At 62.4% G+C, this 55798-nt stretch carries 59 protein-coding genes and 1 tRNA gene (2 of these 60 only partly in view); 43 read left to right on the top strand and 17 right to left on the bottom strand.

Annotated features, from left to right (window positions below; all coding sequences use genetic code 11):
• Window positions 1-746: the 3' portion of a winged helix DNA-binding domain-containing protein gene (locus tag NFJ07_RS16845; protein WP_269996010.1), read on the top strand. The gene continues 373 nt to the left of window position 1, outside the view; the window shows 746 of its 1119 coding nt (coding positions 374-1119); its start codon lies beyond the left edge, outside the window; the stop codon is at window positions 744-746.
• A gap of 81 nt (window positions 747-827) precedes the next feature.
• Here NFJ07_RS16845 and asd read toward each other — a convergent pair whose 3' ends face one another.
• The 8 genes from asd to NFJ07_RS16805 form a co-directional block, all read right to left on the bottom strand.
• Window positions 828-1970: an aspartate-semialdehyde dehydrogenase gene (gene asd / locus NFJ07_RS16840; RefSeq protein ID WP_269996008.1), complete on the bottom strand. Its 1143-nt coding sequence runs from the start codon at window positions 1968-1970 to the stop codon at window positions 828-830.
• A gap of 129 nt (window positions 1971-2099) precedes the next feature.
• A complete protein-coding gene (locus NFJ07_RS16835) occupies window positions 2100-2324 on the bottom strand; it encodes an NF038396 family protein (RefSeq protein WP_269996007.1) in 225 nt (74 codons plus the stop codon).
• A 2-nt stretch (window positions 2325-2326) separates the two neighbouring features.
• Window positions 2327-2914, bottom strand: coding sequence for a dihydrofolate reductase (locus NFJ07_RS16830; RefSeq protein WP_269996005.1), 588 nt, complete (start codon window positions 2912-2914; stop codon window positions 2327-2329).
• Window positions 2911-3714, bottom strand: a complete 804-nt coding sequence (locus tag NFJ07_RS16825) for a thymidylate synthase (protein WP_269996003.1) — start codon at window positions 3712-3714, stop codon at window positions 2911-2913. The genes NFJ07_RS16830 and NFJ07_RS16825 overlap by 4 nt, the downstream gene beginning before the upstream one ends.
• An 18-nt stretch (window positions 3715-3732) precedes the next feature.
• Window positions 3733-4701 carry an NUDIX hydrolase gene (locus NFJ07_RS16820; RefSeq protein WP_269996001.1) on the bottom strand — a complete coding sequence of 323 codons (969 nt, stop codon included), beginning with the start codon at window positions 4699-4701 and terminating at the stop codon, window positions 3733-3735.
• Window positions 4702-4712: 11 nt separating this feature from the next.
• Window positions 4713-6962, bottom strand: coding sequence for an RNA degradosome polyphosphate kinase (locus tag NFJ07_RS16815; RefSeq protein ID WP_269996000.1), 2250 nt, complete (start codon window positions 6960-6962; stop codon window positions 4713-4715).
• A 103-nt stretch (window positions 6963-7065) separates the two neighbouring features.
• On the bottom strand, window positions 7066-8037 hold the full coding sequence (gene mshD / locus NFJ07_RS16810; RefSeq protein ID WP_269995999.1) for a mycothiol synthase: 972 nt from the start codon (window positions 8035-8037) through the stop codon (window positions 7066-7068).
• Between the two features lie 251 nt (window positions 8038-8288).
• Window positions 8289-8987 (bottom strand): winged helix-turn-helix transcriptional regulator, encoded by a 699-nt coding sequence (locus NFJ07_RS16805; RefSeq protein ID WP_269995998.1) that lies wholly within the window; start codon window positions 8985-8987, stop codon window positions 8289-8291.
• A 318-nt stretch (window positions 8988-9305) separates the two neighbouring features.
• On the opposite strand from NFJ07_RS16805, the gene NFJ07_RS16800 reads away from it, so the two are divergent.
• From NFJ07_RS16800 to NFJ07_RS16770, 7 genes are all read left to right on the top strand, one after another.
• A complete protein-coding gene (locus NFJ07_RS16800) occupies window positions 9306-10040 on the top strand; it encodes a permease (protein WP_269995997.1) in 735 nt (244 codons plus the stop codon).
• A 184-nt stretch (window positions 10041-10224) separates the two neighbouring features.
• Window positions 10225-10824 carry an FABP family protein gene (locus tag NFJ07_RS16795; RefSeq protein WP_269995996.1) on the top strand — a complete coding sequence of 200 codons (600 nt, stop codon included), beginning with the start codon at window positions 10225-10227 and terminating at the stop codon, window positions 10822-10824.
• An 87-nt stretch (window positions 10825-10911) separates the two neighbouring features.
• Entirely contained in the window at window positions 10912-11634 is a 723-nt protein-coding gene (locus NFJ07_RS16790; protein WP_269995995.1) for a flavodoxin family protein, read from the top strand.
• Between the two features lie 22 nt (window positions 11635-11656).
• Window positions 11657-12742, top strand: coding sequence for a CAF17-like 4Fe-4S cluster assembly/insertion protein YgfZ (gene ygfZ / locus NFJ07_RS16785; protein WP_269995994.1), 1086 nt, complete (start codon window positions 11657-11659; stop codon window positions 12740-12742).
• Window positions 12739-13152, top strand: a complete 414-nt coding sequence (locus NFJ07_RS16780; protein ID WP_269995993.1) for an ankyrin repeat domain-containing protein — start codon at window positions 12739-12741, stop codon at window positions 13150-13152. Before ygfZ ends, NFJ07_RS16780 begins: the two co-directional genes overlap by 4 nt.
• A 96-nt stretch (window positions 13153-13248) precedes the next feature.
• Window positions 13249-13809, top strand: a complete 561-nt coding sequence (locus NFJ07_RS16775) for a PadR family transcriptional regulator (protein ID WP_269995992.1) — start codon at window positions 13249-13251, stop codon at window positions 13807-13809.
• 54 nt (window positions 13810-13863) lie between these two features.
• Window positions 13864-15402 (top strand): DHA2 family efflux MFS transporter permease subunit, encoded by a 1539-nt coding sequence (locus NFJ07_RS16770; protein WP_269995991.1) that lies wholly within the window; start codon window positions 13864-13866, stop codon window positions 15400-15402.
• Between the two features lie 82 nt (window positions 15403-15484).
• On the opposite strand, the gene NFJ07_RS16765 is transcribed toward NFJ07_RS16770, so the two are convergent.
• From NFJ07_RS16765 to NFJ07_RS16745, 5 genes are all read right to left on the bottom strand, one after another.
• Window positions 15485-16216 carry a GNAT family N-acetyltransferase gene (locus NFJ07_RS16765; protein WP_269995990.1) on the bottom strand — a complete coding sequence of 244 codons (732 nt, stop codon included), beginning with the start codon at window positions 16214-16216 and terminating at the stop codon, window positions 15485-15487.
• A gap of 82 nt (window positions 16217-16298) precedes the next feature.
• Entirely contained in the window at window positions 16299-17324 is a 1026-nt protein-coding gene (locus NFJ07_RS16760; protein ID WP_269995989.1) for an ATP-dependent 6-phosphofructokinase, read from the bottom strand.
• 260 nt (window positions 17325-17584) lie between these two features.
• Window positions 17585-17842, bottom strand: coding sequence for a PspC domain-containing protein (locus NFJ07_RS16755; protein WP_269995988.1), 258 nt, complete (start codon window positions 17840-17842; stop codon window positions 17585-17587).
• Window positions 17843-17887: 45 nt separating this feature from the next.
• Window positions 17888-18202 (bottom strand): hypothetical protein, encoded by a 315-nt coding sequence (locus tag NFJ07_RS16750; protein WP_269995987.1) that lies wholly within the window; start codon window positions 18200-18202, stop codon window positions 17888-17890.
• A gap of 1 nt (window position 18203) precedes the next feature.
• On the bottom strand, window positions 18204-19652 hold the full coding sequence (locus tag NFJ07_RS16745) for a PspC domain-containing protein (RefSeq protein WP_269995986.1): 1449 nt from the start codon (window positions 19650-19652) through the stop codon (window positions 18204-18206).
• A 125-nt stretch (window positions 19653-19777) separates the two neighbouring features.
• Here NFJ07_RS16745 and NFJ07_RS16740 point away from each other — a divergent pair, with 125 nt between their 5' ends.
• Together NFJ07_RS16740 and NFJ07_RS16735 are read left to right on the top strand one after the other, a co-directional pair.
• Entirely contained in the window at window positions 19778-21136 is a 1359-nt protein-coding gene (locus NFJ07_RS16740) for an ATP-binding protein (RefSeq protein WP_269995985.1), read from the top strand.
• Window positions 21133-21834, top strand: coding sequence for a LuxR C-terminal-related transcriptional regulator (locus tag NFJ07_RS16735; protein WP_269995984.1), 702 nt, complete (start codon window positions 21133-21135; stop codon window positions 21832-21834). Before NFJ07_RS16740 ends, NFJ07_RS16735 begins: the two co-directional genes overlap by 4 nt.
• Before the next feature lie 115 nt (window positions 21835-21949).
• Here NFJ07_RS16735 and NFJ07_RS16730 read toward each other — a convergent pair whose 3' ends face one another.
• Window positions 21950-23179, bottom strand: coding sequence for a pyridoxal phosphate-dependent aminotransferase (locus NFJ07_RS16730; protein ID WP_269995983.1), 1230 nt, complete (start codon window positions 23177-23179; stop codon window positions 21950-21952).
• Window positions 23180-23503: 324 nt separating this feature from the next.
• Here NFJ07_RS16730 and NFJ07_RS16725 point away from each other — a divergent pair.
• The 9 genes from NFJ07_RS16725 to rplL all read left to right on the top strand — a co-directional run bounded on the left by NFJ07_RS16725 (window position 23504) and on the right by rplL (window position 30109).
• Window positions 23504-23576, top strand: a tRNA-Trp gene (locus tag NFJ07_RS16725).
• Between the two features lie 82 nt (window positions 23577-23658).
• Entirely contained in the window at window positions 23659-23940 is a 282-nt protein-coding gene (gene secE, locus NFJ07_RS16720) for a preprotein translocase subunit SecE (RefSeq protein ID WP_269995982.1), read from the top strand.
• Window positions 23941-24054: 114 nt separating this feature from the next.
• Window positions 24055-24930, top strand: coding sequence for a transcription termination/antitermination protein NusG (nusG, locus tag NFJ07_RS16715; RefSeq protein WP_269995981.1), 876 nt, complete (start codon window positions 24055-24057; stop codon window positions 24928-24930).
• Between the two features lie 129 nt (window positions 24931-25059).
• A complete protein-coding gene (gene rplK, locus NFJ07_RS16710; protein ID WP_018773647.1) occupies window positions 25060-25491 on the top strand; it encodes a 50S ribosomal protein L11 in 432 nt (143 codons plus the stop codon).
• Window positions 25492-25623: 132 nt separating this feature from the next.
• A complete protein-coding gene (gene rplA, locus NFJ07_RS16705) occupies window positions 25624-26331 on the top strand; it encodes a 50S ribosomal protein L1 (RefSeq protein WP_234749040.1) in 708 nt (235 codons plus the stop codon).
• A 159-nt stretch (window positions 26332-26490) separates the two neighbouring features.
• Window positions 26491-27618 carry a GNAT family N-acetyltransferase gene (locus NFJ07_RS16700; RefSeq protein ID WP_269995980.1) on the top strand — a complete coding sequence of 376 codons (1128 nt, stop codon included), beginning with the start codon at window positions 26491-26493 and terminating at the stop codon, window positions 27616-27618.
• Complete coding sequence (locus NFJ07_RS16695) at window positions 27597-28748, top strand: GNAT family N-acetyltransferase (RefSeq protein WP_442865361.1); 1152 nt, start codon at window positions 27597-27599, stop codon at window positions 28746-28748. The genes NFJ07_RS16700 and NFJ07_RS16695 overlap by 22 nt, the downstream gene beginning before the upstream one ends.
• A 302-nt stretch (window positions 28749-29050) precedes the next feature.
• Window positions 29051-29656, top strand: coding sequence for a 50S ribosomal protein L10 (gene rplJ, locus NFJ07_RS16690; RefSeq protein ID WP_234749043.1), 606 nt, complete (start codon window positions 29051-29053; stop codon window positions 29654-29656).
• Window positions 29657-29731: 75 nt separating this feature from the next.
• Complete coding sequence (rplL, locus tag NFJ07_RS16685) at window positions 29732-30109, top strand: 50S ribosomal protein L7/L12 (RefSeq protein ID WP_269995978.1); 378 nt, start codon at window positions 29732-29734, stop codon at window positions 30107-30109.
• A gap of 124 nt (window positions 30110-30233) precedes the next feature.
• Here the strand turns inward: rplL and NFJ07_RS16680 are convergent, their stop codons facing one another.
• On the bottom strand, window positions 30234-30701 hold the full coding sequence (locus NFJ07_RS16680) for an aminoacyl-tRNA deacylase (RefSeq protein ID WP_269995977.1): 468 nt from the start codon (window positions 30699-30701) through the stop codon (window positions 30234-30236).
• Window positions 30702-30752: 51 nt separating this feature from the next.
• Window positions 30753-31964 carry an acetyl-CoA C-acetyltransferase gene (locus tag NFJ07_RS16675; protein WP_269995976.1) on the bottom strand — a complete coding sequence of 404 codons (1212 nt, stop codon included), beginning with the start codon at window positions 31962-31964 and terminating at the stop codon, window positions 30753-30755.
• 409 nt (window positions 31965-32373) lie between these two features.
• On the opposite strand from NFJ07_RS16675, the gene rpoB reads away from it, so the two are divergent.
• The 6 genes from rpoB (at window position 32374) to tuf (ending at window position 44808) form a co-directional block, all read left to right on the top strand.
• Window positions 32374-35880: a DNA-directed RNA polymerase subunit beta gene (gene rpoB / locus NFJ07_RS16670; RefSeq protein WP_059387358.1), complete on the top strand. Its 3507-nt coding sequence runs from the start codon at window positions 32374-32376 to the stop codon at window positions 35878-35880.
• Window positions 35881-35983: 103 nt separating this feature from the next.
• Window positions 35984-39883 (top strand): DNA-directed RNA polymerase subunit beta', encoded by a 3900-nt coding sequence (locus NFJ07_RS16665; RefSeq protein WP_265979299.1) that lies wholly within the window; start codon window positions 35984-35986, stop codon window positions 39881-39883.
• Window positions 39884-40352: 469 nt separating this feature from the next.
• Window positions 40353-40727: a 30S ribosomal protein S12 gene (gene rpsL, locus NFJ07_RS16660; RefSeq protein WP_009358312.1), complete on the top strand. Its 375-nt coding sequence runs from the start codon at window positions 40353-40355 to the stop codon at window positions 40725-40727.
• Between the two features lies 1 nt (window position 40728).
• Window positions 40729-41199 carry a 30S ribosomal protein S7 gene (rpsG, locus tag NFJ07_RS16655; protein ID WP_059387355.1) on the top strand — a complete coding sequence of 157 codons (471 nt, stop codon included), beginning with the start codon at window positions 40729-40731 and terminating at the stop codon, window positions 41197-41199.
• Window positions 41200-41267: 68 nt separating this feature from the next.
• Window positions 41268-43382 (top strand): elongation factor G, encoded by a 2115-nt coding sequence (gene fusA / locus NFJ07_RS16650; protein WP_236812282.1) that lies wholly within the window; start codon window positions 41268-41270, stop codon window positions 43380-43382.
• 235 nt (window positions 43383-43617) lie between these two features.
• Window positions 43618-44808, top strand: coding sequence for an elongation factor Tu (tuf, locus tag NFJ07_RS16645; protein ID WP_269995973.1), 1191 nt, complete (start codon window positions 43618-43620; stop codon window positions 44806-44808).
• Window positions 44809-45143: 335 nt separating this feature from the next.
• Here tuf and NFJ07_RS16640 read toward each other — a convergent pair whose 3' ends face one another.
• A complete protein-coding gene (locus tag NFJ07_RS16640; protein ID WP_269995972.1) occupies window positions 45144-46571 on the bottom strand; it encodes a GH1 family beta-glucosidase in 1428 nt (475 codons plus the stop codon).
• 389 nt (window positions 46572-46960) lie between these two features.
• Here NFJ07_RS16640 and rpsJ point away from each other — a divergent pair, with 389 nt between their 5' ends.
• From rpsJ to rpsE, 18 genes are all read left to right on the top strand, one after another.
• Complete coding sequence (rpsJ, locus tag NFJ07_RS16635; protein WP_003803825.1) at window positions 46961-47269, top strand: 30S ribosomal protein S10; 309 nt, start codon at window positions 46961-46963, stop codon at window positions 47267-47269.
• Window positions 47270-47287: 18 nt separating this feature from the next.
• The gene (rplC, locus tag NFJ07_RS16630) at window positions 47288-47938 is read left to right on the top strand and encodes a 50S ribosomal protein L3 (RefSeq protein ID WP_059387360.1); all 651 of its coding nucleotides are present in this window, start codon (window positions 47288-47290) and stop codon (window positions 47936-47938) included.
• 4 nt (window positions 47939-47942) lie between these two features.
• Entirely contained in the window at window positions 47943-48560 is a 618-nt protein-coding gene (rplD, locus tag NFJ07_RS16625; protein WP_269995962.1) for a 50S ribosomal protein L4, read from the top strand.
• Window positions 48557-48862 carry a 50S ribosomal protein L23 gene (gene rplW, locus NFJ07_RS16620; protein WP_059387362.1) on the top strand — a complete coding sequence of 102 codons (306 nt, stop codon included), beginning with the start codon at window positions 48557-48559 and terminating at the stop codon, window positions 48860-48862. Before rplD ends, rplW begins: the two co-directional genes overlap by 4 nt.
• Window positions 48863-48891: 29 nt before the next feature.
• The gene (gene rplB, locus NFJ07_RS16615) at window positions 48892-49731 is read left to right on the top strand and encodes a 50S ribosomal protein L2 (protein ID WP_028265104.1); all 840 of its coding nucleotides are present in this window, start codon (window positions 48892-48894) and stop codon (window positions 49729-49731) included.
• 12 nt (window positions 49732-49743) lie between these two features.
• The gene (gene rpsS / locus NFJ07_RS16610; RefSeq protein WP_018773666.1) at window positions 49744-50025 is read left to right on the top strand and encodes a 30S ribosomal protein S19; all 282 of its coding nucleotides are present in this window, start codon (window positions 49744-49746) and stop codon (window positions 50023-50025) included.
• A 38-nt stretch (window positions 50026-50063) separates the two neighbouring features.
• Window positions 50064-50429 (top strand): 50S ribosomal protein L22, encoded by a 366-nt coding sequence (rplV, locus tag NFJ07_RS16605; RefSeq protein WP_028265103.1) that lies wholly within the window; start codon window positions 50064-50066, stop codon window positions 50427-50429.
• On the top strand, window positions 50430-51266 hold the full coding sequence (rpsC, locus tag NFJ07_RS16600) for a 30S ribosomal protein S3 (protein WP_028265102.1): 837 nt from the start codon (window positions 50430-50432) through the stop codon (window positions 51264-51266).
• Window positions 51267-51683, top strand: a complete 417-nt coding sequence (gene rplP / locus NFJ07_RS16595; RefSeq protein WP_234749058.1) for a 50S ribosomal protein L16 — start codon at window positions 51267-51269, stop codon at window positions 51681-51683. It abuts the gene before it with no gap.
• 2 nt (window positions 51684-51685) lie between these two features.
• Window positions 51686-52009, top strand: a complete 324-nt coding sequence (gene rpmC, locus NFJ07_RS16590; RefSeq protein WP_269995957.1) for a 50S ribosomal protein L29 — start codon at window positions 51686-51688, stop codon at window positions 52007-52009.
• Complete coding sequence (rpsQ, locus tag NFJ07_RS16585; protein ID WP_059387365.1) at window positions 52006-52305, top strand: 30S ribosomal protein S17; 300 nt, start codon at window positions 52006-52008, stop codon at window positions 52303-52305. Before rpmC ends, rpsQ begins: the two co-directional genes overlap by 4 nt.
• Before the next feature lie 347 nt (window positions 52306-52652).
• On the top strand, window positions 52653-53021 hold the full coding sequence (gene rplN / locus NFJ07_RS16580) for a 50S ribosomal protein L14 (protein ID WP_003803789.1): 369 nt from the start codon (window positions 52653-52655) through the stop codon (window positions 53019-53021).
• 3 nt (window positions 53022-53024) lie between these two features.
• Complete coding sequence (gene rplX / locus NFJ07_RS16575) at window positions 53025-53384, top strand: 50S ribosomal protein L24 (RefSeq protein ID WP_078108092.1); 360 nt, start codon at window positions 53025-53027, stop codon at window positions 53382-53384.
• The gene (gene rplE / locus NFJ07_RS16570) at window positions 53384-53971 is read left to right on the top strand and encodes a 50S ribosomal protein L5 (RefSeq protein ID WP_269995950.1); all 588 of its coding nucleotides are present in this window, start codon (window positions 53384-53386) and stop codon (window positions 53969-53971) included. The genes rplX and rplE overlap by 1 nt, the downstream gene beginning before the upstream one ends.
• Before the next feature lie 77 nt (window positions 53972-54048).
• Window positions 54049-54447, top strand: coding sequence for a 30S ribosomal protein S8 (rpsH, locus tag NFJ07_RS16565; protein ID WP_207615006.1), 399 nt, complete (start codon window positions 54049-54051; stop codon window positions 54445-54447).
• A gap of 18 nt (window positions 54448-54465) precedes the next feature.
• On the top strand, window positions 54466-55002 hold the full coding sequence (gene rplF / locus NFJ07_RS16560) for a 50S ribosomal protein L6 (protein ID WP_059387368.1): 537 nt from the start codon (window positions 54466-54468) through the stop codon (window positions 55000-55002).
• A 3-nt stretch (window positions 55003-55005) separates the two neighbouring features.
• Window positions 55006-55389 carry a 50S ribosomal protein L18 gene (gene rplR / locus NFJ07_RS16555; protein ID WP_236812276.1) on the top strand — a complete coding sequence of 128 codons (384 nt, stop codon included), beginning with the start codon at window positions 55006-55008 and terminating at the stop codon, window positions 55387-55389.
• Between the two features lie 29 nt (window positions 55390-55418).
• On the top strand, window positions 55419-55798 hold the 5' portion of the coding sequence (gene rpsE, locus NFJ07_RS16550) for a 30S ribosomal protein S5 (RefSeq protein WP_269996025.1). Its footprint extends 292 nt past the window's final position; only the first 380 of its 672 coding nucleotides appear in the window; the start codon lies at window positions 55419-55421; its stop codon lies beyond the right edge, outside the window.

Here is a 55798-nt window from a genome sequence, read left to right as displayed (position 1 = left end):
GGGAGCTTGCCCTTGAACGCGTCGCCGGCAGCCCAGGCGCCACTCGCGAGGAACTTTTCAAGATCTTCGAATCCGCTGGCCAAGTGACCGCGGCCCAACGTGGCATCCATTTGCTCTGGATCCTGTGCCAGAACGCGTGGTTGGTCCAAGGACCTCCGGCGGGCACCGCGGGCAAAGCCCTTGGACAGCAACTGTTCGTGGCCTTCGATGAGTGGATTCCGGAATCCAAGGCGTTGGGCCGTGAAGAGGGGATTGCCGAATTCCTGCTCAGGTATATACGCAGCCACGGACCGGCCACGCTCCTTGACTTCGCGTGGTGGACCCAGATTCCCAAAGCCGAGGTCAAGGCAGCCCACGAGGCTATTCGCAGCCAACTTGTTGAGCTCGTCTTCCAGGGAACGTCCTATTGGCTGTCGCCCCAGACGGCAGCACTGCTCGACGACGGCGTCCCCGGCTCGCGGACGGTCCTCGCCTTGCCGGGATTCGATGAATTCCTGCTCGGGTATACGGACCGCAGTCTTGTCCTGCCCCCGGAGCATTTCCAGAAGGTCGTTCCGGGCGGCAACGGTGTCTTCAAGCGGATGATCGTGTCCGGCGGCGAAGTGGTGGGCACCTGGTCCCGCAGCGGCACCGGCCGGAGCGCCGTCGTCGTGCCTGAACCGTTCGCCCCGGAAGGCCTGAGTCCGGCAGCCAAGCGGTCCTTCGAACTCCAGGCCGCGAAGTACCTGCGGTTCATGGAGAGTTGAGGGGCCCCAACTGACTCGCAGTTGATGTCGTTATGAGCGCTCAAAACGACATCAACTGCGAGTCAGTTGAAAAGCGGGCGCCTAGAGGGTGCCGGTAGCGATCTTCAGCATGCGACGCAGCGGCTCGGCAGCGCCCCAGAGGAGCTGGTCGCCCACGGTGAAGGCGCTGATGTATTCAGGGCCCATCTCAAGCTTGCGGATACGGCCCACAGGGATCTCCAAGGTGCCGGAGGCAGCCACCGGTGTGAGGTCCGCCATGGAGGCTTCCTTGGTGTTGGGCACAACCTTGGCCCACTCGTTGTCAGCGTCCAGGAGTTTCTCGATTTCGGCGACGGACAGGTCCTCGCGCAGCTTGAGCGTCAATGCCTGGGAGTGGGAGCGCATGGCGCCGATACGGACGCAGAGGCCATCCATGACCACATGGTCCTTGCCCGGCTTTCCGTTGCCCGTGCCAAGGATCTTGTTGGTTTCCACCCCGGCCTTCCACTCTTCCTTGGACTGGCCGTTGCCGAGGTCGGCGTCGATCCACGGGATCAGGGAGCCGGCCAGCGGAACGCCGAACTGGGTGGCGTCGACGCCGGAGCGCTGGGTCGCCAGGACCTTGCGGTCGATCTCCAGGATCGCGGAGGCGGGATCGTCCAGTTCGCTGCTGACTTCGTTGTTAAGGGTGCCGAACTGGTTGAGCAGTTCGCGCATGTGGCGGGCGCCGCCGCCGGAGGCCGCCTGGTAGGTCATGGAGGTACCCCACTCGACCAGGTTGTTCTTGAACAGGCCGCCGAGTCCCATGAGCATGCAGGAGACCGTGCAGTTGCCGCCGATGTAGTCCTTCACGCCGCCGGACAGACCTGCGTCGATGACGTCGCGGTTGATGGGGTCCAGCACGATGATGGAGTCGTCGTTCATGCGCAGCGTGGACGCGGCGTCGATCCAAAGCCCATCCCAGCCACGGCCGCGAAGCTCACCGTGGACTTGCTTCGTGTAGTCGCCACCCTGGGCGGTCACAATAATCGGCAGCTTGGCAAGAGTCTCAATATCGAACGCGTTTTCGAGCTTGCCTGCGCCGTCAGCAAATGACGGCGCGGCACCTCCAGCGTTCGAGGTGGAGAAAAATACCGGGTTGATGTTGGCGAAGTCGCCCTCTTCCTGCATGCGCTGCATCAGGACGGAGCCGACCATGCCACGCCAACCGACCAGTCCAACGGACGGATTAGCTGCTGTAGTCATTGAACAAGTGTAGACTTTCGCGGCTCCCGGCCGCTGTCGGTTACGTCACGACCCAACTAGCTCGCAGTTGTTGTCGTTGTGACGGCTCAAAACGACAACTAATGCGAGCTAGTTGGGTAAGGGGACGAGTTACTTGGGTGAGGCGTCGGGCTCTTCCAGCAGGGCTGTCTTGCGGGCGCGCAGGGCGTAAAACGCGCCAAATGCGAAGACCTGGGTCACCACCACCAGGACGATGATCCCCAGGATCTTGTTGCCGCCCAGGATCATGGTGAGCCCAACGATCGCGGACAAGAGCGCGAAGAGCGGCAACAACATGTAGCCGAGCACGAACAGGGTCTCAGGTTTCTTCAGCATTCTCAGTCTTCCGTCCGGCGCCACGTGGCGATCCGGTAGTTGGTGCCGTTCTTGGAGGTCAGCCAGCCCTCAGCCGGGTGCGTCGCCTCAAGATTCCAAGCCTCGCCGAACTCCGGCGCGAAAGTGTCGCCGTCGGTGTCGGAATCAATGACCGTGACGACCGCGACATTCGCGATGTCCATGGACTGCCGGTAAATCTCGCCCCCACCAATGATCCAGACGTTCTGGCCGCCCGGTGCGAACTGGGACTCGAGGAGGGCGGCGTCAAGGGAGGAGACGACGACGGCGCCACTTGCTTCGGGCGAGTCAGCCCAACCGTGTTGCCGGGTCACCACGATATTGGTGCGACCGGGCAAAGGGCGGTACTTTGCGGGAAAAGACTCCCAGGTTTTCCGGCCCATGATGACCGGATGTCCTGATGTCAGCTGGCTGAAGTGCTTCAAATCTTCGGGGACGTGCCAGGGCATGGTCCCGCCCTTGCCGATCACTCCGCCGCCGGTCTGTGCCCACACCAGGCCGATTCCGCTGGGCGTTTCCGCGGCCTCCCCGGAGGAAGGCGACTCCGCGTCAGGAGTTTCGTGGATGCTCATACCGCCACGGGCGCCTTGATGGAGGGGTGGTGGCGGTAGCCGACTACTTCGAAGTCCTCGAAGGTGTAGTCGAAGATCGAGTCCGGCTTGCGGGCGAAGCGCAACTGCGGGTACTCGTAGGGCTCCCGGGACAGCTGCTCGGTGACCTGCTCCACGTGGTTGTCGTAAACGTGGACGTCCCCGCCGGTCCAGACGAAATCGCCAGGCTCAAGGCCCAGCTGCTGGGCCACCATACAGGTCAGCAACGCATAGGAAGCGATGTTGAAGGGGACGCCCAGGAACATGTCGGCCGAACGCTGGTACAACTGGCAGGACAACTTGCCGTCGGCAACGTAGAACTGGAAGAACGCGTGGCACGGCGGCAGTGCCATGTCCTTGATCTCGGACACGTTCCATGCCGAGACGATGTGCCGGCGGGAATCCGGGTTGGCTGCCAGGCCCTTCATGAGCTCCGCGATCTGGTCTACGTGCCCGCCATCGGGGGTCGGCCAGCTGCGCCACTGCACGCCGTAAACCGGGCCGAGTTCGCCGTCGGCGTCTGCCCATTCATCCCAGATGCTGACACCCTGCTCCTGGAGCCATTTCACATTGGATTCGCCGCGGAGGAACCACAGAAGCTCCAGCGCGAGCGATTTGAAGTGCACTCGCTTGGTGGTGATGAGCGGGAAACCCTGGCTCAGATCGAAGCGCAGCTGGCGGCCGAAAACGCTCCGCGTGCCGGTGCCCGTGCGGTCCGACTTGTGCGTGCCGTTGGCCATGACATCACGCAGGAGGTCTTCATATGGGGTTGGGATGCTCACGCACCCAGCTTACTGGAGTCAGTCGTCGAAGGGCTTGATCTGTTCCACGGCCACTACGCGCTGGCCGTTTCCACGGGCCACGTGGCACACGATCATCTCGCCAGGGGCCAGGTACGGATCCTGGGCGGGCAGCATCTCGTGAAGCTCCGGGCCCATGCGCTCGCCAAGTTTCTTCAGAATGGTGGGGAGTGCCGGTCTATGGGTGCACACGGCCACCCCGCGCTGTTTGTCGAACAAGCCCTCGACGACGGCGGACGTCTTCTTCGGGCTCCGCTGGTGGTGGTGCTCCGTCAAGGCCTCCACAAGTTTCACCTTGGCTCCGGCCGCCTTGGCGTACGGTGCGATGGTGGACACGCACCGTGCCCAAGGACTGCTCACGATCCAGAGGGGCTTCCACACGCCCAGAAGCCGCTCCACCGCGAGTGCCTGCCGCAGGCCCGTCACGGCCAACGGCCTGCTGCCTTCGGCCTTGGTCCAGGAAGACCGCGGCTTGGCTTTGGCATGACGCACCAGGATCAGCGGCCATGTCTCCAGCTCACCGTTCAGGTGCGCCTTCGCCAGCGCCTGGAGCGGGCTCACGTCCGTGGGGTTGCTCAGGAACCGGGCCGCCTTGTCCGGCGCGGCCCACATGTAGGCGTCCACTTCCTCGCCGTCCGGCTTGATGACGGACCCGTTGACCTGCATCGCCCAGTAGTGCACCACTTTCAGTCCGGCCGCCACATGGTAATGCGTCGGAGGAAGGGGGATACCGAGGGCAGCCTTGAGGCCTATTTCTTCCCTGATCTCGCGAACGGCGCACTCCGGGATGGTTTCCCCGGAATCAAGCTTGCCCTTGGGCCAGGACCAGTCGTCATACTTGGGCCGATGGATCAGCAGGACCTCAAGGGCACCCTTGGTGACGCGCCAAGGAATAGCGCCGGCCGCCGTGACGGCGATCGGCTCCCCGGGATGGTCCGTCTGGTCTTCAACAGGCGTATCGCTCTTCAACTTTTCGCTGCCTACCGCCGGGCAACTGCACGTTGACGGGACCGGGAGGCAAGCAGCCAGGACTGGATGTCCAGAAGCGGTGTGCCGTCCTCGGCCTGGTGGAACCTGGTCCAGTGGCCTTCGTTGTCGAGATGCCAGCTGGCAGTGCCTGGGTCCAGGTAACGGCGCAGCAGGTCCATGACCTCGGCGGTGTCTTCGCGGTTGGAGAGCTGCACCAATGCCTCAACGCGGCGGTCGAGGTTGCGGTGCATCATGTCCGCGGAGCCGATGTACACCACGGGATCGTTTGCATTGGCGAACGCAAACACGCGCGAGTGCTCCAGGAAGCGGCCCAGGACGGAGCGAACCGTAATGTTTTCGCTCAGTCCAGGCACTCCCGGACGCAGCGAGCAGATGCCACGGACAATGACGTCAACCTTTACCCCGGCCTGTGACGCACGGTAAAGGGCATCGATGGTGGCCTCGTCAACCATGGAGTTGACCTTGATCTGGACCTTGGCGGCAATTCCCGCGCGGGCGTTGCGGATTTCGGTTTCGATCCTGTCGATCAATCCGGACCGCACTGAGCGGGGAGCCACAAGGAGCCGCTTGAAGGTCGACTTGGGGGCATATCCGGAGAGCTGGTTGAAGAGCTTGGACAGGTCCTCGCCCACCTGCTCATTGGAGGTCAACAGGCCAAGGTCCTCGTAGTAGCGGGCCGTCCGCGGGTGGTAGTTGCCCGTCCCGATATGGCAGTACCTGCGGAGGCCATCCACTTCCTGACGGACAACCAGGGACAACTTGCAGTGCGTCTTGAGTCCCACGATGCCGTACACCACGTGCACGCCGGCCTGCTCCAGTTTGCGGGCCCAGGAGATATTGGCTTGCTCGTCAAAGCGGGCCTTGATCTCCACGAGGGCCAAGACCTGCTTGCCGGCCTCGGCAGCGTCGATCAGTGCGTCCACGATGGGGGAATCGCCGGAGGTTCGGTACAGGGTCTGCTTGATGGCCTGGACCTTGGGGTCGGCGGCTGCCTGTTCCAGGAAGGCCTGGACCGACGTCGAGAACGAGTCGTACGGGTGGTGCAGCAGGATGTCGCGGCGGCGCATTGCCGCGAAGACGTTGGCGGCTTTGGACGTCTCGGATTCGTTCAGGTACCGCGAGGTGTGGGGCACGTGCTTCGGGTAGTGGAGGTCGGCGCGGTCGATTCCGCCGATGACGGACAGCCCCCGGAGGTCCAGCGGCGCCGGAACGGAGTAGACCTCGGATTCCTCGACGCCGAGTTCCCGCACCAGGAGCGCACGGATGTTTGGGTTGATGTCCGTGGTGACCTCAAGCCGGACGGGCGGGCCGAAGCGGCGGCGCAGCAGTTCTTTTTCAAGCGCCTGCAGGAGGTTCTCGGCGTCGTCCTCTTCAACTTCCACGTCCTCGTTACGGGTGACGCGGAAGCTGTGGTGCTCCATGACTTCCATTCCGGGGAACAGCTTGTCCAGATGCACCGCGATGACCTCTTCGAGCGCGATGAATCGTGCCACGCGGCCCGGGACAGCGCCGGCACGCGGTCCGTCGATCGAGACGAGCCGCGGCAACTGGTCCGGAACCTTGACGCGGGCGAACAGTTCCTTATCGCTCACGGGGTTGCGGACAATCACGGCCAAGTTGAGGGAGAGACCGGAGATGTAAGGGAACGGGTGGGCAGGATCGACGGCGAGGGGGGTGAGGATCGGGAAGACCTTCTCGCCGAACATGATGCTCAAGCGGTGCTGGGCCTCGTCGTCGAGTTCGTCCCAGCGCATGAGGTGAATGTGCTCATAGGCCAAAGCGGGGCGGATCTGCTCGGCAAACACGCGCGCATGGCGTTCCTGCAGCTTTCGGGCGGCATCGCCGATCTGCTCCAGGACTTCGATGGGGCTCAGCCCGGCGGGGGAGGGCACCGCGAGTCCGGTGGCGATGCGGCGCTTCAAGCCGGCAACCCGCACCATGAAGAACTCATCAAGGTTCGAGGCAAAGATGGAGAGGAAATTGACCCGCTCCAGCAGGAAGAGGTCCGGATCCTCCGCGAGCTCAAGAACGCGGGAGTTGAAGGCGAGCCAGCTTAGTTCCCGGTCCAGGAAACGGTCCGGAGTGATATCGCCTTCGGGCTCAAGGGAGGGCGCAAACTCAGGAATGTCGATGCGGTCCTGTGTCGCCCGCGCAGCCGGGACTTCGGAAGAACCGAAGCGGGGAGGCAAGGTTGCGCCCTTGACCTCGGTTTTGGTGGTTCCGACCGGGTCCGGGTTCATCGGGCTCTCCTTCGTTCAACGCGGGGTTTGATTCAACCCTACAAGGATTCCACGTGCCGGAATCCTAGATGTCCTAGCCTTTCAGATGCGCCTTGGTTCCGGGTTACTTCCGGGTTAACGGCGCGTACATGACATCGACGTCCCAGCGTACGAAGCCCAGCTTCTGGTAAAGGGCGACGGCCGCGGTGTTGTCAGCGTCCACGTACAACATCACGGAGTGCAGCTCGTGGCTCTGGAGATACCTGATCCCGGCGACGGTGAGCGCCTTGCCAAGCCCGAGCCCCTGGGCTGCGGGGGTCACCCCTACGACGTAGACCTCTCCGATGGCCGGATGGGGCCCTTGCCGCGGGTGCACCTTGGTCCAATGGAAACCGAGCAGTTCCCCGGCCGGATTCACGGCCAGCAGGAAACCTGCGGGATCAAACCAGTCCTCTGCCATTCGGGCCTCCAGGTCGGCCCTGGTCAGGGAACCCTGCTCAGGATGGTGGGCAAATGCTGCCCTGTTGGCAGCCAGCCAGGCGGACTCATCCTGACCCGGCACGAAGGCGCGGAGCGAGACTCCCTCCGGCAGGCCGGCGTCGGGCAGTTCCGCTGTGGAGGACATGAGCCGCATCTTCCACAGTTCACGCACCGGGCCGTAGCCGTAGCGGGCCGCAAGGTCCGCGGCGGCCTCATGATTCCCATGGGACCACGCGTTCAGCCCCGCGAGCCCGCGGCTGTCCCGGAGTGAGTCCAACAGCCTGCCTGCCACACCCTGGGTGCGGTAGCTGGGGTGCACCGCCATTTCCAGGACCCCGGTCCCGTCGTCCGCCTCAACCACGACGGCGATTCCCGCCAGGTCCTGGCCGCTTGCGGGATCGGACTGCTCGTCCGGGGCATAAAGGGCCAGTGTGAGCACTGAGTGGTCGCCGGCATCGGCTCCGCGCAGCATGACCAGGGTCTGTTCGGACAGCGGGGGATTGCCGTCCGACTCCTCGGCAGCTGCGGCGAGCGTTTTGATGTCTCTCAACAACTCGCTATCCGAGGCGCCTTTGACGACGAGGACGGGCCAGTTCTCCGGGTGCGCAGGGCTCATGTTGCAAGGCTATACGTCCCCGGCCGGTTTGGCGGGATGGATTTTGCAGGCGCTCCATTGGCCGTGTAAGGTCTATAACTCGTCCGGCTTTGCGAAGCGGGATACGAGGGGGATCCACCAGTGGGGTGGCCTCGATACGTTCGACCCGTATGTCCTCCACTCAAGCAAGGGAAGGCCCGGACTCACTGAGTCCGGGCCTTCCCTGTGTCTCAGAAGCACGCGCGTTTCAGAACCACGCGCGTTTCAGAAGCCTAGGCCTCCGTGAGCTCATCTTCCTGCAAGCGGACCAACGTCAGCCGGTAGCCAACGTTGCGGACCGTGCTGATCAGGTTCTCGTGGTCCACGCCCAGCTTGGCACGCAGGCGCCGGACGTGAACGTCCACCGTGCGTGTGCCGCCGTAGTAGTCGTAACCCCATACCTCTGTGAGAAGCTGCTGGCGCGTGAACACCCTGCCCGGGTGCTGGGCCAGATACTTCAGGAGTTCGAACTCCTTGAAGGTCAGGTTGAGCGGCTGCCCGTTCACACGGGCCGTATAGCTCGCTTCGTCAATCACGACGCCGGCCGCCCGGATTTCGGTGTTGGTTTCCTCTTCGCCGGGAATTGCGCGGGCCACGGCAAGGCGGATCCGGGCTTCAACTTCGGCGGGCCCCGCCGAGTCGAGGACGATGTCATCCACTGACCATGCGGAAGAGACGGCAGCCATGCCGCCTTCAGTGAGGATCAGGATGAGGGGAGCGCTCAAGCCCGTGGCTTTGAGCAACTGGGTCAGGGAGCGGGCTCCCACCAGGTCCTTGCGGGCATCAAGGAAAACGACGTCGGTGGGGTCGGTTTCGAGCAAAGCAGTTGGCTCTGCCGGAAGGATGTGGACCCGGTGGTTCAATAGCTCCAAGGCGGGCAGGATGTCTACCGACGAGCCGGTGCTGTTCGTCAGGAGCAGGATGTGCGACATAGTTCCTCCAATGGGCGGTCCGCGCATCATCGGGCGTCTGAACCGGGTTTCCACCGGCCGGTAGCTGCTTATGGGGCGTGGTTCCGTTGTAACGGAAGCGTTGCAACAAGAAGCGCTGTTGACAACCGAGTATACCCAAAGGCCCCTGCAACGGCAGGGATTCGTGTCACCTTCAACCCCTGTTTGCGACATATTTGCGCCGCATAAGGCAGGATTGGCAGGAGGTTAGCCGCAGCTTGGAACGAAACGGGCCCCGCAGGGGACCCTGTGGGGTCGAGGGCACAGCGGGGTCAGGGACACAGCGAGGTCAGGGGCGCAGTGAAGTCTTGGAGCATCGGGGTGGTCGGCCTCGTGGCGCTCGCGGTTTTCGTCGCCAGCTCTTACGGCCCCACCGAAGGCTTGGTGGCCGTCGGAATTCTGGCGTCGGCCGCCGTCGGCGTCGGCTGGCCCCATTTTCTGGCGGTCCCCGCCAAGAAGACCCTCGCCGCGGTGATCGGGCTGAGCGGTGCGGGTTCAGCCGTGGCTGCCGGTTTCGTCCCGGCCCCCGGATTTCTGGACGCAACTCCCGCCTTCGTCGCCGCCGGCGTGATTGCGGTGTTCGTCGTGCAGCTGATCCGCGGAACCGGTCAGGCCCAACGGCTCGAATCCACCCTTGGTTGCTGCGCCGGCGTCTTGCTGAGCTGCCTTGGCGCGGGCTGGATTGCAGGTGCGAGGTTCAACGGCATCAAGGAAATGGTGTTGGTTGCCGCTCTCAGTGCCGCGGTCGCCCTCCTCGCCGGCCTGTTGCGCTGGCCGGACCGGGTCGTGGCGCCTTTGGGCATCGTGGCGGCCGGGTTGGTGGCTCCGTTGGCAGGCCTGGTGTTCTCCGATATCGCGATCGTGCCCGCCATCGTGGTGGGCGTCGTCATCGGCTCGGTCCTGGTCAGTTTCCGCCGGATGGTGACGCTTCGGCTCGGCCGCCTGAATTTCCCGGCTGTCCTTGGAATGGGCGTCGCACCCGTCTGGGCGGTTGGCGCCTTGTGCTACTTCATCGACAAACTACTTATCTACTAACAGTTAGGATGGCATCATGTCCGTACTTGCATTTGAAATCTTCTTCCTTGTCCTCCTCGGCTTGGCCAGCCTCTCGATGGCGTGGTTCGCTGGTTTTGTCGTTTACCGTCTCTTCAAGGGCCAGAAGTAGAGCTCCCATCGCTTTTGATCAACTTGTACCTTCTGGTCCACCGAGGTAATTGCTGTGCCCATTGAAATCCCTTCCGACCTGACACCCGAATTGGTACCCCTTTCCTGGCTCATTGGTGAGTGGGAAGGCCGGGGACGGCTTGGAAGCGGCGAAGAAGACTCGGATCACTTCATCCAGCACGTCTCCTTCTCGCACCACGGTCTGCCGTACCTGGAGTATCGGGCGGAAAGCTGGCTCAGCGACGAGGACGGCACCAGATTGCGGCCCCTCACCGTGGAAACAGGCTTCTGGGCGCTGGAGCGGAAGATGCTCGACGCCGACGGCGGCCCCGGCTTGATTCCCGCCGAGATTGTCCCGGTATTGAAGACGGCCGACGACGTCGAGGCGCACCGGAACGGGGACGGCGGGTTCGACATCGCTGTGACGATCGCCCATCCCGGCGGCATCAGCGAGTTGTATTACGGCCAAATCAAGGGGCCGCAGATCCAGATGAGCACCGACATGGTGATGCGCGGCGGCCACTCCAAGGAATACACTGCGGCCACACGCATCTTCGGCCTCGTGGATGGCAATCTATTGTGGCGCTGGGATGTGTCCACTCCGGGTAAGTCGCTCGAGGCCCATGCTTCGGCTTTCCTGAACAAGCTCTCCTAGGAGGGCTTGTTCCCTAGCTTCAAGGTCTCACCGAAGAGGTCTCACTGAACGTCCCGTTTCGCAGTTCGAACCAAAGGGGAGCAGCAAGTGAACGAAGCAACAAAACCTGCAAGCTATGACGACCTCAAGGCCGTGTTTTTCAACGGGACGCTCAAGCCATCCCCGCAAGTGAGCAATACCGACGGACTGATAGCCATCAGCCGGCGCATCATGGAAAAGCAGGGCGTCAGTACGAGCGTGATTCGCACGGTGGACCACGACATTGCCGCCGGAGTGTATCCGGACATGCGCGAACACGGCTGGGCCACGGACGAATGGCCGGAGTTGTATCCGGCTGTGCTGGAGGCCGACATCGTGGTGGTGGCCGGTCCTATCTGGCTTGGCGATAATTCCTCCCAGACCAAGAAGCTCATCGAGCGGCTCTACGCCCATTCGGGCCAGCTCAACAGCAAAGGCCAGTGGGCCTACTATCCAAAAGTCGGCGGCTGCCTGATCACCGGCAACGAGGACGGCATCAAGCACTGCGCCATGAACGTCCTGTACAGCCTCCAGCACGTCGGCTTCACCATTCCGCCCCAGGCCGATGCCGGCTGGATCGGTGCCGTCGGCCCTGGCCCCAGCTACCTCGACGAAGGATCCGGTGGCCCCGAGAGCGACTTCACCAACCGGAACACCACCTTCATGACTTGGAACCTGCTCCACTACGCTCGGATGCTCAAGGATGTAGGCGGCATTCCCGCGTACGGCAACCTCCCGGATGAATGGAAAGCCGGCACGCGCTTCGATTTTGAAAACCCGGAATACCGCTGAGCCCCAAGGACTTCTACTACATATGACTTACAAGAGCCCCCTATTGTTGCGCCCCGGAGCTGTAGAAGGCGGCGGCGAGGACTCCGGCGTCGCGGCCCACTACGGCGAACCCCTGCGGGAGCAGCGCGCACTCGCCGCCGGTACCGCCGTCGTCGATCTTTCCTATCGGGGAGTTGTCACGGTCGCTGGACCGGACCGCCTCAGCTGGCTCAACACCCTGTCCTCGCAGCAAGTGACCAACCTCCAGCCGCGCGTCTCAAGCGAACTTCTGCTCCTCACCATCCAGGGCCGCATCGAGTTTGACGCCCGGGTAGTGGACGACGGCGAGGCCACCTGGCTGCTGGTCGAAGCCGCCGAGGCTGCCCCGCTGGCGGAGTGGCTCAACAAAATGCGGTTCATGTTGCGCGTCGAGGTGGCTGACGTTTCGGCCGATTGGGCCGTCGTCGGCTCAACCAAGGCCGTTGACGCCTGGTCCGGGCGGCTCGTCTGGGAGGATCCGTGGCCGCACATCGGCGTCGGCGGCTATTCCTACAGTGTGGTGGAGGAAAACTCCCATCCCGGCCTTGAGCGGCCCTGGTTCGAGTACCTCATCCCCGCGGCCGAGCTTGAAGCGGCCGTTGAGGGCATGGCCCTCGCCGGCTCGTTGGCCGCGGAGGCGCTCCGCATTGCCGCTTGGCGTCCCCGGCTCGGCGCGGAGACGGACGAGAAGACCATTCCGCACGAGCTCGATCTCCTGCGGACCTCGGTCCACCTTTCCAAGGGCTGCTACAAGGGCCAGGAGACCATCGCCCGTGTCCACAACCTTGGACACCCACCCCGGCGGCTCGTTTTCCTGCAATTGGACGGCTCGCAGCACACCCTCCCGGCGCCAGGCAGCGTCGTATTTGCCGGAGAGCGCAAGGTGGGTACGCTGACATCTGTGGCCCAGCATTTCGAAATGGGGGCAGTAGGGCTGGCGCTTATCAAGCGGTCTGTAGACCCGCAGGAAGTGCTGACCGTGCTGGACGGTGAGGAGCCTTATCCGGCCGCCCAGGAAGTAATCGTTGCGCCCGACGCCGGACAGGTGGTGGGGCGTCAGACCGGATTCCTGAAGGGACCCCATCGATGAGCGAAACCACGGGCGCTGAAGCCCAAGCAACGGGTGCCGATGACGAGGCCATTGCCTTGGCGCACACCTTGTTCGATGCCGCCAGGGAAGGCAACACCGAACTCCTGCGCAGCTACCTCAACGCCGGTGCGCCGGCTGGAATGCGCACCGCCGCGGGCGACTCCCTGCTGATGCTGGCCGCGTACCATGGCCACGCTGAAACCGTTCAGCTTCTGCTGTACCACGGCGCCGAGGCAAACGGGGCGAACGATCGTGGCCAGACTCCGCTGGCCGGCGCGGTTTTCAAGGGTTACGCAGAGGTGGCCCGGGTGCTGATTGACGCCGGGGCAGATCCCGACGCCGGTGCGCCCACAGCGCGCGAGGCCGCCCGGATGTTTGCCCGCACGGAGATTCTCGGACTGCTCGAATAGCCCAGGGCTTGACGGCCGTGCTGCGGCGGCTGTCTTGCGATCAGATATTCCATGTGGAATAGTTGTTGTGGAATAGTTCGCACGGAGGATGGGGAAATGGCACAAGCCGCATTGACTCCACTTGGCGTGGCTGCATTGGCCCTCCTTGTCGAGGCGCCGATGCATCCATACGAGATGTACCAGCTCCTGATGGCCCGCCACGAGGACCGCTTGGTCAAGGTGCGCCCGGGGACCCTCTACCACGCAGTGGGTCGCCTGGAAGAGGCGGGTTTGGTCGAGGCGGCAGGTATTGACCGTGCCGGCAACCGGCCCGAGCGCACCACGTACCGAATCACCGGAACCGGCCGGGAGGCGCTGACCGAGCGCCTCCAGAACATGCTGGCGGAACCCGTGAACGAATACCCGAGCTTCCCCCACGCGATCGCCGAGGCACACAACCTGCCGTCCGGCGTCGTACTCGAACTCCTGGACCAACGCGTGACGAACCTGGAAAACCAACTCGACTTCCTGGTCCGCGGTGAAGAAGCTGTCGCTGCAAAAGGCATCGAGCCCAAGTTCTGGATCGACGTCAAGTACCAACAATCCATGCTCCGGACGGAAATCGACTGGATACGCAGCTTCCAAAATGATCTCCGCAGCGGGCAGTTGCCATGGTAGCCGCCCATCCAACGCACCAACTTGCAAGAAATTCAGCACAGTCAAAGGAAACCCATGGAAAACGTAGCTAAACCGTGGCCCGCACTGTGGTCCCTCGTGGTCGGGTTCTTCATGATCCTGATCGACACCACCATTGTTTCCGTGGCGAACCCACGGATCATGGAGGGCCTGCATACCGATATCAACGCCGTCATCTGGGTGACGAGCGCCTACCTCCTCGCATACGCCGTGCCGCTGCTGATCACCGGAAGGCTCGGTGACCGCTTCGGACCCAAGAACCTCTACCTGATCGGCCTCGTGGTCTTCACCCTGGCTTCGCTGTGGTGCGGACTCTCGGGCGACATCGGCATGCTGATCGCGGCCCGGGTGGTCCAGGGCATCGGCGCGGCCATGATGACGCCTCAAACCATGGCCGTCATCACCCGGATCTTCCCCCCGGACCGCCGCGGCGCGGCCATGGGCCTCTGGGGAGCCACGGCTGGCATGGCTATCCTCGTCGGCCCGATCCTCGGCGGTGTGTTGGTTGACGGCCTCGGCTGGCAGTGGATCTTCTTCGTCAACGTTCCCATCGGCGTCGTTGCCTTCGTCCTCGTGACCCGGCTGGTACCGAAGCTGACCACGCACAGCCACAAGTTCGACGTCCTGGGTGTGCTGCTGTCCGCAGCAGGCATGTTCCTGCTGGTGTTCGGCATCCAGGAAGGCCAAAGCTACAAGTGGGGCACCGTCACTGGACCCATTACTGTGTGGGGACTGATCATCACGGGGCTCGTTGTCCTGGCCGCGTTCGTCTTCTGGCAGTGGCTCCTGGAGCGCCGCGGCGGCGAGCCTTTGCTCCCGCTGGGCCTGTTCAAGGACCGCAACTTCTCCTTGGGCAACACCACCATCATGGCGGTGGGCTTCACCATCACGGCGTTCCCGCTGCCCACGATTTTCTACTACCAGGTTGTCCGCGGGTTGTCCCCGACGCAGTCCGCGTTGCTCATGATCCCCATGGCCGTGATCTCCGGCGCGTTGGCACCCTTCGTTGGCAAGCTGATCGACCGCATCAATCCGCGCTGGTTCGCCGCCTTCGGCCTCGTGTGCCTGTCCGGCGCACTCTTCTGGACCTCGACCCTTCTGAAGCCGGACACTCCCATCTGGATGTTCCTGCTGCCCAGCGCCCTCCAGGGTGTGGCCAACGGTTTCATTTGGGGCCCGGTCTCCAACGCGACTACCCGCAACCTCCCGCCACGATCAGCCGGCGCCGGTTCCGGTGTCTTCAACACGACCCGCCAGATCGGTGCCGTGCTGGGATCGGCCGCGATTGCCGCCCTGATCCAGTCCCGGCTCGCGGCCGAGCTGCCCGCGGGTCCGTCAGGGGCTGCCCCGGCCGGCGAAGGCGGATTCACCGGCGCGTTGCCTGCATTCCTGCATGATGGCTTCTCGACGGCGATGAGCCAGTCGGTCCTGCTGCCGGCCTTTGCGATTCTGCTGGGCGCAGTAGCGGCGTTGCTGTTTGGCAAGCCCAAAGCCGTCCAGGGTTGGGGTTCCCCGGCGGCCGCCGAGGTCAAGCCTGAGACTGTTTCGCAGGACGGCGCCCAGGGGAGGCGTTAGCCCGCGCGAACTGGCAGACGGTGCCCCCAAAATGCCGCCGTTTTGGGGGCATTTTCTGCCAACTCGCGGCCAAGAGGGAGCGCTAGCGGAGCAGCACGGAGGTCTGGATACCGCCGTCGACGAATCCCAGCCTTCGGGCCAAGGCCATGGAGCCCCGGTTATCCAGTGCGGTCCGCCATTGCAGCGTCAGGCCGGAGGCGAGTGCCTCGTGCGCCGCGATCGAAGCAGCCAGGGTTCCGAGCCCTTGCCGACGCAATTCCGGCGGCACCAGGACGCCCATGTCCGCGAGGATCCCCTGCCACTCTGCATAAGCACCGCAGGCCACCGGTTTGCGGTCCGCTTCGTTGCCATCCATCACCGTGAAATGGTGCTCCATCCTTGAGAGGTGGACTTCATTGACGTCGTCCGGAGGGCATCTGCCCTCCAACTCGATTGCCTCCGGATGGCCGTGGGAGACTGTGACTTCGCCGCCCGGCTGGAAGAGGGGAAGGTCGTCGGCGAACAGCAGCGCCGACGTCCCGAGGCCGTGGCCACCGTGTTCGCGGCTGATCCGTAATAGCGCGGAATGCTCGCTCAGTTGATCGTCTGAGAGCTCGACGGCGGCAGCCACCGCCCATGCCGGAGCCACCAATGCGGAGCGGCCAAAGAGCCTCACGAACGTGATGGATTCAGCATCCTCGTCTTCCCGGACCAGCCGCTCCCCGGTGCGGGCAGCAGGTGAGTCGGAGGCGAAACTGAAGGCCTCGTCGTCGAACCCTAAATGCCGGGCCCAGGCCAGCAGCACGATTTCCGCCGATCCCGCATCAAGTTCCATGACATCGAGTCTATGCAGTCCCTGGAAAAGGAAGGAGCAGGCAGGCACCTAATGGTGCCTGCCTGCTCCTTGAAAAACCGGCTCAGCCGAAGAGGACCGCGGCTTCGTCGTAGCGGTTCTGCGGGACGGTCTTGAGCTTGCCCAGGGCTGCCTCGAAGCCTACGTGCTCGATGTCCGTGCCCTTGAGGGCCACCATGGTTCCCCAGCGGCCTTCCACGACGGAATCGATGGCTGCCATGCCCAGGCGGGTGGCGAGCACGCGGTCAAAAGCCGAGGGGACGCCGCCGCGCTGGATGTGGCCCAGGATCGTGGCGCGGGTCTCGATGCCGGTGCGGGCTTCGATTTCGGGGGCGAGCTGGTCCGCGATGCCGCCCAGGCGGGGCCGTCCGAAGGTATCGAGGCCGCGATCGGAGTGCGGGGAGTCCATGTGGTCGGGAACGAAGCCCTCGGCAACAACGATCAACGGTGCGCGGCCGCGGTCGTGGGCCTCCTGGACCCACTCGGTGATCTGCTCGATGCTGACTTTCTGCTCGGGGATCAGGATGGCGTGCGCGCCGGCAGCCATGCCCGCGTGCAGGGCGATCCAGCCCACGTGGCGGCCCATGACCTCGGCGATCATGCAGCGGTGGTGGGATTCCCCGGTGGTGCGCAGCCGGTCGATGGCCTCGGTGGCGATCTGCACGGCGGTGTCGAAACCGAAGGTGTAGTCGGTGGCGTCGAGGTCGTTGTCGACCGTCTTGGGGACGCCGACGATCTTCAACCCGGCGTCGGTAAGGCGCTTCGCGGCGGCCAGGGTGCCTTCGCCGCCGATGGCGATGATGGCGTCGATGCCCAGGCGGTCCATGTGGGCCTTGATGACGTCCGGGCCGCCGCCGTTCTCGAACGGGTTGGTGCGGGACGTGCCCAGGATGGTGCCACCCTGCTTGGCGATACCGCGGACCATGGTGCGGGGAATGTCGATGACGTCGCCCTCCACGACGCCGCGCCAACCGTCCCGGAAACCGACGAATTCCTGGCCGTGAATGGCAATTCCCTTGAGGACGGCGCCGCGGATGACGGCGTTCAGTCCGGGGCAGTCGCCACCGCTGGTAAGGATTCCAATTTTCATGAGGGCTCAAATCCTGGCTAGGAGGTATACGTGCAGAGCGCCACGCTGAGCTCACAACGATTGTAGGGGGCAATGTGGGGTGGGACACAAACCATGACCGCCGACGGGGATGAGACTTTTGAAACAACCTGGAAATGCGGCGGGCAAGACCGGCCTAAATGACCGGATTGTCGAGCCCGGCTTAACACGCCCAGCGCCCCGCCGCGGTGGCGGAGCGCTGGTGAACTCGCGGCCCGTACACCTGCTGGGCCGGGCTTGTGCTATTTCTTGCCTTGCGAACGCTGGGTGAGGAAGGATTCCAGTGCAATGGCGCCGCTTTGGTTGGGAAGCAGCAGCCATGCCACCACGTAAATCACCACGGCGGGCCCGGGTAGCAGGCAGAAGAGCAAGTAGCCAACGCGGACATAGGCCACGTCCACATTCAGTTTGGCGGCAATGCCACCGCAAACCCCACCGATCCAACGTTGCGGACCGCGCTTCAGGCCGATGCCCCGTACGATGCTGAAGAACTTGTTCATGGCTAGAGCCTTCCCTGTTGCGGCTGCTTTGTCACGTGCTGCTTGCTAGCGATGGTCGGGATCGGCGGAGTCCGGGCCGGACCCGGAGTCCTGGCTGGAGCCGCCGCCCTTTCGGGAGCGGGCCGACAGCAGGCCTCCGATCACAAGTGCCGCGCCGGCCCCGATCATGAGCCCGATCAGCACATAGTTGCCGTTGAGGGCCACGAGGCCGAGCTTGGAAATGACGATCAAAGCTGCGAGTGCCAAGACAATCAGCCCCCAGACCACGGTGCCCACCCTGGCCCGGGCGGCTTGGGCCGTGGGTTCAGGTGCAGACACCGGGCCTGTTTCAAATGCCCGTGTGGGTTCGTGCGTGCTCATGTCAGTTTCCTTCCTGGACGGTGACGTTGCTGAAGGTGCCGTTGAGTTTGACGACCAGCTTGGCGCCGGGCTTGTCCGTGTTGAAGCTGTCCCGGGTGCCACCGTTGCTTTGGGCGACGGCGCTACCGTCCTGCTTGAGGTTCGCGAAGGTCATGTCTGCTTGGACCTCCACCGGCACGGTCGCGGGGATGAGGAGTTTGATGTTGCTTGCGGTGACGTCCATCGGAACCACGACGTCGGAGCCCAGCGGTGCGCTCAGGTTTAGCTTGGTCAAGTCAACAGTCCCGTTGGCCCCGGTAATGTCGAAGCCTTTGCGGGCATCGTCGATGCTCACGGGATTCCATTGGCCATTTTGGAGACGGAAGTGGTCCGCGTTGGGGACGATATTGAATATGCCCCCGATCACCAGCGTCGCAACGGCCAGGAAGCCGAGCAACCCGGAAGTGCGGCCACGAAGTCCCGCAATAAGGATCCCGAGGCCGAGGACTCCTGCTCCCGTGGCCCAGACCACCGCGTTGGCGGCGTCGCCCAGGTGGATGACGTTGCCGGCGTCGAGCAGCTTGAGCGTTCCGCCAGCCAGCAGGGCCGCCCCCGCCGAGACCGCTACGATAGCCGCGCCCGGTCCCTGCCGCTTTTGCCGCTCGGGGCGGTTGGGTACGCCGCCAGGTGGGTAGGGTCCCGCGGGATTGAAGGGGCCCGAGGGGGTAGCAGGCCCGCCGGTCCCGTAATTGCCGGCCCCGTAAGTACCTGCGCTATATGGACCTGCCCCGTAAGGGCCGGCTGGATAGCCTGCCGAGGCATAGGTGCCCGCCCCGGCAGGGGAACCTGGAGCGGCCGCATAGTTGTGGGTTCCCATTGTCGGCCTTCCGTTGCGGGCTTTGCTGCGCTGGACCAAGAAGTAGACCAGGTAGATGATGCCGCCTACCCAGAACAGCGTCCACAGGAGTCCAGGAACGCCGTTCCAACCCCATCCCCAGAAACCGCGGCCGAGGCTTGGCAATCCGATGATGGTTGTGATGAGGGCGCCTGTCATGCCTGCGGACCAGCGGCCCGCCCCGGCCTCCTGGGCGTGGATGCGGCCATCGGGTTCGGGCAGGAGCGCCCAGGCGATGCCGTAGAGCAGGATGCCGATGCCGGCGAAGATGGTGAGGATGATGAAGATGCCGCGGACGATCAAAGGATCGATGCCGAAGCGGTGGGCGATCCCGCTGGCTACGCCGCCCATCCACCGGTCCCGGCCACGGCTGATGCCTTGGCTACGGATCCAGTTGAAGAAGTTCTGCGGGGGAGCAGGCACGGCGTAGTTCGGTGCCGCGCCGCCGGTGTTGCCGGCGTTTGGCTGGGCCGGTTCTTCCGGCGAGCCTGCCCCGGCCGGCTGGCTGGATTCTGCAGGTTGTCCGGGCTCCGCTGCTTGTCCGGAGTCCTCGGGATTCATGCTGTTCGCGTTCATACTTCGATCTTGCCGCCTGACGACGTCGCCCTCTATTGGGGGATACCCTGAACGTTCCCTGAGTGGCCCCCTGAGATGCCCTAGCTTCGAGCGCCGAAGTCCCCGATACGTGTTTGGATGGATTCATGACAACCGCCATGCAACGCCCGCCGCTGGTCCGCAGCAGCGACCGCATGATTGCCGGCGTGTGCAGGGGCCTGGCGGACCACCTTGGCTGGCCTGTGAAATACATCCGGCTCGGTATGGTCCTTGCGTCTTTCGCAGGCGGCGCGGGCCTGGCCTTCTACGCCTGGCTGTGGGTCATGGTGCCCACCGCCGACGAAAGCGCCCGCCGCAATAGCCGCCGGCCGGCGTCGCCCATTGCTCCTTCGGTGAGCATGCCTCCTTCGGTGAGCATGCCTCCCGCCGTAACAGCGCCCGACGGCGGCGCGCAGCCGCTACCGCTCTCCGCCCCGGCTCCCGTTTTCGCGTCCTGGTTCAGGCTGCGGCGCATCCAGTATGGGAAAGAGATCCTCCTGGGAGCCGGCCTCCTCCTGGTGGCCGCCATCCTCATCGTCCGGCAGTTCGGCGTCGAGGTCCCTCTCGGCACGCTGATCCCGGCGGCGGCCATACTCGGCGGAGCGTCGATCGCGTGGATGCAGCTGGACGAGACGCGCCGGGCCGGACTGGTGGACAAGACCAAGGCCGACCAAGCCGGCGGCTGGGTCCGACTCGCTGCGGGCCTGGCCCTGGTGGTTGCCGGGGTGTTGGTCATGGTGTCCGGCTCCGGCTCGTGGGAGCAGACTTGGCTCGCGCTGCTGGCTTCCATTGCAGTGTTGGGCGGCGTCGCCCTGGTGCTGCTGCCGTGGGGCTTGAAGTTCTGGAAGGACCTTGAAACTGAGCGGGCAGCGCGGGTTCGCGAGACTGAGCGGGCCGAGATTGCCGCCCACCTGCACGACTCAGTACTGCAGACGCTCGCCTTGATCCAGCGCCGGGCCGGTTCCGAGCAGGACGTGGTCCGCCTCGCCCGTGCCCAGGAACGTGAACTGCGTACCTGGCTGTACCGGGACGCCGCCAAGGATGCGGGACTCCTGGCGGAGCGGATTGCCGCAGCTGCAGCCGAAGTGGAGGACGCCCACGGACACGCCGTCGACGTGGTCAGCGTTGGAGACGCCGCCATGACGGACAGGCACGAGGCGCTGGTCCTGGCGGCGCGGGAAGCCATGCACAATGCTGCCCGGCATGGCGGCGGAGCCGTTTCCGTCTATCTCGAGAGTTCGGACACTGGTAGCGAGGTCTTTGTCAGGGACCGCGGACCCGGCTTTGACCCGGATGCCGTCCCTGAAGACCGGCTCGGAGTCAAGGAATCGATCATCGGACGGATGAAACGCCACGGCGGTACGGCGGTCATCAACAGCAATTCCGAGGGCACCGAGGTCCGCCTGAAACTGCCCGTCGAGAACGCCGACAAAGCAGAGAACCGAAACGGAGAAGCCAAAGCATGAGCGGCACCCCAGAAGAGATCAAGCCAGAGCAGGTCATACCCGGGCAAGTGCCGCGGAAGGTTCGCGTGGTGATCGTGGACGATCATGCCATTTTCCGATCCGGGCTGAAAGCCGACCTCGATTCCAGAATCGACGTTGTGGGCGAAGCCGGAACAGTGGAACAAGCCATCGCCGTGATTGCCGAGGTTCAGCCGGAAGTGGTGCTGCTTGACGTCCATTTGCCCGGCGGCCTTGGCGGTGGCGGTCGGGAGGTCATCAGCGCATCCTCTGCGTTGCGCGGGAGCACGAGCTTCCTGGCCTTGAGCGTCTCGGATGCCGCCGAGGACGTCGTGGCCGTCATTCGGGCCGGGGCCCGTGGCTATGTCACCAAGACCATTTCCGGCCCCGAGATCTCCGATGCGGTGATCCGCGTGGCCGACGGAGACGCCGTCTTCTCGCCGAGACTGGCCGGTTTTGTCCTGGACGCGTTTGGAACCTCCCCGGCCGAGATCGCCGACGACGAACTGGACCGTCTTTCCGCCAGGGAACTGGAAGTCATGCGGCTCATCGCCCGGGGCTACAGCTACAAGGAGGTGGCCAAGGAGCTGTTCATTTCCATCAAGACCGTGGAAACCCATGTCTCCGCAGTGCTCCGCAAGCTCCAGCTCTCCAGTCGCCACGAACTGACCAAGTGGGCCGCCGAGCGCCGCCTCCTCTGACGCTCGCTCACCTCTGAGGCGTTTCCCCCAAACGCTCGCTCACCTATGGTGCCTTAAAGCCGAACGCTCGCTCACCTTTATCCCAAGGTGAGCGAGCGTTCGTGCCGGCGGAAGGCTACTTGGCCTGGCCGAGGAATTCCTGGAGGCGTCGAACGCCTTCGGCGAGGTCGTCGTCGCCCAAGGCGTACGAGAGGCGCACGAAACCGGAGGGGCCGAAGGCCTCGCCCGGAACAATCGCGACCTCAACTTCGTCGAGGATCAGTGAGGCGAGCTCAGCGGACGTTGACGGACGGACGGGACCGTTCGACGTCGGGAATTCCTTGCCCAGCAGTCCGCGGACGTCGGCGTACACGTAGAAGGCGCCGGTCGGCGTCGGGCATTCCACACCCTCGATCGCGTTCAGTCCGGCGACAATCGCCTTGCGGCGGCGGTCGAAGGCGACCTTCATTTCGTCGACGGCGGTCAGCGGACCGGACACGGCAGCCAGGGCTGCGACCTGCATGATGTTGGAAACGTTGGACGTCGCGTGCGACTGGAGGTTGGTGGCGGCCTTGATGACGTCGGCCGGGCCGATCATCCATCCGACGCGCCATCCGGTCATGGCATAGGTCTTGGCGACACCGTTGAGGATGACCACCTTGTCACCGAGTTCGGGGGCGGCAGTGGCAATCGAGGTGAAGGGGACGCCGTCGTACGTCAGGTGCTCATAGATTTCGTCGGTGACAACCCAGAGGCCCTTGGCCGCCGCCCATTTTCCGATCTCGGCCACCTGTTCGGCGCTGTAGACGGCGCCGGTCGGGTTGGACGGGGAGACGAAAAGCAGGATCTTCGTCTTGTCCGTGACTGCGGCCTCAAGCTGCTCCACGGTGACCAGGTAACCCTGCTCCGGGCCGGCGAAGACCTCAACGGGAACGCCTCCGGCCAGGCGGATTGCCTCCGGGTAGGTGGTCCAGAAAGGCGCGGGGATGATTACTTCGTCGCCCGGATCAACAAGTGTGGCGAACGTGTTGTAGACAGCCTGCTTGCCGCCATTGGTAACCATCACCTGGGAAGCGTCAACCTTGTAGCCCGAATCGCGGAGCGTCTTGTCCGCGATAGCCTGCCTCAGCTCCGGCAGGCCGGCAGCGGGGGAGTAGCGGTGGTATTTTGGCTGGGCCGCGGCCTCGACGGCGGCCTTGACGATGTAATCGGGTGTCGGGAAGTCGGGCTCCCCGGCGCCGAAGCCGATCACGGGGCGACCCGCTGCCTTGAGCGCCTTGGCCTTGGCGTCAACGGCAAGGGTGGCGGATTCGGCGATGGCGGAAATTCGCTGTGAAATGCGGGCGGCAGGTATTCCGGCAGACATTAAAGCACCGTTCTTCGCGGGCAGCTCATGAGCTGGATGGTGGGATTCGACGAAATCTACTTTATGCTGTTCTGCGGAGCTATCGGGCTAACGTCGGGAAAGTGACAGTTAAGGCTTATCAAACGAGCGCTGATCACATGAGCGAGAAGGCCTGAACCCTCCGGAAATGGCCCGGTTCGACTATCGCGACGTTGTTGCGTAGACTGGTTCACCGGTGTTGAAAAACATCACAATGGTTCGCGCCCCAGATTGGCTCCGGAATCTCGTGTTCTTTGGGATTCCTTGGCTTTGATGGAGTGTGGCCAAAATATGGATTCGTTCCATAGGGTAGTGGCGCAATTGGTAGCGCAGCGGTCTCCAAAACCGCAGGTTGCAGGTTCGAGTCCTGTCTGCCCTGCGCAAGCTGTTCCGGGGTTCTCCTTGGAACAAGCGCAGCAACCATGGCTCTGATCAGAGTCGGGTCAACGACGTTTGCATAGATGAGTGAGGATCAGGTGACCGAAACAGCTGCGAGCAGCTCGAAGGGCCGCCCTGCCAAGAAGTCCGATTCTGGCCTCTTCGCTCGAATTGCACTTTTTGTCCGCCAGGTAATTGGTGAGCTCAAGAAGGTCGTTGCCCCCACCCGTAAGGAACTGGTCAACTACACAGTCGTGGTGCTGGTGTTCGTGGCCATCATGATGCTTGTCGTCACCATCCTGGACCTGGCTTTCGGTACGGGGATCAAATGGGTTTTCGGCGCTTCTGGCACCACGAACCACTAAGCGGATCGCTCCGTAAACCGCGCGGAATCCCCGGAAAATCAAGGGATTTCGCAGGGTTTGCGGAATTGAGCCATTTAAATAGGCATGTTAGGCAATGAGGAAGCAGGAGACCAAGTGTCTGAGCAGGAGCTCGAGGTAACTGAGACTGAGCTGGATGGGCCCGCTGAAAGCACGGCCCACGCCACGGCTGACGCCGTGGAAGGATCCGAGGTCGATTCTGCTGCGCCCGAAACTGCCGACGTCGACGACGCCGACCAGGATGAGTTCAACGACGCCGGTGCGTCCGACGGCGAGTCCGATGAGGATGAGTCTGCTGACGGCGAGTCCGATGAGGACGAGTCTGCCGACGACGCCGACGCCCTGGCCGCCGCCGCAGCCGTAGCGCCCGCCGACCCCGCTGAGGAGTTCAAGGGCAAGCTTCGCCGCCAGGAGGGTGACTGGTACGTCATCCACTCCTACGCCGGCTACGAAAACCGCGTCAAGGCCAATCTTGAGACCCGCATCCAGACCCTGGACATGGAAGATTACATCTTCGAGATCCAGGTGCCCATGGAGGAAGTCGTTGAGATCAAGAACGCCCAGCGCAAGATCATCAACCGCGTACGCATTCCGGGTTACGTCCTCGTCCGTATGGACCTGACTGACGCATCCTGGGGCGCGGTCCGCCACACCCCGGGTGTCACCGGCTTCGTGGGCAACGCACACAATCCGGTCCCGCTTCGCCTCGACGAGGTCTTCTCCATGTTGGCTCCGGTCTTCGAAGAGCAGCAGGCCGAAAAGGGCAAGCCGGTCAACAAGCAGCACCAGACGCCCGTCGACATCGACTTCGAGGTCGGAGAGTCCGTCATCGTCAAGGAAGGTCCGTTCGAGACCCTTCCAGCCACGATCTCCGAGATCAAGATGGATTCCCAGACCCTTGTGGTCCTGGTGTCGATCTTCGAACGCGAAACCCCGGTTACGCTCGCATTCAACCAGGTCACCAAGATCTAGTTGATCCAAGAATTTCGCCCCGCGGCTGCCCGCTTAGCAGCCACGGAGCGGTCGGTCGCCTTGCCATGGCGGCCACAAACCTGAGGCACGCTCCTGTGTCCTAGGAAGTTATTGAGAGAAGGACCTACATTGGCTCCCAAGAAGAAGGTCACCGGCCTCATCAAGCTGCAGATCCAGGCAGGTGCCGCCAACCCGGCCCCGCCGATCGGTCCTGCGCTTGGCCAGCACGGTGTCAACATCATGGAATTCTGCAAGGCGTACAACGCTGCAACGGAAGCCCAGCGCGGAAACGTTATCCCGGTTGAAATCACGGTCTACGAAGACCGCTCCTTCACCTTCATCACCAAGACCCCGCCGGCTGCAGAGCTCATCAAGAAGGCTGCAGGCGTTGCAAAGGGTTCGGCCACGCCGCACACCGTCAAGGTTGCCAAGCTGACCCAGGCGCAGGTTAACGAGATCGCCACCACCAAGATGGAAGACCTCAACGCCACCAGCCTTGAGGGTGCTGCCAAGATCATCGCCGGCACTGCACGCTCCATGGGCATCACCGTAGAAGGCTAATACCAGCCTTCAACCGCCGGGAAACCGGCACCATTGAAATATTGAAAATGTTGGAGATCCACGCCGGATTTCCAACTGTGGCAGGGCCCAGCGCGGTCCGCAGACCACAACTGCACAAGGAGAATAAGCAGCATGGCAAAGCGCAGCAAAGCATATGAGGCAGCCGTAGCCAAGATCGAGGCAGACAAGTTCTACGCCCCGTTCGAGGCCATCAAGCTCGCCAAGGACACCAACCCGTCCAAGTTCGACGCCACCGTTGAGGTCGCTTTCCGTTTGGGCGTTGACCCGCGTAAGGCCGACCAGATGGTCCGCGGCACCGTCAACCTGCCGCACGGCACGGGTAAGACTGCCCGCGTCCTGGTTTTCGCAACGGGCGACAAGGCTGAAGCAGCAATCGCTGCAGGCGCCGACTTCGTTGGTTCCGATGACCTGATCGAAAAGATCGCGGCCGGCTGGACCGACTTCGACGCCGCAGTGGCAACCCCTGACCTCATGGGCAAGGTTGGCCGTCTCGGTAAGGTCCTCGGCCCGCGTAACCTCATGCCGAACCCGAAGACCGGTACCGTGACCGCAGACGTCACCAAGGCTGTCAACGACATCAAGGGTGGCAAGATCGACTTCCGCGTCGACAAGCACTCGAACCTGCACTTCATCATCGGCAAGGTTTCCTTCGATGAACTGAAGCTGGCCGAGAACTACGCAGCTGCTCTGGAAGAGGTGCTTCGCCTGAAGCCGTCCGCTTCGAAGGGCCGCTACATCCAGAAGGCTACCGTCGCCACCACGTTCGGCCCGGGCATCTCCGTTGACCCGAACGTCACCAAGGTTCTCACCGAGGCGTAAGCCACTGGGAGCATCGACTCTGAAAGGACCGTCCGGCATTCGCCGGGCGGTCCTTTCGTTGTAGCGGTCCTTTCGAGTATCCGGCACCTCGAGCGGTCCGGTTCGGGTGCGGCAAACAGGCACCTATCGCGGGTGGCGACCGCTGATTAGGCTGAGGGCATGACAGGCCAGCTTCCGGATTTCAGCATCCATGAGCTCCATCTGCCGGAGTCCACGGATGGGCCGGACGGCAAGGATTTCCGGGAGCTCTCTTCCGTGATGGACGCCATGGTGCTGGAAACCTGGGGAAACCTGGATCGGGCATCGTCGGCGCAGGCCCGGCTCGCCGGATGGCGCGACACCCCCTACGAGGTATCGAGGAACTTTTTCGCCCGGGTTGACGGAAGCATCGTTGGCCACGCTTCCTGCCACGTTCCCCTCACGGACAACGTCCATACTGGATGGCTCCATGTAGATGTTTTGGAGGGGTATCGCCGCCACGGAATCGGTACCGCATTGCTCCGCACCATAGAGGGAGTTGCGAAGGCTCAGGGGAGGCGTGTCCTGCAGGCGCACACGGAACACCCGATCGGCTTCGCAGGACCAGGAGCAGGAGCAGGAGCAGGAGCAGGAGCAGGAGTAGAGCCATTCCATCCGGCCGCAGTACCCGGGGGAGTACCCGAAGATGGTCCGGGAGCAGCCTTCTGCCTCAAGAATGGATACACGCTGGAACAGACCAGCAGATTCAGCAGGCTGGAGATCGACCACAGCACGGAGTGGGCAAGGCTGGAACTTGCGGCGCATTCCAAAGCCGATGCCGCCTATGAGGTCCTTGCCTGGACGAACCGTTGCCCTGGCGAATACGTGGACCACATGGCCGGGCTGATGGGGCGGATGAGCACGGACACCCCGGCGGGAGGTCTTGAGGTCGAGGCAGAGGCCTGGGATGCTGCCCGCGTCAGGCAACTCGAGGACACCACCCTTGCCGAAGGTCAGACTGCCCTTGTGGCCGCTGCACAACATCGCCGGACGGAAGAACTCGTCGCGTACACCGTGATCTACCTTGATTCAGGGAAGCCTTGGGTGGCCGAGCAAGACGATACTTTGGTGGCAAAGCCGCACCGGGGCCATGGATTGGGAATGCTCGTGAAACTGGCCAATCTGCGCAGGCTGCAGACGGAATATCCAGGCGTCGAGCGCGTCATGACTTTTAACGCCGAGGAAAACGAACATATGCTGGCCATCAACGTACAGCTCGGCTTCAGACCGGTGGGATACGACGGCGAATGGCAAAAGAGGATCAAATGACCAGCACGGTGGAGATCGGCCAACTCTGGATCCCGGATGCCCTTGACGCCGATGACGCAAAGGATTTCCTGGCCGCCGTCGAAGTCAGCCGCAGGGTCCGGATGCAGATCTGGGGCACCGACGATCTCGCCTACACGCCGTTGGAGAAACTGCTCGAACTCGGCGATCCTTACGAACGCCAGGTCATCCTCGTGGCCCGCGTTGACGGCCGCATCGTCGGTACTGTCGACATCGCGCTGCCACTTGCCGACAACATGGACCTGGCCGAGTTCACCCTTGACATTCTTCCTGAGTTCCAGCGCAGGGGCGTCGGACGGCAGCTCCTGGAAGCTGCCGAACATTTCGCCAAAAGCGAGGGCCGGACGATGATCATGGTGGACACCAACCACCCTGCCGAGTCCCTGCGCGGTGGTGCCGAGGGGCAGCTCGTGCCTGGCAGCGGCCTGGGCTTCGTTCCCTTGGCCAGCCGCGAGGTCGATTTTGCCCGGCGTACCGGCTACACCCTCCAGCACATCGAACAGTTCAGTTCCTGTGCGCTTCCGTTGGATTCAAAGCTCGTCGCTGAGCTTGAGGCCGAAGCGGAAGACGCGAACGCCGGCCGCTATCGGATCCACCACTGGACCGACCGTTGCCCGCAACAGTGGCTCGAAGCTGTGGCCGCGCTGGAGAACGCGGCGGGGGAAGTGGTGTCTGAAGGCAATGAGACGGCGGAAGCCGGGCAGCAGCAGCTAGTGTTCGACGCCGGCGTCTTGCGTCAGGCGGAAGACGCCGCCGTTGCGCAGGGGCGCCGAACGGTGGTCACCGCCGTCGAGCACGTCTCCAGCGGGCGGATCGTTGGACTCACCACCATCGGCGTCCTGGCGCAACGCCAGGATGTCGTCTTTCAAGACGACACGATCGTCTTGCAGGAGCACCGCGGAAACAAGCTCGGGCTCCTCATCAAGGTCGCCAACATGCAGCGCCTCAGCGAACAGTTTCCCGACGCCCGGGTGATCTACACCTGGAATGCCCCCGAAAACCGGTACCTGCTAACGGTGAACAAGCAATTGGGATTCACCACGGCCGGGGTTACGGGGCTGTGGCAGAAGGAACTGCCGGACATGGGCCCGAGGGTCACTTCCTCCGAGTGAGGCGGCGCGATTTGGCGATGGACTTGCCCGTCCCGTAAGCTTGAACTACCAAAGACCGTCGGTTGATGGGAATCCACTCCTCCGCGCTCAGCTCAACTCTGCAGCTACGCGCGGAAGAACCAAGTGGTTTCCTAGACGAAGGACCCTGACAAAGGGCGGCCGGCGCAGGTGAACGAAGCAAATCTCCACGATCATTGGATCGTGTTGAGCCAAGCCCCGTGCATCTGCGCGGGGCGTTTTTTAGTTGCAGCTCTTTTGAGCGGGGACCCGGAAAACCGGCTTTATTCCCCGGAAGGAGGGTTATGGCAACGCCTAGCAAGATCTCTGCAGTAGCTGAGATCACCAACGATTTCAAGGAATCGAACGCCGCTGTCCTGACCGAATACCGTGGGCTCTCTGTTGCACAGCTCAAGCAGCTGCGTGTTTCTCTCGGCCTGGACACCAAGTTCTCGGTCGTCAAGAACACCCTGACCGCCATTGCAGCCAAGGAAGCTGGTGTCGAAGCATTCGACGGTCAGCTCGCCGGCCCCACTGCAATTGCATTCATCAAGGGTGACGCGGTTGCTGCCGCCAAGAGCCTGACGGACTTTGCCAAGGTCAACAAGCAGCTGGTCATCAAGACCGGCTACTTCGAAGGCAAGGCACTGAACGCAGCAGAGGTTGCCGCTCTGGCAGCCCTCGAGTCCCGTGAGCTGCAGCTCGCCAAGGTTGCAGGCATCCTCAAGGCACCTGCTGCCGCTGCTGCACGCATCATTGACGCTCTGCGCCTCAAGCTTGAAGAAGAGGGCGGCGCTGTAGCACCGGCCGCTGAAGAAGCACCGGCTGCAGAAGAGGCTCCCGCCGAGGCTGCTGCAGAAGAGGCTGCCGCTCCGGCTGAAGCCGCTGAAGCAGCAACCGAAGAGAACTAAGTTCTCCCCATTCAAACTGCGGTGCAGTAGCGGACGACGTCCGCGGCAGCACCACCTAAAGGAAGGACGCCAAACATGGCGAAGCTCAGCAACGAAGAGCTCATTGAAGCTTTCAAGGAACTGACCATCATCGAGCTCTCCGAGTTCGTCAAGCTCTTCGAAGAGACCTTCGAAGTTACTGCTGCTGCTGTTGCAGTTGCAGGCCCGGCTGGCGCCGGCGCTGGCGAAGAAGTTGAAGAGAAGACCGAATTTGATGTCATCCTCGAAGGTGCCGGCGAAAAGAAGATCGCCGTGATCAAGGAAGTTCGCGCTATCACCTCCCTCGGCCTCAAGGAAGCCAAGGACCTGGTTGACAGCGCACCGAAGGCTGTCCTCGAAGGCGCCACCAAGGAAGCCGCAGAGAAGGCCAAGGAGCAGCTCGAAGCTGCCGGTGCCAGCGTTACTGTCAAGTAACTCGCTATACCGAGGAAGCCCCGTCCGGATCCGTCCGGGCGGGGCTTCCTGCATTTAAGGGCAACGCGGGGTCACTTACGGCCCATTTGGTGCTGCTGGATGGGCCGTAAGTGACCCCGCGTTGTTAGATGGGGTCGCTGATGTCGGCTACGACTGCCTGCAGCGCGGCGGCCAGCTCATCGGCCTTCACGAAAGCGCTGAATCCGTGCTCGCCTGCGCCCATGGAGATCCTGCGTCCGGCGATGCTGGCATCCGCATAGACCGGCCAGGGCTTCGAACTTCCCAGGGGCGTGATGGTGCCGCGCTCGTAGCCGGTTGCCTCGAAAGCGATGTCGGCGGAGGGCATGGACAGCTTATTGACGCCCAGGAGGGCGCGCAGCTTGGGCCAGGAGATCTGCCGGTCACCCGGAACCAACGCAAACAGGAAAGTGCCATCCCGGTGCTTGACCACAAGGGACTTCACGATGTCCGCAGGCGTGATCCCCATGATGCGGGCCGCTTCGTTAAGGCTGCCTGCCGCCGCCCGCTCTACGAGTTGGACTTCGAGTCCGCGGGCGGCCGCGTCGGCAAGGAATCGCTCAGTGCCCCGCATTCATGCTCCATTTCCGTTCATGGCGATCCAGCCGCCGAATCCGCCGAACATCTAGTCGCGGTAGAGAAGCAGTGCTTCGCCTTGGCCGCCGCCACCGCATAGGGCCACCGCCGCTTTGCCCTTCCCGCGGCGCTTCAGCTCGTGGGCAGCGTGCAGGGCAAGCCGCGCTCCTGAGGCGCCGATCGGGTGTCCAATCGCAATTGCTCCGCCGTGGATATTGCACTTCTCCAAGGGATAATCCAAGTCCTTCAAGGACTGCACGGCAACCGAGCCGAAGGCTTCGTTGATCTCAATGAAGTCCAGATCGGCCGTTGTCCACCCCGCGCGGTCCAGAGCGTGCCGTATGGCGTTGGAAGGCTGCGAATGCAGGCTGTTGTCAGGTCCCGCTACTTGGCCGGGCTTCCCGACGACGGCAAGGTAGTCAAGGCCGTTCTCCTCGGCAAAGCGGCGGCTCGTGAGCACGAGTGCGGAGGCGCCGTCGGACAGGGGAGAGGAGTTGCCCGCGGTGATGGTTCCGTCGGTAGCAAAGGCGCCCTTCAAGGGGGCCAAGGTCTCCAGCGTCGTTTGGGGGCGGATACCTTCGTCACTTGTCAGCACCAGCGGTTCGCCCTTGCGCTGTTTGACGCTGATAGGTGTGATCTCGCGGTCGAACAGTCCTTGCTCGGCGGCCGCGGCTGCACGCTGGTGTGATGCGGCGGCCACTTCATCCTGTGACCGGCGATCGATGCCTAGCGAGAGGTTCTTGATCTCGGTGGAAAGGCCCATTGACTGGCCATCAAAGGCGTCGGTGAGGCCGTCGTGGGCTGCGACGTCGAGGGCTTGGATCGCCCCATAGCTCCACCCTTGCCTCGAACCCGGCAACAAGTGGGGAGCGCGGCTCATCGATTCCTGACCGCCGGCAACCACGACGGCGGCATCGCCGCTGCGGATCATTCGCGCGGCATCGATCACGGCAGTCAGTCCGGAGAGGCAGACCTTGTTAAGGGTGACGGCCGGGATGTTCCAACCGATGCCGGCGGCGATCGCGCTTTGCCGGGCCGGATTCTGGCCGGCGCCCGCCTGCAGGACCTGTCCCATAATCACTGCGTCCACTTTGTCCGCGGTGAGCCCGCTCGCCGCAATGGCGCCTGAAATGGCGTGAGCACCGAGCTCGACGGCGGTGAGCCCAGCCAGTTGCCCGTTCAACCGTCCCTGTGGGGTACGGCTGGCGGAAAGGATGACAACGTCGTTGTTGTTGTCCGTTTTGTCTGAGGGGGTGCTCATTTTCTCTCTTCCGATCAAAGGTGGTGAGCCTAGGCTACCGTGGCGCCCATCACCTCTCCATTCAACAATGGAGCCCGGAACAACATTCCGCCCACGGCAGTATGGGGCCGGGCCGCATAGGTGCCTGCAGCAACTGTGCTTGCATTCAGGCGAGATGTGGGGTAGACAGGTGGGTTGATTTGCCGTATTGTGGATATTTGCGTCTTCCCTGTTAACCTTCAGCCTTCATATAGCGGTGGGCTTTACCTCTCAGCTGCGCCATCGACGTGCCGTTTAGAACGAGCATGGTCTTGGCCAGCGGGGGTCCCGGGTCATATAGCGGAACCGGAAAGGTACACTGCGGATTCAATCTGCAGGGTGCAAGCGGGGGAGATCTGAAAACGCCTGAAGGTCTGTGGAAGGATCCCTCTTGGTCGCCTCGAGCACCTCTAATAACGAAACCGCTAATACGGCAAGCACCGATGGTGCAACTCGCCGGCTCTCATTCGCAAAGATTCACGAACCGCTGGACGTTCCGAATCTGCTCGCACTGCAGACAGACAGCTTTGACTGGCTGGTCGGAAACGAACGCTGGCAGTCGCGGGTAGCGAAGGCTGTCGAGGAAGGCGACCTGAGCGTCGCCACCACCTCTGGACTTGCCGACATCTTCGAAGAGATCTCCCCCATCGAGGACTTCCAGGGCACTATGTCCCTGAGCTTCTCCGAGCCGGAGTTCGCTGATCCGAAGTACACCATGGCCGAATGCAAAGACCGTGACGCCACTTACTCGGCACCGCTGTATGTCAAGGCCGAGTTCATGAACAACAACACGGGTGAAATCAAGCAGCAGACCGTGTTCATGGGCGATTTCCCTCTCATGACCGAGAAGGGAACGTTCGTTGTCAACGGCACCGAGCGTGTCGTCGTCTCCCAGCTGGTCCGTTCGCCGGGCGCCTACTTTGAGCGCACCGCTGACAAGACCAGTGACAAGGACATCTTCACGGCAAAGATCATCCCGTCCCGCGGTGCATGGTTCGAGCTCGAAATCGACAAGCGCGACCAGGTCGGCGTACGCCTCGACCGTAAGCGCAAGCAGTCGGTCACCGTTCTGCTGAAGGCCCTTGGTTGGACCGAAGGCCAGATCCTCGAAGAGTTCGGCCAGTACGACTCCATGCGCGCAACGCTGGAGAAGGACGCCACCGAAACCCGCGAAGACGCCCTGCTGGACATCTACCGCAAGCTGCGTCCGGGCGAGCCGCCCACAGTCGAGGCTGCCCAGTCCCTGCTGGACAACCTGTACTTCAACGCCAAGCGCTACGATCTGGCCAAGGTTGGCCGTTACAAGATCAACCGCAAGCTCGGCATCGACCGCTCCCTTGGCGACAAGGAAGCTTCGGTGCTCCACGTTGAAGACATCGTGGCCATGATCAAGTTCCTCGTCGCGCTTCACGCCGGCGAGAAGACCCTCATGGGCAAGCGCGATGGCGAAGACCACGAGCTCCGCGTCGAGATCGACGACATCGACCACTTCGGCAACCGTCGCATCCGCGCCGTCGGCGAACTGATCGAAAACCAGGTCCGCACCGGCCTGTCCCGCATGGAACGCGTCGTCCGCGAACGCATGACCACGCAGGACGTCGAAGCGATTACGCCGCAGACCCTGATCAACATCCGCCCGGTTGTGGCAGCCATCAAGGAGTTCTTCGGAACGTCCCAGCTGTCGCAGTTCATGGACCAGAACAACCCGTTGTCGGGTCTGACCCACAAGCGCCGCCTGTCGGCTCTTGGCCCGGGTGGTCTGTCCCGTGACCGCGCAGGCATGGAAGTTCGAGACGTTCACCCGTCCCACTACGGACGTATGTGCCCCATCGAAACTCCTGAAGGCCCGAACATCGGCCTGATCGGTTCGTTGGCTTCCTACGGCCGCATCAACCCGTTCGGTTTCATCGAGACTCCGTACCGCCTGGTGTCCGAGGGTGTCGTTTCCGATGAGGTCCAGTACCTCACCGCCGACGACGAAGCCGAAGTCCTGATTGCACAGGCCAACGCACCGCTGGATGCCGACAAGAAGTTCGCGGAAGAAACCGTGCTTGTCCGTGCCCGTGGTGGTGGAGGCGAGCCCGTTCTGGTTCCGGCTGGCGAAGTTCAGTTCATGGACGTCTCCCCGCGCCAGATGGTGTCCGTAGCTACCGCTCTGATTCCGTTCCTCGAGCACGACGATGCAAACCGCGCACTCATGGGTGCCAACATGCAGCGCCAGGCTGTGCCGCTGGTCCGTTCCGAGGCCCCGTTCGTGGGTACCGGCATGGAGCGCGCTGCCGCCGTCGACGCCGGTGACGTTGTCATCGCGAAGAAGGCCGGTGTCGTCAACGAAGTTTCCGCTGACCTCGTCACCATGCTTAACGACGACGGCACGGAAACCAGCTACCGCATCAACAAGTTCGCCCGTTCAAACCAGGGCAACTGCTACAACCACCGTGTCCTGGTCAACGAAGGCCAGCGCCTCGAAGTCGGCGGCATCATCGCTGACGGTCCGGCAACGGACCAGGGTGAACTCGCCCTCGGTAAGAACCTCCTCGTGGCATTCATGTCCTGGGAAGGCCACAACTTCGAGGACGCCATCATCCTGTCGCAGCGCATCGTCGCTGAGGACGTCCTTTCCTCCATCCACATCGAGGAGCACGAGATCGATGCCCGCGACACCAAGCTTGGTGCCGAGGAAATCACCCGTGACATCCCCAACGTGTCCGAGGAAGTCCTCGCGGGACTGGACGAGCGCGGCATCATCCACATCGGTGCCGAGGTTGAAGCAGGCGACATCCTGGTCGGCAAGGTCACCCCGAAGGGTGAAACCGAACTGACTCCGGAAGAGCGCCTCCTCCGTGCGATCTTCGGCGAGAAGTCCCGCGAAGTGCGTGACACCTCCCTGAAGGTTCCCCACGGTGAGTCCGGCACGGTTATCGGCGTGCGCGTCTTCGACCGCGACAACGACGACGAGCTGCCCCCGGGCGTCAACCAGCTGGTTCGCGTCTACGTTGCTGCCAAGCGCAAGATCACCGACGGCGACAAGCTCGCCGGCCGCCACGGTAACAAGGGCGTCATCTCCAAGATCCTCCCGATCGAAGACATGCCGTTCCTTGCTGACGGCACGCCGGTGGACATCGTCCTGAACCCGCTGGGTGTTCCGGGCCGCATGAACGTCGGCCAGGTCCTCGAAACGCACCTCGGTTGGGTTGCGAAGACCGGTTGGAAGATCGAAGGCGAGCCGGAGTGGGTCAAGAACCTGCCGAACCTGCCTCGTGAAACCGGCCAGACCACTGTCGCCACCCCGGTGTTCGACGGTGCACGCGAAGAGGAAATCACAGGTCTGCTGGATTCCACCAACGTGACCCGCGACGGCGACCGCCTGATCGACTCCTCCGGCAAGACCCGTCTGTTCGACGGCCGCTCCGGCGAGCCGTTCCCGGACCCGATCTCCGTGGGCTACATGTACATCCTGAAGCTCCACCACTTGGTGGACGACAAGATCCACGCGCGCTCCACCGGCCCGTACTCCATGATCACGCAGCAGCCGCTGGGTGGCAAGGCACAGTTCGGTGGCCAGCGCTTCGGTGAAATGGAAGTGTGGGCGCTCGAAGCATACGGCGCTGCCTACACCCTCCAGGAACTGCTGACGATCAAGTCGGACGACATCCACGGCCGCGTGAAGGTCTACGAAGCCATCGTCAAGGGCGAGAACATCCCCGAGCCTGGCGTTCCGGAATCCTTCAAGGTCTTGATCAAGGAAATGCAGTCGCTGTGCCTGAACGTGGAAGTTCTTTCCACGGATGGTACGACGATCGAAATGCGTGACTCTGATGACGCAGTCTTTACGGCTGCGGAAGAACTGGGCATTGATCTGTCTCGCGCAGAGCCCAGCTCCGTAGAAGAGGTCTAAACAGCCGCTCTGGCTGGCGGTGCAGACCGCCAGCCAAGGCAGCTGCCTCTTTCCGTAAACCCAAGACTTCAGAATTTAGAGAACAAGAGAGAACAGGGACCATATGTCCAGCGAATCCTCCTTCGGCCTCATGCAGATCGGCCTCGCCACCGCGGAAGACATCCGCGGCTGGTCTTACGGTGAGGTCAAGAAGCCGGAAACCATCAACTACCGCACGCTCAAGCCCGAGAAGGACGGCCTCTTCTGCGAGAAGATCTTCGGCCCGTCCCGGGACTGGGAATGCTACTGCGGCAAGTACAAGCGCGTGCGCTTCAAGGGCATCATCTGCGAGCGTTGTGGCGTTGAAGTCACTCGCGCCAAGGTGCGCCGCGAGCGCATGGGCCACATCGAACTGGCCGCTCCCGTCACGCACATCTGGTACTTCAAGGGTGTTCCCTCCCGTTTGGGCTACCTCCTTGACCTGGCACCGAAGGACCTTGAAAAGGTCATCTACTTCGCTGCCTACATGATCACCAGCGTCGACACCGAGAGCCGTCACGCGGAACTGCCGAACCTCCAGGTGGAGCACGACCTCGAGAAGAAGCAGCTCGTCGACAACCGCGACAGCGACATCGCCACTATCGCCCGCGACCTTGAGGACGAGCTTGCCCGCCTCGAAGGTGAAGGCGCCAAGGCTGCAGACAAGAAGAAGGCCCGCGACTCCGCGGACCGTCAGATGGCCAACGTCCGCAAGCGCGCGGATGCTGAGATCGAGCGCCTCGAGCAGGTCTGGGACCGCTTCAAGAACCTCAAGGTCGCCGACCTCGAGGGTGACGAAGGCCTGTACCGTGAACTGCGCGACCGCTACGGCATGTACTTCGAAGGCTCCATGGGTGCCGAAGCCATCAAGAAGCGTCTTGAGAACTTCGACATGCAGGCAGAGTCGGAGTCCCTGCGCGACACCATCCAGAACGGCAAGGGCCAGCGCAAGACCCGTGCCCTCAAGCGCCTGAAGGTGGTCAACGCTTTCCTGACCACCAACAACAGCCCGCTCGGCATGGTGCTGGACGCCGTCCCGGTGATCCCGCCGGAACTGCGCCCGATGGTCCAGCTGGACGGTGGCCGCTTCGCGACCTCCGACCTCAACGACCTCTACCGCCGTGTGATCAACCGCAACAACCGACTCAAGCGACTGCTTGACCTCGGTGCTCCGGAGATCATCGTCAACAACGAGAAGCGCATGCTTCAGGAAGCTGTTGACAGCCTCTTCGACAACGGCCGTCGCGGCCGTCCGGTCACGGGTCCCGGCAACCGTCCGCTGAAGTCCCTGAGCGACATGCTCAAGGGCAAGCAGGGCCGTTTCCGCCAGAACCTGCTCGGCAAGCGCGTCGACTACTCCGGCCGTTCGGTCATCGTCGTCGGCCCGCAGCTGAAGCTGCACCAGTGTGGTCTGCCCAAGCAGATGGCCCTGGAGCTCTTCAAGCCGTTCGTGATGAAGCGACTGGTTGACCTCAACCACGCGCAGAACATCAAGTCGGCAAAGCGCATGGTCGAGCGTTACCGCCCGCAGGTCTGGGACGTGCTGGAAGAAATCATCACCGAACACCCGGTGCTGCTCAACCGTGCACCTACCCTGCACCGCCTCGGCATCCAGGCATTCGAGCCGCAGCTTGTTGAAGGCAAGGCCATCCAGCTTCACCCGCTGGTTTGTGGCGCCTTCAACGCCGACTTCGACGGCGACCAGATGGCAGTCCACCTGCCGCTGAGCCCCGAAGCGCAGGCTGAAGCCCGCATCCTGATGCTGTCCTCCAACAACATCTTGAAGCCGTCTGATGGCCGTCCGGTGACCCTGCCTTCGCAGGACATGATCATCGGTCTGTACCACCTGACCACCAAGCGCGTTGGTTCCGCAGGCGAAGGCCGTATCTTCTCCTCGGTTGCGGAAGCCATCATGGCCTACGATGCCCGCGAACTGCACCTGAACTCCCAGGTCAAGATCCGTCTTGAGGGCTTTGTTCCTTACGCCGGCTGGGAAGCTCCGGAAGGTTGGGAGCCGGGTCAGACCGCACTGGTCCAGACCTCCCTCGGCCAGGTTCTCTTCAACGAGACCCTGCCGGAGGACTACCCGTGGGTTGAGGCTGTTGCTGACAAGGGCGAGCTTTCCCGGATCGTCAACGACCTCGCAGAGCGCTACCCGAAGGTTGTCACGGCCGCAACGCTGGACAACCTGAAGGACGCCGGTTTCTACTGGGCAACCCGCTCGGGCGTCACCGTGGCAATCTCCGACATCGAGGTGCCCACCTCCAAGCCGGCCATCCTGGCCGGTTACGAGACCATGGCTGCCAAGATCCAGGCCCAGTACGACAAGGGCCTGATCGACGACGACGAGCGTCGCCAGGAACTGATCGAGATCTGGAACAAGGCCACCAACGAAATCGCCCAGGCGATGCGTGACAGCCTGTCCCCGATGAACACCATCAACCGCATGGTGTCCTCCGGTGCACGTGGTAACTGGATGCAGGTCCGCCAGATCGCGGGTATCCGTGGTCTTGTGGCCAACCCGAAGGGTGAGATCATCCCGCGTCCGATCAAGTCCTCGTACCGCGAGGGCCTGTCGGTGCTGGAATACTTCATCGCCACGCACGGTGCCCGTAAGGGTCTGGCCGACACCGCCCTGCGTACCGCCAACTCGGGTTACTTGACCCGTCGTCTGGTGGACGTTTCGCAGGACGTCATCGTCCGTGAAGAGGACTGTGGCACCGAGCGTGGTCTCATGACCGCAATCGCCGTGCCGGACTCCAACGGTGAGCTGGTCCTTGACGAGAACGTCGAGAACAGCGCCTACGCACGTACCCTCGCCGTCGACGTCGTCGACTCCAAGGGCGCTGTGCTGGCAGCGGCCGGCACCGACTGCGGCGACGTCGTCATTGCCGAGCTGCTCGCAGCCGGCATCACCGAGGTCAAGGTCCGTTCCGTGCTCACGTGTGAGTCCAAGGTCGGTACCTGTGCGCTCTGCTACGGCCGTTCGCTGGCCACCGGCAAGACCGTGGACATCGGAGAGGCCGTCGGCATCATCGCCGCACAGTCCATCGGTGAACCCGGTACCCAGCTGACCATGCGTACGTTCCACACCGGTGGTGCTGTTTCCGCCAGCGGTGGCGACGACATCACCCAGGGTCTGCCCCGTATCCAGGAGCTCTTCGAAGCCCGTACTCCGAAGGGTGTCGCACCGATTGCTGAAGCAGCCGGCCGCATCGCCATCGAAGAGTCCGAGCGCCAGATGCGCCTCGTCATCACCCCGGACGATGGTTCCGAGGAGATCGCCTACCCGGTGCTGCGCCGTTCCCGCCTCCTCATCGAGGATGGCGAGCACGTCAGCGTCGGCCAGAAGCTGATCAACGGTCCTGTGGACCCGAAGCAGGTTCTGCGCATCATGGGTCCGCGTGCCGCCCAGAAGTTCCTGGTGGACGAGGTCCAGGGCGTTTACCGCAGCCAGGGCATTGGCATCCACGACAAGCACGTGGAAGTCATCGTCCGCCAGATGCTGCGCCGCGTGACCGTCATCGAATCCGGCGACTCCGATCTGCTTCCGGGCGAGCTCGCTGAGCGTAGCCGCTTCGAGGACGAGAACCGTCGCGTGGTGTCCGAAGGCCGTACCCCGGCTTCCGGTCGTCCGGAACTCATGGGTATCACCAAGGCATCTCTGGCAACCGAGTCCTGGCTGTCGGCCGCTTCCTTCCAGGAGACCACCCGCGTTCTGACGCAGGCGGCCATGGAAGGCAAGAGCGACCCGCTGCTTGGCCTCAAGGAGAACGTCATCATCGGTAAGCTCATCCCGGCCGGTACGGGCCTGCCCCGTTACACCGAGGTCACCGTGGAGCCGACTGAAGAAGCAAAGGCAAGCCTGTTCACAGGCCCCAGCGCATTCACCGACTTCTCGTACGACGCCCTGGGCGGCGACGGAGCTCCCGAGTTCCACGCCATTCCGCTGGACGACTACGATCTCGGCAACGACTTCCGCTAAGAAGCGGGCACGGCGGGCCCTTTCGTGTCGCGTTCCGCGCCACGTAGGGACCCTGCCGCCCTGCCCTTAGTCTGCAAGTCAAGGAAGGACCCCGCACTCAGTGAGTGCGGGGTCCTTCCCGTTCGGCGGGCCTTGTGCGCGGCGTTTGGTGCCCGACGACGGCGGGCACCAAACGCCGTCGTCCTCGCCTTACACCCGATTAAGGCCCCAGATCAAGCCATGCTAGACTTTTCGTAATTGTTCTGTGTGGCAGTGGATGAAGGCCGCCGCAGCATCATTTCGGTTTTGTTCTCATGATGCTTTGGTGGTGCCTGTTTCCGGGTTGCGGGCTACGTGCGCAACGAATGCCGCACTTTTGCACGCCCACCGGTCTTCGGACCAGGGCCGCATGGACAACGCCAAAGCTCTCACGCAAACACAGGCCAACGCCTGGGCGCGGAGCAGAGATCAACCAACGGAGAACACGAAAGTGCCTACGATTAACCAGCTGGTCCGCAAGGGCCGCACGCCGAAGGTCTCCAAGACCAAGGCCCCCGCGCTTAAGGGCAGCCCGATGCGCCGCGGTGTTTGCACCCGCGTTTACACGACCACCCCGAAGAAGCCGAACTCGGCTCTCCGTAAGGTTGCACGTGTGCGCCTCAACGGTGGCGTTGAAGTTACCGCCTACATCCCCGGTGTTGGCCACAACCTCCAGGAGCACTCCATCGTGCTGGTCCGTGGTGGTCGTGTGAAGGACCTTCCGGGTGTCCGTTACAAGATCGTCCGTGGTGCCCTCGATACCCAGGGTGTCAAGAACCGCAAGCAGGCCCGCAGCCGCTACGGCGCAAAGATGGAGAAGAAGTAATATGCCTCGCAAGGGTCCGGCCCCGAAGCGGCCGCTAGTTTCCGATCCCGTTTACGGTTCCCCGTTGGTCACCCAGCTGATCAACAAGGTTCTGATCGACGGCAAGAAGTCCACCGCAGAGCGCATCGTTTACGGCGCACTCGAAGGTGCACGTGCCAAGTCCGGTGGCGACCCCGTCGCCGCCCTCAAGAAGGCCATGGACAACGTCAAGCCTTCCCTCGAGGTCCGCTCCCGCCGTGTCGGTGGCGCAACCTACCAGGTTCCCGTTGAGGTCAAGCCGGGCCGCTCCACCGCCCTCGCTCTCCGTTGGCTGGTTGGCTACTCCAAGGCCCGCCGCGAGAAAACGATGACCGAGCGCCTCCAGAACGAAATCCTGGATGCGTCCAACGGTCTCGGTGCCGCTGTGAAGCGTCGCGAAGACACCCACAAGATGGCCGAGTCGAACAAGGCCTTCGCACACTACCGCTGGTAAAACTTCCCGTACGCCGCCGGCTCCTCGAGCTGGCGGCGAACGTGTAGTCCATCCGAAAGGGAGACACCGTGGCACAGGACGTGCTTACCGACCTTAGCAAGGTCCGCAACATCGGCATCATGGCCCACATCGATGCCGGCAAGACCACCACAACCGAGCGCATCCTGTTCTACACGGGTGTGAACCACAAGATCGGCGAAACGCACGACGGCGCTTCGACGACCGACTGGATGGAACAGGAAAAGGAACGCGGCATCACCATCACGTCTGCCGCCGTGACCTGCTTCTGGGACAAGAACCAGATCAACATCATTGACACCCCGGGCCACGTGGACTTCACGGTTGAGGTCGAGCGCTCGCTGCGCGTCCTCGACGGTGCCGTTGCTGTCTTCGATGGCAAGGAAGGCGTTGAGCCGCAGTCTGAGACTGTTTGGCGCCAGGCCGACAAGTACAACGTGCCGCGTATCTGCTTCGTCAACAAGATGGACAAGCTCGGCGCTGACTTCTACTTCACCGTAGACACCATCATCAGCCGCCTCGGTGCCAAGCCGCTGGTTCTCCAGCTGCCGATCGGCGCAGAGAACGACTTCATCGGCGTCGTGGATCTCCTTGAGATGCGCGCCCTGGTGTGGCCGGGCGATGCCAAGGGTGACGTCACCATGGGTGCCAAGTACGAGGTCCAGGAGATCCCCGCTGATCTCCAGGCCAAGGCTGAGGAGTACCGTGCACAGCTCGTTGAGACTGTTGCTGAGGCTTCCGAAGAACTCATGGAGAAGTACCTCGAAGGTGAAGAACTCACTGTCGAGGAGCTCAAGGCCGGCATCCGCAAGATGACCATCAACTCCGAGCTCTACCCGGTTCTCTGTGGTTCTGCCTTCAAGAACCGTGGCGTACAGCCGATGCTGGATGCTGTTGTTGACTTCCTGCCGAACCCGCTCGACGTCCCGCCCATGGTCGGTCACGACCCGCGCGACGAAGAGAAGGAACTCACCCGCAAGCCTTCTGCCGAAGAGCCGTTCTCGGCCCTGGCGTTCAAGATTGCCGCGCACCCGTTCTTCGGCCAGCTCACCTTCATCCGCGTGTACTCCGGTCACGTAGAAGCAGGCGCCCAGGTGGTCAACTCCACCAAGGGCAAGAAGGAGCGCATCGGCAAGCTGTTCCAGATGCACGCCAACAAGGAAATGCCTGTTGAAGGCGCTACCGCGGGCCACATCTATGCAGCTATCGGTCTGAAGGACACCACCACGGGCGACACCCTGTGCGACGCGAACAACCAGATCGTCCTCGAGTCCATGAGCTTCCCGGAGCCCGTGATCTCGGTTGCCATCGAGCCGAACACCAAGGGTGACCAGGAGAAGCTCTCCACGGCTATCCAGAAGCTCTCCGCTGAGGACCCGACCTTCCAGGTCTCCCTCAACGAGGACACCGGTCAGACCATCATCGCCGGCATGGGCGAGCTCCACCTGGACATCCTGGTGGACCGCATGCGCCGCGAATTCAAGGTCGAGGCAAACGTCGGCAAGCCGCAGGTTGCTTACCGCGAAACCATCAAGCGCGCTGTAGAGCGTCACGACTACACGCACAAGAAGCAGACCGGTGGTTCGGGTCAGTTCGCAAAGATCCAGATCGCTATCGAGCCGATGGACACCGCCGACGGCGAGCTCTACGCGTTCGAGAACAAGGTCACCGGTGGCCGCGTGCCCCGCGAGTACATCCCGTCCGTTGACGCGGGCATCCAGGATGCACTCAACGACGGCGTTCTGGCCGGCTACCCGGTTGTCGGCATCAAGGCGACGCTGATTGACGGCGCGTACCACGATGTTGACTCCTCGGAAATGGCGTTCAAGATCGCCGGCCGTATGGCTTTCAAGGAAGCTGCACGCAAGGCGAACCCGGTTCTGCTCGAACCGCTGATGGATGTTGAGGTCCGCACCCCTGAGGAATACATGGGTGAAGTTATCGGTGACCTGAACTCCCGCCGTGGCCAGATGCAGTCCATGGAAGATGCCGCTGGCGTCAAGGTGATCCGTGCGCACGTTCCGCTGTCCGGCATGTTCGGCTACATCGGTGACCTGCGTTCGAAGACCCAGGGCCGTGCTGTGTACTCCATGACGTTCAACAGCTACGCCGAGGTCCCGAAGGCTGTTGCCGACGAGATCATCCAGAAGAACCGCGGCGAGTAATCACCGACGGATAAACCAGGATGCTGGCCCGCTCAGGGAAAGCATTCAGCGCAGGCGCCGGGCTGTAGCCCAGGCCGCAGTCCGGTCCCTGCGCGAACAGACTCCAGGTACCAGCATTGGTCCCTGAATCTGCAATTTCACCAAATCCAAAGCCCCCAAGTAGACTTGCTGGAGTTTCTGCCGCGAAAAGCGCGGCCGAGGAGCAACTCACTTGAAATCGTTCTAGGAGGAACCTGTGGCAAAGGCAAAGTTCGAGCGGACTAAGCCGCACGTCAACATCGGCACCATTGGTCACGTTGACCACGGTAAGACGACGCTGACTGCCGCCATTTCCAAGGTGCTGTACGACAAGTACCCCACTCTCAACGAGCAGCGCGACTTCGCGTCGATTGACTCTGCTCCGGAAGAGCGCCAGCGTGGTATTACCATCAACATCTCCCACGTTGAGTACCAGACCGAGAAGCGCCACTACGCACACGTAGACGCTCCGGGTCACGCTGACTACATCAAGAACATGATCACCGGTGCTGCCCAGATGGACGGTGCGATCCTCGTGGTTGCCGCCACTGACGGCCCGATGGCTCAGACCCGCGAGCACGTTCTGCTCGCCCGCCAGGTTGGCGTTCCCTACCTGCTGGTCGCGCTGAACAAGTCCGACATGGTTGACGACGAAGAGCTTCTCGACCTCGTTGAAATGGAAGTTCGCGAGCTGCTCAGCGCTCAGGGCTTCGATGGCGACGACGCTCCGGTTGTGCGTGTTTCCGGCCTCAAGGCACTCGAAGGCGACCCGATTTGGGTCAAGTCCGTCGAGGACCTCATGGAAGCTGTCGACAACTCGGTTCCGGACCCCGTTCGTGACCGCGACAAGCCGTTCCTGATGCCGATCGAAGACGTCTTCACGATCACCGGTCGTGGCACCGTTGTTACGGGTCGCGCCGAGCGCGGTACCCTCGCGATCAACTCTGAAGTTGAAATCGTTGGTATCCGTCCGGTCCAGAAGACCACCGTTACCGGTATCGAGATGTTCCACAAGCAGCTCGACGAAGCATGGGCTGGCGAGAACTGTGGCCTCCTGCTCCGCGGTCTGAAGCGCGACGACGTCGAGCGTGGCCAGGTTGTCGTCAAGCCGGGTTCCATCACCCCGCACACCGACTTCGAGGCCAACGTCTACATCCTTTCCAAGGACGAAGGCGGACGTCACAACCCGTTCTACTCGAACTACCGCCCGCAGTTCTACTTCCGTACCACGGACGTAACCGGCGTTATCACCCTGCCGGAAGGCACGGAAATGGTTATGCCTGGCGACAACACCGAGATGACCGTTGAGCTCATCCAGCCGATCGCCATGGAAGAGGGCCTCGGCTTCGCAATCCGTGAAGGTGGCCGCACCGTTGGTTCGGGACGTGTCACCAAGATCATCAAGTAGTTTCTACTTGTAGATCGGTGAGGGACCGGCCGCCTGGCGTCCGGTAGCAAACCAAAGAAGAACCCCGTCACTTTCGTGGCGGGGTTCTTCTTTGCCATGGCATTGATTGCCCTTGCCGTCTGGCCCCTCAACAGGACCGCGCCCTGATAGCGTTGCCTCAAAGGAGGAACGCCGAATGGGAACGCTAATTTTTCTGCTCGTGGTTGTTGTAGTAATAGCAGGGGTCATGTGGGGAAGGAAGTACTTCCGCCGCGAGATCGATCGCGCCAAGCGCATCAATCGGGCGAACAAGAAAGATTGATTTAGCACGAACGGTCCACAAAAGGGACGTCGAATCAGCTCTGGCGCGCCCTGCTCAAGGACTGGTACCAGTAGTACGAGTCCTTGGGGGTCCGTTCGAGGGTATCGAAGTCCACGTGCACCAGCCCGAATCGCTGCGAATATCCGGCGGCCCATTCGAAGTTGTCCAGTAGCGTCCAGACGTAATAACCCAGAAGTTCGACGTCGTGGGCGATCCCGCCGGGGGCCGTGGCCCTCAAGGCCTGGCCAAGGTGCGAAGCAAGGTAGCTGATGCGGTCGGAGTCGTGCACTGGACCCCGGGTGTGTTCCGGTTCCGGGAAGCTCGCGCCGCTCTCCGTGATGAACAGGGGAGGCAGTGCTGCTCCGTAGCGGTCTTTCAGTTCCCGCAGTAGGATTCCGAGGTGTTCGGGAGCAACAGGCCAGCCAAATCCCGTCGTTTCGTATTCGGGGAAGGCCGCCAGATGGAACGGCAGCTTGGCCATCATGTCCGAGTTGCTGCCGGGTGTGCTTCCGTCGCCGCGGCCCGAGGCTACCTTGACCGGGTAGTAGTAGTTCAAGCCGTAGAAATCCAACGGCTGGTGGATGGTCTTGAGATCCTCCTCCCGGACCTTGCCCAAGGCCCGGAACCAAGGTCTCACCTGTAGTGGAGGCTTCGGGTACCGCCCCAGGAGGATGGGATCGGCATACACCCGGTTGAAGATCAGGTCGAAGGCCTTGGCCATGAGCCCGTCTGTCAGCCGCTTACTTGCGGGCCGGACTGGAGAATGCACGTTGGCTACGCCAACAGTTCCCGCGACGCCGGCAGCGCGCAGGGCCTGGACGGCCAGGCCGTGCCCCAACAACTGGTGGTGGGCGGCGGGCAAGGCATCGAAAAGCAACCGCCTGCCGGGAGCGTGGACGCCCAGCGCATACCCTTGCAACGCGACCGAAACGGGTTCGTTCAGGGTGACCCATTGCGCCACGCGGTCGCCGAAGCGATGTGCGGCCGCAGCCGAGTATTCGGCGAACCGTTCCGCCGTCGCCCGATTCAGCCAGCCGCCGTCGTGCTCCAGCGGCAAGGGAGTATCCCAATGGAACAGGGTCACCATGGGGGAGACCCCGGCCTTGAGGAGCTTGTCTATCAGACGGTCGTAGAAGTCCAGGCCCTGTTGGTTGATGGGTCCCTTGCCGCCGGGTTGGATCCGTGGCCAGGAGAGGGAGAAACGGTAGGAATCCACGCCCAGGTCCTGCATGAGGGCAATGTCCTCATCCGTCCGGTTGTAGTGGTCGCAGGCGACTGCGGGGGAGTGCCCGTCGAGGATCGCGCCTGGTTTCTCGGCAAATGCATCCCAACTGGACGGTCCGCGTCCGTCCGCTGTGAGCGAGCCCTCGATCTGAAAGGCTGCCGCCGCGACGCCCAAGGTGAAGTCCGGCCGGATGCGGCCTGCAAGATCCCCCACAGTGGCAGCATCTTGGACAGTCATGACCCCATCATCCCGACCACAGGAGCCGATAGCAATGCTCCGCGGAGGCCCAATTGGCTTATGCCGAGGAATTCCGGCATACTAGGTGAGTTGTTCAAGCGCTTCTTCGCGTCCCGATCCGGATAATGCCGGGTGTCAGGGTCCAAGCTGAAGCCCAAACATAACCCAGATCCCCAAAGGAATTCGGACGAGTTTGCGTGGAAAGCGCGACACGCCCGACCGCGGGGGTCGGTTACACCGGCAAGTTGAGGAACCCGGATCCCTCCGGATTCAGCTTGTGCGGCGGGTGGTAGTACTACTTCAAATGCTTCGGCAGCCACATGCAACACGTAAGTGAACAGGGCAGCCTTTATTCGAGGGCAGCACAGACTGAAAGAGAGTCAGGCGACATGGCGGGACAAAAAATCCGCATCCGGCTGAAGTCATATGACCACGAGGTCATTGATGTTTCAGCGCGGAAGATCGTTGAGACGGTCACGCGCGCAGGCGCAACGGTAGTGGGCCCCGTGCCGCTGCCGACGGAGAAGAACGTGTACTGCGTTATCCGCTCTCCCCACAAGTACAAGGACAGCCGCGAGCACTTTGAAATGCGTACTCACAAGCGTCTGATCGACATCATCGACCCCACGCCGAAGGCTGTTGACTCGCTTATGCGTCTCGACCTGCCGGCCGACGTGAACATCGAAATCAAACTGTAGGGAGGTGCTGAGAAAACTATGACCGCAACCCGTAACGTAAAGGGCCTGCTGGGCACGAAGCTCGGCATGACCCAGGTCTGGGACGAGAACAACAAGCTCATCCCGGTAACTGTCGTCCAGGCTGACTCCAACGTCATCACCCAGCTGCGCAACGCAGAGACTGATGGCTATGTCGCCGTTCAGATCGGCTACGGCCAGATCGATCCCCGCAAGGTCACCAAGCCGCTGGCTGGTCACTTTGAAAAGGCTGGCGTAACTCCTCGCCGCCACGTCGTCGAACTGCGCACTGCAGACGCCGCATCTTACGAACTGGGCCAGGAGCTTTCTGTTGAGCTCTTCGAAGCCGGTCAGAAGATCGACGTCGTCGGCACCAGCAAGGGTAAGGGCTTCGCCGGTGTTATGAAGCGTCACGGCTTCCACGGTGTTGGAGCCTCCCACGGTGCGCACAAGAACCACCGCAAGCCCGGTTCAATCGGTGGCGCATCCACCCCGAGCCGCGTCTTCAAGGGTCTGAAAATGGCCGGTCGCATGGGCGCAGAACGTCACACCACGCTGAACCTCACGGTTCACGCTGTTGACGCCGAGAAGTCGCTGCTCCTTATCAAGGGTGCCGTCCCCGGTGCCCGCGGCCAGGTCGTCCTCGTACGCACCGCCGTGAAGGGAGCCTAGTTAGATGACTAGCACTGTCAAGGTAGACCTGCCTGCAGAGATCTTCGACGTCCAGACCAACGTGCCGCTGCTGCACCAGGTCGTCGTCGCACAGCTCGCTGCTGCTCGCCAGGGTACCCACAAGACCAAGACCCGCGCCGAAGTTTCCGGTGCAGGCCGCAAGCCGTTCAAGCAGAAGGGCACCGGCCGCGCCCGTCAGGGTTCCATCCGTGCTCCTCACATGACCGGTGGTGGCATCGTCCACGGCCCGACGCCGCGTGACTACAGCCAGCGGACCCCCAAGAAGATGAAGGCTGCCGCACTGCGTGGCGCCCTGTCTGACCGCGCCCGTAACGGCCGCATCCACGTCGTTGCTGAACTGGTCGCCGGCACCAAGCCGTCCTCCAAGGAAGCACTGGCCTCGCTGCGTGCAGTCTCCGAGCGTAAGAACCTGCTCGTTGTGATCGAGCGCGCCAACGACGTTGCTGCACTGTCCGTGCGCAACCTCGCAGATGTTCACGTTCTGTACGCAGACCAGCTGAACACCTACGACGTGCTGGTTTCCGACGACGTGGTCTTCACCAAGGCTGCGTTCGAGGCTTTCATCGCTGACAAGGCAAAGAACGAGGAGGATGCCAAGTGAGTGCAGCCACCATCAAAGACCCGCGCGACGTCGTCATTGCACCCGTCGTTTCGGAAAAGAGCTACGGCCTGATCGACGAGGGCAAGTACACCTTCCTGGTGGACCCCCGCTCGAACAAGACCGAGATCAAGCTGGCCGTGGAGAAGATTTTCTCCGTCAAGGTCGAATCGATCAACACCATCAACCGTGCCGGTAAGCGCAAGCGCACCAAATTCGGCTGGGGACAGCGCAAGAGCACCAAGCGTGCAATTGTCACCCTCAAAGAAGGCACAATCGACATCTTCGGCGGTCCGCTCGCGTAGCGGAGACCACTTTAACGAGGAAATGAATTATGGGAATCCGTAAATACAAGCCGACTACCCCGGGCCGTCGCGGCTCGAGCGTAGCCGACTTCTCCGAAATCACGCGATCGACTCCGGAAAAGTCGTTGCTGCGTCCGCTGCACAAGACTGGCGGCCGTAACAACACCGGTAAGATCACCACCCGTCACAAGGGTGGTGGCCACAAGCGCCAGTACCGTCTGATCGACTTCCGTCGTCACGACAAGGACGGCGTCAACGCCCGCGTTGCCGAAATCGAGTACGATCCGAACCGCACGGCTCGCATCGCCCTCCTGCACTACGTTGATGGCACCAAGCGTTACATCATCGCCCCGAACAAGCTGTCCCAGGGTGACTTCGTCGAGGCTGGCCCCGACGCTGACATCAAGCCGGGCAACAACCTGCCGTTGCGCAACATCCCGGTTGGTACCACCATCCACGCAGTTGAACTGCGTCCGGGTGGCGGCGCCAAGATGGCCCGTTCCGCAGGTGCTTCGGTTCAGCTCGTCGCCAAGGAAGGCCGTTTCGCCCAGCTGCGTCTGCCCTCCGGTGAAATCCGCAACGTTGACGTGCGCTGCCGCGCAACCGTCGGCGAGGTCGGCAACGCCGAGCAGTCGAACATCAACTGGGGTAAGGCCGGCCGTATGCGCTGGAAGGGCGTTCGCCCGACCGTCCGTGGTGTCGCCATGAACCCGGTCGATCACCCGCACGGTGGTGGTGAAGGTAAGACTTCCGGTGGACGTCACCCGGTCAACCCGAACGGTAAGCGTGAAGGCCGCACCCGCCGCCCCAACAAAGAGAGCGACAAGCTTATTGTTCGTCGCCGCCGTACTGGCAAGAACAAGCGATAGGAGCCTGGACACATGCCACGCAGCCTGAAAAAAGGTCCTTTCGTAGACCAGCACCTCTTTGTGAAGGTCGCCAGGGAAAACGAAAAGGGCACCAAGAACGTCATCAAGACCTGGTCCCGCCGTTCGATGATCGTCCCCGACATGCTCGGCCACACGATCGCCGTGCACGACGGACGCAAGCACATTCCGGTGTTTGTCACCGAGTCGATGGTCGGGCACAAGCTCGGCGAATTCGCTCCCACGCGGACATTCCGCGGCCATGTCAAGGACGACCGTAAGGGCAAGCGCCGCTAGGCGCCTGCACTTACGTCAAAGACGAGAGAAGGAAAGCAATGGAAGCCAAGGCAATTGCGCGTCACATCCGCGTAACGCCTATGAAGGCCCGGCGCGTCGTCAACCTTGTTCGTGGTAAGCAAGCGAATGAGGCTCTGGCAATTCTGAAGTTCGCCGAACAGGCAGCTTCGGAGCCGGTTTTCAAGGTAGTTCAGTCGGCAATGGCAAACGCACGGGTCCTCGCGGACCGCGATGGCGTTGCCTTTGACGAAGGAGACCTCTACATCAGCGAAGCGTTTGTTGATGAAGGCCCGACCATGAAGCGGTTCCAGCCGCGTGCTCAGGGTCGCGCATTTCAGATCAAGAAGCGCACGAGCCACATCACCGTGGTAGTCGCTACCCCGGAGAAAGAGGAGGCTCGCTAAGTGGGACAGAAAGTAAACCCGCACGGGTTCCGACTCGGCATCACCACCGATCACGTATCGCACTGGTTTGCTGACAGCACCAAGGCCGGCCAGCGGTACAAGGACTTCGTTCGCGAAGACATCCGCATCCGTCAGCTCATGTCCACGGGCATGGAGCGGGCTGGTATCGCTAAGGTCGAAATCGAGCGCACCCGTGACCGTGTCCGCGTGGACATCCACACGGCTCGCCCGGGCATCGTCATCGGCCGCCGCGGCGCAGAGGCGGACCGCATTCGCGGCGAGCTCGAAAAGCTCACCGGCAAGCAGGTTCAGCTGAACATCCTCGAGGTCAAGAACCCCGAGATGGAAGCCCAGCTTGTTGCCCAGGGCGTTGCTGAGCAGCTGACTTCCCGCGTGGCTTTCCGCCGTGCGATGAAGAAGGCCATGCAGTCCGCACAGCGTGCGGGTGCCAAGGGTATCCGTATTGCTTGCTCCGGTCGACTGGGTGGCGCAGAAATGTCCCGCTCGGAGTTCTACCGCGAAGGCCGTGTGCCCCTGCACACCCTGCGTGCGAACATCGACTACGGCTTCTACGAGGCCAAGACCACCTTCGGCCGCATCGGCGTGAAGGTCTGGATCTACAAGGGCGACGTCACGGCCAAGGAACTGGCTCAGCAGGCAGCTGCTGCTCCGTCCCGCGGCCGCGGTCCCAGCGACCGCCCGGGCCGCCCGGGTGGCGCCGACCGTGGTGACCGCCGTCGTCGTACCGACCGTCCGGCAGCTGACGCAGCACCTGTTGCTGCAGAGGCTCCGGCAGCTGAAGCTGCTGCTCCCGCGGCAGAAGGAGGACAGGCTTAAATGCTTATCCCACGTCGAGTCAAGCACCGTAAGCAGCACCACCCGGGTCGTTCCGGCGCTGCAACGGGCGGCACCAAGGTCACTTTCGGTGAGTACGGCATCCAGGCGCTGAGCCCGGCTTACGTCACGAACCGTCAGATCGAGTCTGCCCGTATCGCGATGACCCGCCACATCAAGCGTGGCGGCAAGGTCTGGATCAACATCTATCCGGACCGTCCGCTGACGAAGAAGCCAGCCGAAACCCGCATGGGTTCCGGTAAGGGTTCTCCGGAATGGTGGGTCGCAAACGTCAAGCCGGGCCGGGTTCTCTTCGAGATCGCCGGCGTCGAAGAATCGGTTGCTCGCGAGGCACTGCGCCTGGCAATCCACAAGCTCCCGTTGAAGGCACGCATTCTGCGTCGCGAAGGTGGTGAATAGAAATGGCAGTAGGATCCAAGGAACTTGCATCCGCACAGCTGGACGGTTTCGACAACGAGCGACTCGTTGAAGAACTCCGCAAGGCCAAGGAAGAGCTGTTCAACCTGCGTTTCCAGTCCGCCACCGGTCAGCTGGAGAACCACGGTCGTCTGCGCGCGGTAAAGAAGGACATCGCACGTATCTACACCGTTCTCCGTGAGCGCGAGCTGGGCATTCGTGCCGAGGTTGCCGCACCGGTTGTGGAAGCCAAGGAAGAAAAGAAGTCCAAGAAGGCAGAAGCCAAGGCTGAAAAGGCCGAAGCCGAGGCTGGAGAGGACGCCAAGTGAGCGAACAGAAGGAAACTGTGACGGAAGCAGCAGCCAGCGCTGAACAGCGCGGTTACCGTAAGACGCGTCGCGGCTACGTTGTCTCTGACAAGATGGAAAAGACCATCGTTGTTCAGGTTGAAGACCGCGTGAAGCACGCTCTGTACGGCAAGGTCATTCGCCGCACCTCGAAGATCAAGGCTCACGACGAGCAGAACACCGCCGGCATCGGCGACCTCGTTCTGATCTCTGAGACCCGCCCGCTGTCCGCTACAAAGCGGTGGCGCCTGGTCGAGATCCTCGAAAAGGCTAAGTAGTCCCGCGCCGGCTTTGTCCGGCAGCGATATGGATTGGTGGGAAGGCCCGCATTCCGAAAGGAATGCGGGCCTTCCCGCGTTTCGGTCCGTAGCGCAAAACGTGCTAGGATATTGAGTTTGTATGGCGCCAGTTGTGCGTCAACAACCACCTCGTAAACAATCGTGCCGCGGCATACTGCCCCGCGCAGTTATTTCCGCAAGGGAAGCTGATGCTGGCGGCACGGGAGTTTAGGCCTGCACTGGCAAAATCCAGGCAGGTCAAGAGACACCCCGATCAACCGTTCCGCAAGGCTCATTCCGTATGCTCCATTTCGGTCTGAGAACCGGCGCGACGCAAGGAGTAAAAATTGATTCAGCAGGAGTCGCGACTGAAGGTCGCCGACAACACGGGTGCTAAGGAAATCCTTACCATTCGCGTTCTCGGTGGATCCGGCCGTCGCTACGCAGGCATTGGCGACGTCATTGTCGCAACCGTCAAGGACGCTATCCCGGGCGGCAACGTAAAGAAGGGTGACGTCGTCAAGGCTGTCATCGTTCGTACCAAGAAGGAACGCCGCCGTGCGGATGGTTCCTACATCAAGTTTGACGAGAACGCAGCTGTGATTCTGAAGAACGACGGCGACCCCCGCGGTACCCGTATCTTCGGCCCGGTTGGTCGTGAGCTCCGTGACAAGAAGTTCATGAAGATCGTCTCCCTGGCCCCGGAGGTGCTTTAGTCCATGGCTAAAATCAAGAAGGGTGACCTCGTTCAGGTCATCACCGGAGCCAAGCAGGAGCGCGGCGGCGACCGCGGCAAGCAGGGCAAGGTTTTGCGCGTTTACCCGGAGGCCAACCGCCTTCTCGTAGAAGGCATCAACCGAGTCACCAAGCACACCAAGGTCGGTCAGTCGCAGCGCGGCACCAAGACCGGTGGCATCGAGGTCGTTGAGGCCCCGATCCACGTCTCCAACGTTGCTCTTGTTGACCCCTCGACCAAGAAGCCGACCCGCGTTGGTTTCCGTCTCGAGACCGTTGAGAAGGACGGCGTCTCCAAGACCGTCCGTGTCCGCGTGTCCAAGGCATCCGGGAAGGACATCTGATGAGCGAAACACTGTCTGAGACCGCCGCAGTGACGAAGATCGTTCCGCGTCTGAAGACGAAGTACGCCGATTCCATCAAGCAGACCCTGGTTGAGGAATTCAAGTACGAGAACGTGAACCAGGTTCCCCGCCTGGTGAAGGTTGTTGTGAACATGGGTGTTGGAGATGCCGCTAAGGACTCCAAGCTGATCGACGGCGCTGTCCGCGACCTCACCCTGATCACCGGCCAGAAGCCGCAGGTAACCAAGGCCCGCAAGTCCATCGCACAGTTCAAGCTGCGCGAAGGCATGCCCATCGGTGCACACGCAACTCTGCGTGGGGACCGTATGTGGGAATTCGTGGACCGCCTCGTTTCCCTCGCCCTGCCCCGTATCCGCGACTTCCGCGGCCTCAACGGCAAGCAGTTCGACGGCAACGGCAACTACACCTTCGGTCTGACCGAGCAGGTTATGTTCCACGAAATCGACCAGGACTCCATCGACCGCGTTCGCGGTATGGACATCACGGTTGTCACCACTGCAAAGACCGATGACGAAGGCCGTGCGCTGCTCAAGGCACTTGGCTTCCCGTTCAAATCCGAAGACTAATAACTACGTAGTAGGTCCGGCCGCGGCTGCTTGATCGGCCAACGCGGAAACCATTACGAGGAAGGGCAAGAGCCCAAATGACTATGACAGATCCTGTCGCAGACATGCTTACGCGTCTGCGCAACGCCAACTCGGCATACCACGACACCGTGACCATGCCGTACAGCAAGCTCAAGGCACGCGTTGCCGACATCCTGAAGGCAGAAGGCTACATTGCTGCCTGGAAGGAAGAGGAAGCCGAAGTCGGCAAGAAGCTGACCATCGACCTCAAGTTCGGTCCGAACCGCGAGCGTTCGATCGCTGGTGTCCGCCGCATTTCCAAGCCTGGTCTCCGCGTTTACGCGAAGTCCACCAACCTGCCTCACGTGCTGGGTGGCCTGGGTATCGCAATCCTGTCCACCTCTTCCGGCCTCCTGACTGACAAGCAGGCCGGCAAGAAGGGCGTGGGCGGCGAAGTCCTCGCGTACGTCTGGTAACGGGAAAGGAAGAGAATAATGTCACGTATTGGACGTCTCCCCATCACCGTTCCTGCCGGCGTTGAAGTTAAGGTTGATGGCTCTGTCATCAACGTCAAGGGCACCAAAGGCGAGCTGAGCCACACTGTAGCCAGCCCGATCGAGGTCACCCTGGACGAGAGCACCTTGACTGTCACCCGCCCGAACGACGAGCGCGCTTCGCGTTCCCTGCACGGCCTGACCCGCACCCTGATCGCCAACATGATCGAGGGCGTCACCAAGGGCTACGAAAAGAAGCTTGAAATCGTTGGTACCGGTTACCGCGTTCAGGCCAAGGGTTCTGACCTTGAGTTCGCTCTCGGCTTCAGCCACCCGGTCAATGTCTCCGCTCCGGAAGGCATCACCTTCACGGTGGAGGGGCCGACCAAGCTCTCCGTCGCTGGTATCTCCAAGCAGCAGGTCGGCGAGGTTGCTGCCAACATTCGCAAGCTGCGCAAGCCCGACCCCTACAAGGGCAAGGGTGTCCGTTACGCCGGCGAAGTTATCCGCCGCAAGGTCGGAAAGGCTGGTAAGTAAACCATGGCCATCGCAATTAACAAGAAGCGTACGAACAAGAGCAAGTCTGCTGCACGCAGCCGTCGCCAGCTTCGTATCCGCAAGCGCATCACCGGCACGGCTGCTCGTCCTCGTCTGGTCGTCAACCGCTCCGCACGCCACATCTTCGTCCAGGTTGTCGATGACAGCAAGGGTGTAACCGTGGCTTACGCTTCCACTTTGGAAGCTGACCTTCGTGCATTCGACGGCGACAAGACTGCCAAGGCCAAGCGCGTCGGCGAGCTCGTTGCCGGGCGTGCCAAGGCTGCAGGCATCGAAGCTGTTGTCTTCGACCGCGGTGGTAACAAGTACCACGGCCGCATCGCCGCCGTCGCTGACGGCGCACGTGAAGGTGGTCTGGCACTGTGACCGTTGAGAATAACGAAAAGGACATTCAGGTGACTGAAGGCGCAGCTGCTGAGGCAACTGAGACCGCTGCTGCCACCGACGACCGCCGCGGCGGCCGTCGTGGCGAGCGTGGTGACCGTGGCCAGGGCCGCGGCGACCGTGGTGGCCGTGGTGGCCGCGACGGCGGTCGCGAGGCCGAGAAGAGCCAGTTCGTAGAGCGCGTTGTAACCATCAACCGTGTTGCCAAGGTCGTCAAGGGTGGTCGTCGCTTCAGCTTCACCGCCCTCGTCGTCGTCGGTGACGGCAACGGCCTGGTTGGCGTTGGCTACGGCAAGGCGAAGGAAGTTCCGGCAGCTATCGCTAAGGGCGTTGAAGAGGCTAAGAAGTCCTTCTTCCGCGTTCCCCGCGTTGGAAACACCATCCCGCACCG

This window comes from Arthrobacter sp. B2a2-09, from assembly GCF_027587375.1.
Lineage (GTDB): Bacteria > Actinomycetota > Actinomycetes > Actinomycetales > Micrococcaceae > Arthrobacter.
Note: the sequence above shows the minus strand (reverse complement) of the source record. Positions and strands in the feature narration are given on the sequence as shown.

Coding starts and splice junctions, on each gene's coding strand:
- rplB (WP_028265104.1), top strand. CDS start 48,892: ATGGGAATCCGTAAATACAAGCCGACTACCCCGGGCCGTCGCGGCTCG.
- rpsJ (WP_003803825.1), top strand. CDS start 46,961: ATGGCGGGACAAAAAATCCGCATCCGGCTGAAGTCATATGACCACGAG.
- NFJ07_RS16780 (WP_269995993.1), top strand. CDS start 12,739: ATGAGCGAAACCACGGGCGCTGAAGCCCAAGCAACGGGTGCCGATGAC.
- NFJ07_RS16760 (WP_269995989.1), bottom strand. CDS start 17,324: ATGAAAATTGGAATCCTTACCAGCGGTGGCGACTGCCCCGGACTGAAC.
- NFJ07_RS16640 (WP_269995972.1), bottom strand. CDS start 46,571: ATGACTGTCCAAGATGCTGCCACTGTGGGGGATCTTGCAGGCCGCATC.
- NFJ07_RS16745 (WP_269995986.1), bottom strand. CDS start 19,652: ATGAACGCGAACAGCATGAATCCCGAGGACTCCGGACAAGCAGCGGAG.
- mshD (WP_269995999.1), bottom strand. CDS start 8,037: ATGAGCCCTGCGCACCCGGAGAACTGGCCCGTCCTCGTCGTCAAAGGC.
- NFJ07_RS16735 (WP_269995984.1), top strand. CDS start 21,133: ATGAGCGGCACCCCAGAAGAGATCAAGCCAGAGCAGGTCATACCCGGG.
- ygfZ (WP_269995994.1), top strand. CDS start 11,657: ATGACTTACAAGAGCCCCCTATTGTTGCGCCCCGGAGCTGTAGAAGGC.
- NFJ07_RS16700 (WP_269995980.1), top strand. CDS start 26,491: ATGACAGGCCAGCTTCCGGATTTCAGCATCCATGAGCTCCATCTGCCG.
- NFJ07_RS16755 (WP_269995988.1), bottom strand. CDS start 17,842: ATGAACAAGTTCTTCAGCATCGTACGGGGCATCGGCCTGAAGCGCGGT.
- asd (WP_269996008.1), bottom strand. CDS start 1,970: ATGACTACAGCAGCTAATCCGTCCGTTGGACTGGTCGGTTGGCGTGGC.
- rplA (WP_234749040.1), top strand. CDS start 25,624: ATGGCAAAGCGCAGCAAAGCATATGAGGCAGCCGTAGCCAAGATCGAG.
- NFJ07_RS16835 (WP_269996007.1), bottom strand. CDS start 2,324: ATGCTGAAGAAACCTGAGACCCTGTTCGTGCTCGGCTACATGTTGTTG.
- NFJ07_RS16775 (WP_269995992.1), top strand. CDS start 13,249: ATGGCACAAGCCGCATTGACTCCACTTGGCGTGGCTGCATTGGCCCTC.
- rplR (WP_236812276.1), top strand. CDS start 55,006: ATGGCCATCGCAATTAACAAGAAGCGTACGAACAAGAGCAAGTCTGCT.
- rplE (WP_269995950.1), top strand. CDS start 53,384: ATGAGCGAAACACTGTCTGAGACCGCCGCAGTGACGAAGATCGTTCCG.
- NFJ07_RS16730 (WP_269995983.1), bottom strand. CDS start 23,179: ATGTCTGCCGGAATACCTGCCGCCCGCATTTCACAGCGAATTTCCGCC.
- rplV (WP_028265103.1), top strand. CDS start 50,064: ATGGAAGCCAAGGCAATTGCGCGTCACATCCGCGTAACGCCTATGAAG.
- NFJ07_RS16680 (WP_269995977.1), bottom strand. CDS start 30,701: ATGCGGGGCACTGAGCGATTCCTTGCCGACGCGGCCGCCCGCGGACTC.
- rpsS (WP_018773666.1), top strand. CDS start 49,744: ATGCCACGCAGCCTGAAAAAAGGTCCTTTCGTAGACCAGCACCTCTTT.
- NFJ07_RS16665 (WP_265979299.1), top strand. CDS start 35,984: ATGTCCAGCGAATCCTCCTTCGGCCTCATGCAGATCGGCCTCGCCACC.
- rpsH (WP_207615006.1), top strand. CDS start 54,049: ATGACTATGACAGATCCTGTCGCAGACATGCTTACGCGTCTGCGCAAC.
- NFJ07_RS16695 (WP_442865361.1), top strand. CDS start 27,597: ATGGCAAAAGAGGATCAAATGACCAGCACGGTGGAGATCGGCCAACTC.
- NFJ07_RS16765 (WP_269995990.1), bottom strand. CDS start 16,216: ATGGAACTTGATGCGGGATCGGCGGAAATCGTGCTGCTGGCCTGGGCC.
- rplP (WP_234749058.1), top strand. CDS start 51,267: ATGCTTATCCCACGTCGAGTCAAGCACCGTAAGCAGCACCACCCGGGT.
- NFJ07_RS16805 (WP_269995998.1), bottom strand. CDS start 8,987: ATGTCGCACATCCTGCTCCTGACGAACAGCACCGGCTCGTCGGTAGAC.
- NFJ07_RS16675 (WP_269995976.1), bottom strand. CDS start 31,964: ATGAGCACCCCCTCAGACAAAACGGACAACAACAACGACGTTGTCATC.
- rpmC (WP_269995957.1), top strand. CDS start 51,686: ATGGCAGTAGGATCCAAGGAACTTGCATCCGCACAGCTGGACGGTTTC.
- rplX (WP_078108092.1), top strand. CDS start 53,025: ATGGCTAAAATCAAGAAGGGTGACCTCGTTCAGGTCATCACCGGAGCC.
- NFJ07_RS16830 (WP_269996005.1), bottom strand. CDS start 2,914: ATGAGCATCCACGAAACTCCTGACGCGGAGTCGCCTTCCTCCGGGGAG.
- NFJ07_RS16770 (WP_269995991.1), top strand. CDS start 13,864: ATGGAAAACGTAGCTAAACCGTGGCCCGCACTGTGGTCCCTCGTGGTC.
- rplJ (WP_234749043.1), top strand. CDS start 29,051: ATGGCAACGCCTAGCAAGATCTCTGCAGTAGCTGAGATCACCAACGAT.
- secE (WP_269995982.1), top strand. CDS start 23,659: ATGAGTGAGGATCAGGTGACCGAAACAGCTGCGAGCAGCTCGAAGGGC.
- rplC (WP_059387360.1), top strand. CDS start 47,288: ATGACCGCAACCCGTAACGTAAAGGGCCTGCTGGGCACGAAGCTCGGC.
- NFJ07_RS16740 (WP_269995985.1), top strand. CDS start 19,778: ATGACAACCGCCATGCAACGCCCGCCGCTGGTCCGCAGCAGCGACCGC.
- NFJ07_RS16750 (WP_269995987.1), bottom strand. CDS start 18,202: ATGAGCACGCACGAACCCACACGGGCATTTGAAACAGGCCCGGTGTCT.
- rplL (WP_269995978.1), top strand. CDS start 29,732: ATGGCGAAGCTCAGCAACGAAGAGCTCATTGAAGCTTTCAAGGAACTG.
- rpsG (WP_059387355.1), top strand. CDS start 40,729: ATGCCTCGCAAGGGTCCGGCCCCGAAGCGGCCGCTAGTTTCCGATCCC.
- NFJ07_RS16815 (WP_269996000.1), bottom strand. CDS start 6,962: ATGAACCCGGACCCGGTCGGAACCACCAAAACCGAGGTCAAGGGCGCA.
- rplD (WP_269995962.1), top strand. CDS start 47,943: ATGACTAGCACTGTCAAGGTAGACCTGCCTGCAGAGATCTTCGACGTC.
- rplF (WP_059387368.1), top strand. CDS start 54,466: ATGTCACGTATTGGACGTCTCCCCATCACCGTTCCTGCCGGCGTTGAA.